The 57,671-nt window shown below is 46.7% G+C and carries 53 protein-coding genes (1 of these 53 running past the window's edge); 16 read left to right on the plus strand and 37 right to left on the minus strand.

Annotation, left to right across the window (positions count from 1 at the left end):
* Window positions 1–55: 55 nt before the first annotated feature.
* Entirely contained in the window at window positions 56–2,875 is a 2,820-nt protein-coding gene (locus EMM73_RS04245; RefSeq protein WP_127685218.1) for a hypothetical protein, read from the minus strand.
* A 488-nt stretch (window positions 2,876–3,363) separates the two neighbouring features.
* On the opposite strand from EMM73_RS04245, the gene EMM73_RS04250 reads away from it, so the two are divergent.
* Window positions 3,364–4,905, plus strand: a complete 1,542-nt coding sequence (locus EMM73_RS04250; protein WP_127685219.1) for an alpha-N-arabinofuranosidase — start codon at window positions 3,364–3,366, stop codon at window positions 4,903–4,905.
* Window positions 4,906–4,963: 58 nt separating this feature from the next.
* Here EMM73_RS04250 and EMM73_RS04255 read toward each other — a convergent pair whose 3' ends face one another.
* The 3 genes from EMM73_RS04255 to EMM73_RS04265 all read right to left on the minus strand — a co-directional run bounded on the left by EMM73_RS04255 (window position 4,964) and on the right by EMM73_RS04265 (window position 6,326).
* Window positions 4,964–5,461, minus strand: coding sequence for a DUF1993 family protein (locus EMM73_RS04255; protein WP_127685220.1), 498 nt, complete (start codon window positions 5,459–5,461; stop codon window positions 4,964–4,966).
* A gap of 308 nt (window positions 5,462–5,769) precedes the next feature.
* Window positions 5,770–6,048 carry a HigA family addiction module antitoxin gene (locus EMM73_RS04260; RefSeq protein WP_127685221.1) on the minus strand — a complete coding sequence of 93 codons (279 nt, stop codon included), beginning with the start codon at window positions 6,046–6,048 and terminating at the stop codon, window positions 5,770–5,772.
* Complete coding sequence (locus tag EMM73_RS04265) at window positions 6,045–6,326, minus strand: type II toxin-antitoxin system RelE/ParE family toxin (protein WP_127685367.1); 282 nt, start codon at window positions 6,324–6,326, stop codon at window positions 6,045–6,047. Before EMM73_RS04265 ends, EMM73_RS04260 begins: the two co-directional genes overlap by 4 nt.
* A 213-nt stretch (window positions 6,327–6,539) precedes the next feature.
* Here EMM73_RS04265 and EMM73_RS04270 point away from each other — a divergent pair, with 213 nt between their 5' ends.
* The 4 genes from EMM73_RS04270 (at window position 6,540) to EMM73_RS04285 (ending at window position 10,057) form a co-directional block, all read left to right on the plus strand.
* Complete coding sequence (locus EMM73_RS04270; protein WP_127685222.1) at window positions 6,540–6,938, plus strand: BlaI/MecI/CopY family transcriptional regulator; 399 nt, start codon at window positions 6,540–6,542, stop codon at window positions 6,936–6,938.
* Window position 6,939: 1 nt separating this feature from the next.
* Window positions 6,940–8,322 (plus strand): M23/M56 family metallopeptidase, encoded by a 1,383-nt coding sequence (locus tag EMM73_RS04275; RefSeq protein ID WP_186435124.1) that lies wholly within the window; start codon window positions 6,940–6,942, stop codon window positions 8,320–8,322.
* Between the two features lie 8 nt (window positions 8,323–8,330).
* Complete coding sequence (locus tag EMM73_RS04280; protein ID WP_127685224.1) at window positions 8,331–9,458, plus strand: serine hydrolase domain-containing protein; 1,128 nt, start codon at window positions 8,331–8,333, stop codon at window positions 9,456–9,458.
* A gap of 134 nt (window positions 9,459–9,592) precedes the next feature.
* Window positions 9,593–10,057, plus strand: coding sequence for a DUF4920 domain-containing protein (locus EMM73_RS04285; RefSeq protein WP_127685225.1), 465 nt, complete (start codon window positions 9,593–9,595; stop codon window positions 10,055–10,057).
* A 44-nt stretch (window positions 10,058–10,101) separates the two neighbouring features.
* Here the strand turns inward: EMM73_RS04285 and EMM73_RS04290 are convergent, their stop codons facing one another.
* The 10 genes from EMM73_RS04290 to EMM73_RS04335 all read right to left on the minus strand — a co-directional run bounded on the left by EMM73_RS04290 (window position 10,102) and on the right by EMM73_RS04335 (window position 19,794).
* Window positions 10,102–10,716, minus strand: coding sequence for a hypothetical protein (locus EMM73_RS04290; protein ID WP_127685226.1), 615 nt, complete (start codon window positions 10,714–10,716; stop codon window positions 10,102–10,104).
* Window positions 10,717–10,733: 17 nt separating this feature from the next.
* Window positions 10,734–10,967: a helix-turn-helix domain-containing protein gene (locus tag EMM73_RS04295; protein WP_127685227.1), complete on the minus strand. Its 234-nt coding sequence runs from the start codon at window positions 10,965–10,967 to the stop codon at window positions 10,734–10,736.
* A gap of 277 nt (window positions 10,968–11,244) precedes the next feature.
* Window positions 11,245–11,799: a DUF7010 family protein gene (locus tag EMM73_RS04300; RefSeq protein WP_127685228.1), complete on the minus strand. Its 555-nt coding sequence runs from the start codon at window positions 11,797–11,799 to the stop codon at window positions 11,245–11,247.
* 91 nt (window positions 11,800–11,890) lie between these two features.
* Window positions 11,891–12,259 carry a YbaN family protein gene (locus EMM73_RS04305; RefSeq protein WP_127685229.1) on the minus strand — a complete coding sequence of 123 codons (369 nt, stop codon included), beginning with the start codon at window positions 12,257–12,259 and terminating at the stop codon, window positions 11,891–11,893.
* A gap of 39 nt (window positions 12,260–12,298) precedes the next feature.
* Window positions 12,299–12,847: a hydrolase gene (locus EMM73_RS04310; RefSeq protein ID WP_261373324.1), complete on the minus strand. Its 549-nt coding sequence runs from the start codon at window positions 12,845–12,847 to the stop codon at window positions 12,299–12,301.
* Window positions 12,848–12,857: 10 nt separating this feature from the next.
* Window positions 12,858–13,715: a PA4780 family RIO1-like protein kinase gene (locus EMM73_RS04315; protein ID WP_127685230.1), complete on the minus strand. Its 858-nt coding sequence runs from the start codon at window positions 13,713–13,715 to the stop codon at window positions 12,858–12,860.
* A gap of 229 nt (window positions 13,716–13,944) precedes the next feature.
* The gene (locus tag EMM73_RS04320; protein WP_127685231.1) at window positions 13,945–14,541 is read right to left on the minus strand and encodes a thioredoxin family protein; all 597 of its coding nucleotides are present in this window, start codon (window positions 14,539–14,541) and stop codon (window positions 13,945–13,947) included.
* A gap of 16 nt (window positions 14,542–14,557) precedes the next feature.
* Window positions 14,558–16,636 (minus strand): protein-disulfide reductase DsbD family protein, encoded by a 2,079-nt coding sequence (locus EMM73_RS04325; protein WP_127685232.1) that lies wholly within the window; start codon window positions 16,634–16,636, stop codon window positions 14,558–14,560.
* 320 nt (window positions 16,637–16,956) lie between these two features.
* Window positions 16,957–18,474, minus strand: a complete 1,518-nt coding sequence (locus tag EMM73_RS04330; protein WP_127685233.1) for a leucyl aminopeptidase — start codon at window positions 18,472–18,474, stop codon at window positions 16,957–16,959.
* Window positions 18,475–18,882: 408 nt separating this feature from the next.
* Window positions 18,883–19,794: a LysR family transcriptional regulator gene (locus EMM73_RS04335; RefSeq protein WP_127685234.1), complete on the minus strand. Its 912-nt coding sequence runs from the start codon at window positions 19,792–19,794 to the stop codon at window positions 18,883–18,885.
* Window positions 19,795–19,912: 118 nt separating this feature from the next.
* On the opposite strand from EMM73_RS04335, the gene EMM73_RS04340 reads away from it, so the two are divergent.
* A complete protein-coding gene (locus tag EMM73_RS04340) occupies window positions 19,913–20,656 on the plus strand; it encodes an SDR family oxidoreductase (protein ID WP_127685235.1) in 744 nt (247 codons plus the stop codon).
* A gap of 157 nt (window positions 20,657–20,813) precedes the next feature.
* On the opposite strand, the gene EMM73_RS04345 is transcribed toward EMM73_RS04340, so the two are convergent.
* Complete coding sequence (locus tag EMM73_RS04345; RefSeq protein ID WP_127685236.1) at window positions 20,814–21,248, minus strand: hypothetical protein; 435 nt, start codon at window positions 21,246–21,248, stop codon at window positions 20,814–20,816.
* 217 nt (window positions 21,249–21,465) lie between these two features.
* On the opposite strand from EMM73_RS04345, the gene EMM73_RS04350 reads away from it, so the two are divergent.
* Entirely contained in the window at window positions 21,466–22,926 is a 1,461-nt protein-coding gene (locus EMM73_RS04350; protein ID WP_127685237.1) for a pectate lyase family protein, read from the plus strand.
* 94 nt (window positions 22,927–23,020) lie between these two features.
* On the opposite strand, the gene EMM73_RS04355 is transcribed toward EMM73_RS04350, so the two are convergent.
* The 8 genes from EMM73_RS04355 to ccoG form a co-directional block, all read right to left on the minus strand.
* Window positions 23,021–24,748, minus strand: a complete 1,728-nt coding sequence (locus EMM73_RS04355) for a flotillin family protein (protein WP_261373325.1) — start codon at window positions 24,746–24,748, stop codon at window positions 23,021–23,023.
* Window positions 24,749–24,824: 76 nt separating this feature from the next.
* Window positions 24,825–25,490, minus strand: a complete 666-nt coding sequence (locus EMM73_RS04360) for a YqiJ family protein (protein WP_127685238.1) — start codon at window positions 25,488–25,490, stop codon at window positions 24,825–24,827.
* Window positions 25,490–26,158, minus strand: coding sequence for a PspA/IM30 family protein (locus tag EMM73_RS04365; RefSeq protein ID WP_127685239.1), 669 nt, complete (start codon window positions 26,156–26,158; stop codon window positions 25,490–25,492). Before EMM73_RS04365 ends, EMM73_RS04360 begins: the two co-directional genes overlap by 1 nt.
* Window positions 26,143–26,664, minus strand: a complete 522-nt coding sequence (locus EMM73_RS04370) for a hypothetical protein (protein WP_127685240.1) — start codon at window positions 26,662–26,664, stop codon at window positions 26,143–26,145. Before EMM73_RS04370 ends, EMM73_RS04365 begins: the two co-directional genes overlap by 16 nt.
* A 187-nt stretch (window positions 26,665–26,851) precedes the next feature.
* The gene (locus tag EMM73_RS04375) at window positions 26,852–27,499 is read right to left on the minus strand and encodes a thiol:disulfide interchange protein DsbA/DsbL (RefSeq protein WP_127685241.1); all 648 of its coding nucleotides are present in this window, start codon (window positions 27,497–27,499) and stop codon (window positions 26,852–26,854) included.
* A gap of 16 nt (window positions 27,500–27,515) precedes the next feature.
* Window positions 27,516–28,151, minus strand: coding sequence for a thiol:disulfide interchange protein DsbA/DsbL (locus EMM73_RS04380; protein WP_127685242.1), 636 nt, complete (start codon window positions 28,149–28,151; stop codon window positions 27,516–27,518).
* 47 nt (window positions 28,152–28,198) lie between these two features.
* A complete protein-coding gene (locus tag EMM73_RS04385) occupies window positions 28,199–29,179 on the minus strand; it encodes a serine/threonine protein kinase (RefSeq protein ID WP_127685243.1) in 981 nt (326 codons plus the stop codon).
* A 74-nt stretch (window positions 29,180–29,253) separates the two neighbouring features.
* Window positions 29,254–30,672 (minus strand): cytochrome c oxidase accessory protein CcoG, encoded by a 1,419-nt coding sequence (ccoG, locus tag EMM73_RS04390; RefSeq protein ID WP_186435125.1) that lies wholly within the window; start codon window positions 30,670–30,672, stop codon window positions 29,254–29,256.
* A 403-nt stretch (window positions 30,673–31,075) separates the two neighbouring features.
* Between ccoG and EMM73_RS20000 the strand changes: the two genes are divergently transcribed.
* Complete coding sequence (locus tag EMM73_RS20000; RefSeq protein WP_186435126.1) at window positions 31,076–31,249, plus strand: hypothetical protein; 174 nt, start codon at window positions 31,076–31,078, stop codon at window positions 31,247–31,249.
* Between the two features lie 224 nt (window positions 31,250–31,473).
* On the opposite strand, the gene EMM73_RS04395 is transcribed toward EMM73_RS20000, so the two are convergent.
* From EMM73_RS04395 to purT, 4 genes are all read right to left on the minus strand, one after another.
* Complete coding sequence (locus EMM73_RS04395) at window positions 31,474–31,701, minus strand: hypothetical protein (protein WP_127685245.1); 228 nt, start codon at window positions 31,699–31,701, stop codon at window positions 31,474–31,476.
* A gap of 202 nt (window positions 31,702–31,903) precedes the next feature.
* Window positions 31,904–32,179: a hypothetical protein gene (locus EMM73_RS04400; RefSeq protein ID WP_127685246.1), complete on the minus strand. Its 276-nt coding sequence runs from the start codon at window positions 32,177–32,179 to the stop codon at window positions 31,904–31,906.
* A gap of 48 nt (window positions 32,180–32,227) precedes the next feature.
* Window positions 32,228–32,461 carry a hypothetical protein gene (locus tag EMM73_RS04405; RefSeq protein ID WP_127685247.1) on the minus strand — a complete coding sequence of 78 codons (234 nt, stop codon included), beginning with the start codon at window positions 32,459–32,461 and terminating at the stop codon, window positions 32,228–32,230.
* Between the two features lie 550 nt (window positions 32,462–33,011).
* Window positions 33,012–34,196, minus strand: a complete 1,185-nt coding sequence (gene purT / locus EMM73_RS04410; RefSeq protein ID WP_127685248.1) for a formate-dependent phosphoribosylglycinamide formyltransferase — start codon at window positions 34,194–34,196, stop codon at window positions 33,012–33,014.
* Window positions 34,197–34,316: 120 nt separating this feature from the next.
* Here purT and EMM73_RS20510 point away from each other — a divergent pair, with 120 nt between their 5' ends.
* The 3 genes from EMM73_RS20510 to EMM73_RS04425 all read left to right on the plus strand — a co-directional run bounded on the left by EMM73_RS20510 (window position 34,317) and on the right by EMM73_RS04425 (window position 36,497).
* Window positions 34,317–34,514, plus strand: a complete 198-nt coding sequence (locus EMM73_RS20510; RefSeq protein WP_127685249.1) for a cysteine-rich CWC family protein — start codon at window positions 34,317–34,319, stop codon at window positions 34,512–34,514.
* Window positions 34,515–34,690: 176 nt separating this feature from the next.
* Window positions 34,691–35,860, plus strand: a complete 1,170-nt coding sequence (locus tag EMM73_RS04420) for a benzoate/H(+) symporter BenE family transporter (protein WP_127685250.1) — start codon at window positions 34,691–34,693, stop codon at window positions 35,858–35,860.
* Window position 35,861: 1 nt separating this feature from the next.
* Window positions 35,862–36,497: a GntR family transcriptional regulator gene (locus EMM73_RS04425; protein ID WP_127685251.1), complete on the plus strand. Its 636-nt coding sequence runs from the start codon at window positions 35,862–35,864 to the stop codon at window positions 36,495–36,497.
* A gap of 72 nt (window positions 36,498–36,569) precedes the next feature.
* Here EMM73_RS04425 and EMM73_RS04430 read toward each other — a convergent pair whose 3' ends face one another.
* Window positions 36,570–37,346, minus strand: coding sequence for a peptidylprolyl isomerase (locus EMM73_RS04430; RefSeq protein WP_127685252.1), 777 nt, complete (start codon window positions 37,344–37,346; stop codon window positions 36,570–36,572).
* 81 nt (window positions 37,347–37,427) lie between these two features.
* Window positions 37,428–39,386 carry a DNA topoisomerase III gene (locus EMM73_RS04435; protein WP_127685253.1) on the minus strand — a complete coding sequence of 653 codons (1,959 nt, stop codon included), beginning with the start codon at window positions 39,384–39,386 and terminating at the stop codon, window positions 37,428–37,430.
* A gap of 156 nt (window positions 39,387–39,542) precedes the next feature.
* On the opposite strand from EMM73_RS04435, the gene EMM73_RS04440 reads away from it, so the two are divergent.
* The gene (locus EMM73_RS04440) at window positions 39,543–42,179 is read left to right on the plus strand and encodes a CHASE domain-containing protein (RefSeq protein ID WP_127685254.1); all 2,637 of its coding nucleotides are present in this window, start codon (window positions 39,543–39,545) and stop codon (window positions 42,177–42,179) included.
* 89 nt (window positions 42,180–42,268) lie between these two features.
* Here EMM73_RS04440 and EMM73_RS04445 read toward each other — a convergent pair whose 3' ends face one another.
* On the minus strand, window positions 42,269–42,586 hold the full coding sequence (locus EMM73_RS04445; protein WP_127685255.1) for a DUF1840 domain-containing protein: 318 nt from the start codon (window positions 42,584–42,586) through the stop codon (window positions 42,269–42,271).
* 182 nt (window positions 42,587–42,768) lie between these two features.
* Between EMM73_RS04445 and EMM73_RS04450 the strand changes: the two genes are divergently transcribed.
* Window positions 42,769–44,643, plus strand: coding sequence for an Ig-like domain-containing protein (locus EMM73_RS04450; protein WP_127685256.1), 1,875 nt, complete (start codon window positions 42,769–42,771; stop codon window positions 44,641–44,643).
* On the opposite strand, the gene EMM73_RS04455 is transcribed toward EMM73_RS04450, so the two are convergent.
* From EMM73_RS04455 to EMM73_RS04475, 5 genes are all read right to left on the minus strand, one after another.
* The gene (locus tag EMM73_RS04455; protein ID WP_127685257.1) at window positions 44,640–46,091 is read right to left on the minus strand and encodes a sensor histidine kinase; all 1,452 of its coding nucleotides are present in this window, start codon (window positions 46,089–46,091) and stop codon (window positions 44,640–44,642) included. The genes EMM73_RS04450 and EMM73_RS04455 overlap by 4 nt on opposite strands.
* A 3-nt stretch (window positions 46,092–46,094) precedes the next feature.
* On the minus strand, window positions 46,095–46,778 hold the full coding sequence (locus EMM73_RS04460) for a response regulator (RefSeq protein ID WP_127685258.1): 684 nt from the start codon (window positions 46,776–46,778) through the stop codon (window positions 46,095–46,097).
* A gap of 90 nt (window positions 46,779–46,868) precedes the next feature.
* Window positions 46,869–47,867 (minus strand): SMP-30/gluconolactonase/LRE family protein, encoded by a 999-nt coding sequence (locus tag EMM73_RS04465; RefSeq protein ID WP_127685259.1) that lies wholly within the window; start codon window positions 47,865–47,867, stop codon window positions 46,869–46,871.
* Window positions 47,868–48,069: 202 nt separating this feature from the next.
* A complete protein-coding gene (locus tag EMM73_RS04470; RefSeq protein ID WP_127685260.1) occupies window positions 48,070–49,635 on the minus strand; it encodes a tetratricopeptide repeat protein in 1,566 nt (521 codons plus the stop codon).
* Between the two features lie 118 nt (window positions 49,636–49,753).
* Window positions 49,754–52,180, minus strand: a complete 2,427-nt coding sequence (locus tag EMM73_RS04475) for a TonB-dependent receptor domain-containing protein (RefSeq protein ID WP_127685261.1) — start codon at window positions 52,178–52,180, stop codon at window positions 49,754–49,756.
* A 274-nt stretch (window positions 52,181–52,454) separates the two neighbouring features.
* Between EMM73_RS04475 and EMM73_RS04480 the strand changes: the two genes are divergently transcribed.
* Genes EMM73_RS04480 through EMM73_RS04490 form a run of 3 tightly spaced genes read left to right on the plus strand, consistent with a single transcriptional unit; the run spans window position 52,455 to window position 54,377 of the window.
* Window positions 52,455–53,063: a PepSY-associated TM helix domain-containing protein gene (locus EMM73_RS04480; RefSeq protein WP_261373326.1), complete on the plus strand. Its 609-nt coding sequence runs from the start codon at window positions 52,455–52,457 to the stop codon at window positions 53,061–53,063.
* A gap of 11 nt (window positions 53,064–53,074) precedes the next feature.
* Complete coding sequence (locus EMM73_RS04485; protein ID WP_127685262.1) at window positions 53,075–53,569, plus strand: DUF2271 domain-containing protein; 495 nt, start codon at window positions 53,075–53,077, stop codon at window positions 53,567–53,569.
* Window positions 53,570–53,573: 4 nt separating this feature from the next.
* Window positions 53,574–54,377, plus strand: coding sequence for a DUF4198 domain-containing protein (locus tag EMM73_RS04490; protein WP_127685263.1), 804 nt, complete (start codon window positions 53,574–53,576; stop codon window positions 54,375–54,377).
* Between the two features lie 70 nt (window positions 54,378–54,447).
* Here the strand turns inward: EMM73_RS04490 and EMM73_RS04495 are convergent, their stop codons facing one another.
* Together EMM73_RS04495 and EMM73_RS04500 are read right to left on the minus strand one after the other, a co-directional pair.
* On the minus strand, window positions 54,448–57,519 hold the full coding sequence (locus EMM73_RS04495; RefSeq protein ID WP_127685264.1) for a TonB-dependent receptor: 3,072 nt from the start codon (window positions 57,517–57,519) through the stop codon (window positions 54,448–54,450).
* Between the two features lie 49 nt (window positions 57,520–57,568).
* Window positions 57,569–57,671, minus strand: partial view of a FecR family protein gene (locus tag EMM73_RS04500; protein WP_127685265.1) — the 3' end only. The gene runs 941 nt beyond the window's last position; the window shows 103 of its 1,044 coding nt (coding positions 942–1,044); its start codon lies off the right edge, out of view; it ends in the stop codon at window positions 57,569–57,571.

The following is a 57,671-nucleotide window of genomic DNA, read 5'->3' on the forward strand; positions in this document are numbered from 1 at the left end:
CAAGGCCACTTAGGCTAGATGATTATCAGGTTAGATGCCTGACCCCACTGAAACATTAAGGCTGAAATTCAACAGCGCCAATATCTGCTGCAGCAACACCATCGCCATTGCCATCGACAGGACGGACAGCTCCGTTTACGTCCATAGCTAAACCCAAATCATACGCGCCGTCTATGGCTTTGGAGCCTGAATTCAGTGTTCCATCTGTATTCAATAGAGGGTCGGCAGACATCTTTGCTACTTCCTGCAGATGTGCAGCCAAGCCTCTGTAATCTTGATAATTGCTCCAGTACAGGTTGTTTTTTACTTCAAGTACAAATTGCTTCGGCTCCTGCACAGTCCAGCCTGCAGTTACTGCATAGACATTGGCGTTAAAAATATTGTTGTTTAGCTGCACAGCAACACTTTCCGTTGTACCACCAGAACTTGTAGTCAATGCCGACACATAGCTGCTGACAGTATTGTGGTTAAACTTCAGATTAACCTGACCCTGAGCAGTCACAGCAGCGGAACAACGTCTATTCACTTCTTCGCTATAAACTAAAGGTCCAACAAATAAGTTGTTTTCAACTGTCGCCTCTATCGGACCATTTTGCCCGTACAGCGAAAGGCCGGAGCATCCGCTAATCAATGCTGGAACGCCACCTATACCTGTATTGGTAAAAGCTGCAAACAATTTGTTCTGACGGAAAGTCAGACTATGCTCAGTGCTAATACTGACACCATCGAGGTGCCAGTCGGTTTTACCAAAATGATTTTGCTCTATTACTGAGCCTTCATCTTCTATCAACACTGTATTGGTTATAGTGAAGCCTTTCAGATCGCTGCCTTTAGCCAACCGCACACGGACAGGAGCGTCCCCAAAGCGCCAATGTTTAGCGATAAGATAGCTATGTTGTGCACCAGCTGCACTTTCAAGCTTGGTGTTTTTACTGGTTAAATCCAAAGATCCAATATAAATACCAGTTGGAGCTACTACAGTAGCACCATCGGCGGCGCCATCAATCAAATCCTGCAACACCTGACTAGATTGACCAACAACCACGGGTAACTGAAAAACTTTCAACTGCCTGGTGCTGAAGTTGTCATTCAGCACTATCAACCTGAGCTGGTCTACACCTTGCTGATCAGCTCTTAAGGAGAATCGAATCTCTAAGGTATCGGATTGCAGAGGCCAACCTTTGCTCAGATCGCAGTTCAGCCAATTCTGGCTCACCGAATCAAAACACGTCATTTCAGTAGCAGTTAACAAAGTGGGTAACTCAAGCTGCAAAAGACTGCCAGCAGGTTTGTCCCCCTGATTGAACAGCGAAAATTCATAATTGATACTATCGCCTGGCAGACCGATAAAGTTATAGGCAGGGCCATTGCTGATGCGGCTACTGATCCCATAGTCTGGATTCGCTTTTGCCTTTGAGAGGTGGATCACGACCTTATTATTAGCAAGCTCAGGGTCATAAGATAAACTACTGACTTCAACCTTGATCTGATCCTGCCAAGCATCAGTTGTCACTGATGCTTCGGTTAGCAGATAAGAAGGATACATTCTTTGTCCGGCCCGCAGCGTTTGATAGCGACAAATTAATTGCATATCGTTTTGAGCTAACTCACAGTTCCGCATAGCGCTGAACTTTGCGTTCTTGGCAGTCAGGCGGATCACAACATCTAAAGCATCCAGGTTCGAGGTATTTGTCAGTATAAAAGAAGCTGCCATAGTCTCGTTATAGGTATAGGAGCCGTGCTCTGCCCGCAGGTTCAGATCTGTTACCGAGGCTTTGACCAGTGCATCAGTCGGATGTCCAAGATACTTAAACTCTTCAAGATTAGTGTATCCGTCCCCATCCGTATCTAACAAAGCATCAGCCGGATTAGTAGGTGATAAACCAACCAACAGCTCCCAGGCATCCTGCATACCGTCCTGATCGGCGTCAACAAAAGAGGTTAGCAGCTGATAACTGAATAGCTCTTTGATATAGCGGTAGTTGGTTTCATAGACCTGATCGCCATCGCTATCAATTTCAGTGCTGTAATAGGCGGTCTGATACCGATTTCTTTCATAAAAGTGCACCGACCAGACAGCACTGCTATTCGCAGCACCAGTCAGCACCAGACGGCCTTTCTGTGGAGGTACAAACATGGTATCCAGTTTGAACGCATCAGTTGTCTGATATGACATCAGACCCAAACTAGAATCAAAGATTTTACCTGATAAATGAATACCATCATCACCGCAGGATTGCCCCTGAGCACCGGCTTGACGGAATTTAAAATCGTTAAAAAATATCTGCTGGTTATTCTGACCCTTGAGCAAAATATTGAAGGTGATAGTGCTGTCTGGGCAACTGGTAGGCGCTAATTTTTCATGAATAGTGCCGCGCATAATATAGCTGCCGAAACTTGAACGCACCGTCAGATCCTGAAAAACAAACTGAGCTTCGGTGACGTCGTCCCGACTGTTCTTAGCCAGAATACGGCCAGTGGTTACGCCATCGTAAATGATGCCTTCATCTTTGCAATTACTAAAAATTAACTTCACTTCAGTAGCAGATGCAGCCACTTCTACATTGACTGAGCCGCCCTCAGGGCAGACGCCGTCAAGAAAACCTTCAGTATCAGAATCTACATAGTCAGGTAATAGTTCAGGAGCCACAAAGGACAAATACTCAAAAAAAGCAGGCAAAGACGCTGAGTTTACCGGGGCGTCGTTTTTATTCCCCAAGTACAAAGAGTTCACATTAATGTATTGAGCCAAAGGGTCAGCGCCAGAACCGCCACCAGCGCTTCCTCCAGAACCACCGACTGTGCCGCTACCTGAACCACCACCGCCACACCCCGTCAACAACAGAGCCACGGCCACTGCATACAATAATTTCACTTCACTACCCCACATCCCTGTACGAGATCAAAACAACTATTTCACTTTTGGCACTAATTTATCATTTTCAGCACAACGACTACACCTGTCCTACCGGTTTATTCTTGCCCAAATCCGTCAAATGCCTAAAGCTACCCGCTGGCTGAAGCAGGTCAGCGCTTTATTATTGCTGTTCATTAGCATCAGTTTGTTTTGGACTGAAAGCAATCACTGGTAACAGCCGTTTTATGTTTTTTCTCAAAGCGACTTCATCTTTTTCCTCTCTGGCAGGTTAAATGTTGTTTTGTCTTACAATAGGATGTATAAAAAACCCTCACTACCGACAGCAGAAATTAAACTCACCGCTCTACCTCAAGTAATTGAAGTGCAGGTGGCAATAAGCGAACAAGCCTCGGACGATCTGGTTGCTTGATGTGACCAGAAGGAGTGGCGCAGGCACAAAGCTGCGGTTTCAAGTAGGAAGGGTAGGAAATCAACAGGAGAACTCGATGAGAGTCATAAAACCACTATTGCTGGCCCTTGGTTTTGGCCTGAGCGCTACAGCGCTGGCCGCCACACAAATTCAGCTCGATAGCAGCACTCAAGGCGCTGTGATCAATAAAAATATCTATGGTCAGTTTGCCGAACATTTAGGCCGCGGCATTTATGAAGGGATTTGGGTTGGCCCGGATTCAAAAATTGCCAACACCAAAGGCTGGCGTAACGATGTGTTAGCCGCGCTAAAAGACTTACAGGTTCCTCTGGTCCGCTGGCCTGGCGGCTGCTTTGCCGACGAATACCATTGGCGTGATGGCATAGGCCCACATAAACAAAGACCAGTCAAAGTAAATACCAACTGGGGTGGCGTGGAAGAAGACAACGCCGTAGGTACCCATGAGTTTTTTGAGCTGGTGGAAATGCTCGGCGCTGAAGCTTATGTCAACGGTAACCTTGGTACAGGCACTCCACAGGAAATGGCTGAATGGCTGGAATATATGACAGCCGAAGGAAAATCCAGCCTGGCTGAATTACGTCGTAAAAACGGCCGCGATAAGCCGTTTAAGGTGCATTATTTTGCTGTGGGTAACGAAGCCTGGGGCTGTGGTGGCAACATGACGCCAGAGTACTACACCAACTTGTATAAACATTACACCACCTTTCTGAAAGCTCCGGCGAACAACACGCCCAAATGGATAGCCAGCGGCGGTCACAGCGAAGACACCTCATGGGCTGAATATCTGACCGCCAATGTAAAACAAAAAATGGATGCCGTTAGTTTTCACTATTACACCTTACCTACAGGCCAATGGGATGTGAAAGGCGCAGCGCTGCAATTCCCGGAGAGCGACTGGATCAGCACTATGCATCGCACTCTGGCAATGGATGGTTTTATTACCAATAACAAAGTGGTGATGGATAAACATGATCCAGAGAAAAAAGTAGGCTTTTATGTCGATGAATGGGGCACCTGGTATGACGTTGAAAAAGGCGATAACCCGGGCTTTTTGTACCAGCAGAACAGCTTGAGAGACGCCATAGTGGCGGCGCTGAACTTCAATATTTTTCATAAGCACGCCGACCGGGTGCATATGACCAATATTGCTCAGATGGTGAATGTATTGCAGGCCATGATACTGACAGATAAGGAAAAAATGCTCCTGACTCCGACTTATCATGCCTTTAAAATGTATGTGCCCTTCCAGGATGCCACAGCCTTACCGCTGAAGCTGAGCAATGTACCGGATTACAAACTGGGTGAGGTTTCAATACCAGCAGTCAGTGCCACAGCAGCCAAAGCCAAAGACGGCCATGTGTATCTGGCGCTGGTAAATGCCAATCCAAACAAAGCAGAAACAGCAGAGATCAACCTGGCAGGCATTAGTATCAACACTGTATCAGGCCAGTTACTGACAGCTGATGCGATGGACGCGCATAATACCTTCGCCAAACCAGAGGCCATCAAACCAAAAGCTTTTAGTGCCAAAGGTGAAAACGGCAAGCTGAGCCTGGAGTTACCTGCAAAATCAATACTGGTTGTAAAAGTGCAATAAGCGAGCGACCTTTCAAACCTGAACAGGGCAAATTTACTTTGCCCTTTTTCTTAGTCTTCTAACGCAGAAAAGAAAAACCTGCCGGATACTGATGCCAGCCATCAAAATCAGCCTTACTTAAAGGCACCTGCTGAGCGCGGGCTATGGCGTATACCATGCTGCAATGAAAGTAAAAATTCGGCAAAGCATACAAATAAACAAACTGCTCCCCCGTCAATTCCAGTTCGGCAAAACCAGCCATGGTTTCAATCCGTTTTTGTTGCCAACCGGCAAAATCTTCAGCTTTCAAAGACTGCAAAAACTCTATGGTTAAATGGATTTGCTGCTGCAGATCAGCCCAGCTTGGCCTGGGTTGACCAAACTCAGGTTTTCCCTGCTCGCACAACGGACAGCAAGCTCGTAGTGAAAAACCAATAGCAGTCTGTGCCTGTTGCCATAAAGGAAATTGTTCCGGAGTTAAAGCCGACTCCAGCAAAGCAGCGTCATACTGATAGATTTTCCGCAGCAACAAGGCCAATTGCCGCAAAGGATGAATAAAAACCGTAGTAGGTAACATAGAGTAGTCCTTTCTCAATGCTAAAAATTGTAGGGGTGACCTTTATGGTCATCCGCTGCTATGCCTAGTGTCATGCCAACACCAGCAGCATAACGCCAAAATCAGTTTATTACAGCCAGTTGATGTTTATCGTATCGACATGACTTAAAAACGTGTCGAAAAAATACGTTTTTTTAAAGATGTTTTCTTGATATGTCGATGCTATCGACCTGGTTAGACTTGGACTGCAACAGAATTTAAAGATGAATTGTAGGGGTGACCTTTATGGTCACCCGCTGCGGCCTGTGATGTCAGGCAAATTTCAACAGTTAAGGCAGAACCTGTAACTGTGCTTGTTGCTCACGTACCAGCCACAGATCGTAGGCGTTTTGTAATCGGAGCCAATGCTCAGCCGAAGGTTTGCTAAACGCCAGCTCCAGACGCAGTGCCATTTCCGGTGTAATAGCGCCTCTGGCATTCAGTACTTTGGATAAGGTTTTACGGCTGATATTTAAATGCGCTGAAACATCAGTCACAGTTAAAGCCAAAGGATTAATAATCAGCTCTTGCAGAATCTCACCAGGGTGAGCCGGGTTATGCATACTCATGAGTGATCATCCTCGTAGTTAACAATTTCAGCATCCCGGCCAATAAATCTGAATGTGACACGCCAATTTCCATTCACGGTGACAGACCAAATACCTTTCCGCTCGCCCGAATGTTCATGCAGCCTCAGGCCAGGCAGATCCATATCATCTATGGCTTGTGCCTGATCAAGGTTTGACAGGATAAGTATCAGGCGATTCTGATGTTTGGCCTGTATACCAGCCGTACTGCCTGTTTTATAGAAGCGCTCAAGACCTTTATGTTTAAAGTTCTTAATCATGCCAAAATTGTAACCCATGAGGTTACATGGTCAAGGTCGGATAACTCACACTAAACTCAACACCTTGTATCCATTTGGTAGAAAATCACTTACGTAACAATCGAGAAATAGAATACCAAACAAACCACCGCGACAAATGTCGCAGATTTTACTTGACCTTGGTGTGACATTTGTCGCACTCTAAAGGCATAGTAAAATCACAGACTCAATGTTATGCACCAACCTACTGCTCCTGAGCTGGAAATTCTGAAATTATTGTGGTTAAAGCAACCTCTTACTGCCCGTGAATTACATGACGAGCTGGAGTCTGTATTGGGTTGGGGTTACTCCTCTACCCGTAAAACTCTGGAGCGTATGGGCGAAAAAGGTTTTGTTGCTTGTGAAACTCTGGGTAATAAAAACAGCTACAAAGCGCTACTGGATAAAATGCCGACGCTGGCGGCTTTTGCGCAGGATTTTGCCCGTAGGGTATTTGAGCTGAATGGCCCTTTGCCTGTAGCCATGTTTGCCAACAGCAAGCTGGTGAATGCGGATGAAATAGCTGATTTAGAAAAACTGCTGGCTGATTTAGCCCAGCAGCAAAATGCGCCAAACAAAAAAGGCGAGGCTTAAGATGGCTGAACAAGTGTTGTTGTCCTTGCTGCTTTGCAGTCTTTGGTCTGGCTTACTTTGGTTTTCCAGTCAGTATTTACTGAAAAAACTCAGCGCTTTGCAGCATTGGCCAGCCTTCTATTGGTGCTTGCTGGCGTTAAGTTTTTTACCTTTATTGCCGATGCCAGAATTGTATCAGCACTGGACAGTGCCTTCAGTGCTCCTGCTGGATACGGTGACGTCAGTACAGGCTTTAACGGCTCAGCCCCAACATCCTTCTTTAACAGAACCAGCAGTGAATACAACTTTTTACTGGCGACTGGCTTTGGGGCTAACAGCCATTATCAGTCTGTTATCGCTCTGGCGTGTAGTCAAACAATGGCAACGGGTACAGCGGCTGATCCAGCTGTCCGAACCTGTAGACAAAGCTTTGCTGCTGAACAAAACACAACTGACACTTTTGCCCGCTCAATTTGAAATCCGCCAAACCCAGGCCGCTATTTCGCCTTTTATTGCGGGCTGGAACCGCATGGTTTTAGTGCTGCCCGCTTATATAAACACTATGTCTGAGCAGCAGCGCCAATTATTGATTGATCACGAACTGACTCATCTGCAAAGATGCGACCCGCAGCAGCTTCTGGCACTGAGAATTCTGGTGGCTTTATGTTGGTTTAACCCTGTGTTGCGACGGATTGAGCAGGCCTTTATCCGCAGTATGGAATTGGCGGTAGACAAAGCTGTACTGCAAAAACAGCCAGAGCAAGCGCTGCTGTATGGTCAAACTCTGCTTTGCAGCTTAAAGCAGAGTCAGGCAGAACAGATGCCGGCGCTGATGCCGGGCTTTATTCAAAGCCAAGCAAGCCAAAGTTTTTACCAACAACGTTTGCAGCAGTTATTTCAGCCAGCTCCTGCATTGTCCTTTTGGCAAAAATGGCGCGCTACAGCTGCGTTATGCAGCACAGCTTTACTGCTGAATGTAGGTTGCGCTCAGCTTAGCTTCAGCTCACCGCCTGAAGAATGGGTATTGCCCGTTGGTAAAGTGCCCATCACCTCTTTTTATGGTGTAAAACACCCCTTTCGCCAGAACAGACCACATCAGGGGTTGGATTTTGGCGCCAAACGTGGCGCTACAGTCAAAGCAGCGCAAAAAGGCAAAGTGCTGATAGCGGACCAAACCAGTCTGAACAGCAGATATGGCAAAGCGGTATTGATTGATCATGGCCATGGTTATCAAACGCTCTACGCCCATCTGGATGATTTTTATATCAAAGCAGGCCAGACGTTAGAACCGGGCCAGCCTATAGGCAAAGTGGGTTCTACAGGCCGGGTAACAGGGCCACATTTACATTTTGAATTATTGGTCGACGGCAAGCAGCAAGACCCAACTCCTTACTTAAAGTTGTAGGCAACCTGATGAAATTATTTATAAAAACTAGCTTATGCGGCCTCTTGCTAAGCGTTTTTTCAACCTCAGCACAGTTTCAACAAACCGAACTGCTGCAAGGGCTGGATTTACAATTCAGAGTGCAGCTGAACAAAGCCAAAGTGCCGGGCGGAGCTTATGCTGTAGTGCGTGGTAACCAGATTATTGCCACCGGCAGTTATGGTGTGCGGGCTATGGGCAAACCGGACAAAATTGATGCAGATACTGTGTTCCGGCTGGCCTCGGTATCGAAAACCTTTACCGGAGGTATCAGCGTATTGGCGGCTCAGCAAGGCAAAGTCAATTTAGATTTGCCGCTGATTAATTATGTACCTGAATTTAAATTAAAAACAGCTGCTGCAACTAGGCAGATTAAAGTAGATCAGGTACTTAGCCAAAGCACGGGATTAATGCCTCATGCTTATGAAAATATGTTAGAAGCCAAACAAACACCGGAGCAAATTTTACCGAAATTTCGGGAACTTGACCCAGGCTGTAAACCTGGCACTTGTTACAGCTACCAGAATATTGTGTTTGCTTTGCTCGACCAGGTATTAAGCCGTGGCACAGGCAAAACTTACGAAGAATTACTGCCCGAACGTATTTTTAAACCTCTACAAATGAGCACAGCTTCGGTGGGCTATGCGCCTTTTTTAGCCACTGAAAACAAAGCCATTCCGCATAAAAGAGGCGGCAAAGGCTGGCGTCCGGTGAAAATAGACCCGAACTTTTATTGGGTCAATCCGGCCGCCGGCGTCAATGCCAGCGTCAATGATATGGCCAAATATCTGATTGCCATGTTGGGGCATAAACCCGGCGTATTTAGCGCTGAAGCTTTAGCTCAGTTGCAACAACCTATGGTGAAATTACGCGGCAAACCTCGCTGGCCGGTGTGGCAACAATTCAAGCAAGTGTCCAGCTGGTATGGCCGTGGTTGGCGGGTGATCCAATACGATGAAAACAAACTGTTTTATCACGGTGGTGTGGTGGATGGTTTCCGGCCTTATATCGCTTATTCACCAGAGCAGGACATAGGTTTAGTACTGCTAACCAATGCCGAAGCGGATATCACAGGCGATGTAGCCAAATGGTTCTGGCAACAGGTGTTAAGTACCTAAGCTACATTTACGGGCAGAGAACGTTCTTCGCTGCTATGAATTGCCTATATTCAGATAATGACTCAGTTCAATGAACGGATGACATGCCTCTGCAGGTTGCGCATAATGGCTCAAACAGACCAAAGGAGTGCAGCATGAAACTAGTACGGCATTTTTTACTGACAACTACATTAGCTCTAACTGCCTTTAGCACTTCGGCCAGCACTTTTGGTGGTGTTGTGGATAAAACCAAGCTGGTTGAGGTTGCTGATATTCTGGCGAAACCACAAAGTTATCTGCAGCAACAAGTGACAGTCAAAGGCACTGTAGAAGCGGTCTGCAAGAAAAAAGGCTGCTGGATGCAATTCGCTGCTGACGCCAATCAACCGACTTTTCGCATTAAAGTCAAAGACGGCGATATGGTGTTTCCGGTTAGCGCCAAAGGTAAAACGGCTTACGCCAGTGGCAAGTTGGACCCTATCGAAATGGATTTAGAATCGACCCGCGAATATCTGGCGCATAAAGCAGAGGAACAAGGCGAAGCCTTTGATCCAGCCAGCGTGACAGAAGCTATTACTTTGTATCAGTTGGTGCCTGTTGCCGTTGAAATTGCAGATTAACAATCTATGGGGGCGACTGAAATGTCGCCCCCATAGTTTTATTTTTACACCAGTTCCAGTTCTTGCGGCTCTTTCAAAAAATAGAACGCAAGCAACAATAGAGCCACAGGAAACAGGAAAATAGTACCAGGGCTTAAAAAAATGCTGAACTGCAACACACAACAAAGCAACAGCACCACGGCAAAACATTTTAACAGGCCAGAAGCTGCGGTTCGCTTTAATAACAAAACAATAGCCAGCACAAATGCAACTACTGCATAGGCAAACAAGAGACCAAGTGCCACAGCAACTGTAGTTTCAGCGATCATGCTAAGTTGCGCATCCGGCATTACTCCACCTGAAAACACTATGACCAGATCAACCACTACTGTGGCGTGAAAGGCGACAACCAGCATGGTCATCACAAGCAACAACACAGCTGCCGACCCCGACTGCAAACGTTCTGCAAAACTACGGCGCAAACTCAGATACACATAGACCTCAAGCGCGCCTATCAGCACAAAAGCCAAATCTGACCAGCTGAGTTTCAGCAAGTCCGCCTTATATACTTGCATAAAGTTCTCTGAACTCAGATGAAAAACATAGAGCCAATACACCGGAAAACACAGCGCCAACAACAAAGCCGCAATGCCGGGCCACAGATACTCATGATTTCGCATAAAACCTCCTGTTTAACTCAAATGCCGTTTTTGTCTTTCGCAGAGTCATCGGCAACATATTGCAAAATATCGCCAGGCTGGCAACTCAGCGCCTGACAAATGGCGGCCAGGGTACTAAAGCGGATAGCCTTTACCTTGCCGGTTTTTAGCAACGATAGATTGGTCATGGACACCCCAACCTGTTGCGATAACTCGGTAAGCGACATCTTCTTTTTCGCCAGTTCTATATCGAGATTAATTTGTATGTTCATAGAGGTTGAATCTAGCCGATCATTTTATGATGATCAACTATTTTTTTATGTTTATCGTAAAACTCTTGGCGTGACAAATAGTGAACTAAGCCCAGAACTAAAGCTGAGCAGAAGGTGAAGATGCAGTTTTAAAGTGACCTAACGTAAAGGGGCTGCCGGGCGGAGATAAACTCTTGCTGGATTTTTTCAGCAAATAGACGGGCGGACACAAGGCCCGCCGCCAGGTTTTTTCCATCAACATTTTCGTAGCGGCGACCTTTATGGTCGCCCGCAAAAATCACAACGCGGTATCTCCAGCATCCACCACCCGGCGCTGCATTTGCAGCAGGGTAACCAGGTAACAAATCACTGTGACCAAGGCTGCCGCAGTAATGGAATTGATGGGTAACCATAAAAACGCAGCAAAGAGGCCAAAGGCACGCATTAATAAATGCTGCAAACCCAGCTTGTGTTGAATGACCCAGCCGTACAAAGGCCAGTGAATGGCTAAAGCTAAAGCCAGACTAAAAGGTACCAGTTTGGCTTGAGCGAACAGCAAAATTATATGCAAAACCCAGAGTGAGTTGGCCATAATCACGCCAGTCAGCATTAACTTGCCCAAGGCATGGCCTTTCATAAAAAAGTCTTCGTTACGCCATTTCGCGAACAACAAAGCTAACGGAAAAATACAACCTGAACCAAACAACATCAGCATTAAAGCAGTGTTATAAGGCAAGACAAAACTAAGCACCAATACCACCAACCAAAACACAGTGCCAGCCAGTGGCATCGACATAGATCGGTTGGTTCTTTGTTCAAAACTTTGCCGCAACTGACTTAAGGTTTGCTCCATCACAGACTCCTTTGTTTAAAATTATGTAAACAATTTAGTGAGTAATTATCCAACTGTCAACAACTTAAAGCGTTGATTTAAAACGAACAAATCAGACTTCAGGCCTGCGCCATAACCAGATAGCGACACCACAAAGAAAAGCGGGTAACGTAAGTTTAAGCCAGAAGGGGGCTGCCGAAAATTGCAGTAGGACAACAGATGAGGTCATCATCAGAATGGCCATATATTTAGCTTTACGGGGAACAGCGCCCTGTTCACGCCAGCGCTTTAATGGCGGGCCAAAGCTGGGATGAGCCAATAACCAGAGTTCTAAACGAGGCCAGCCTTTACCTGCAGACCAGGCTGACACCAGCAAAAATGGCACTGTAGGTAACCCGGGCAGCACCACACCAATCAACCCCAGCAGCAAACTAATGCAGGCCAATAAACGCCAGAAAGAGACTGCCAGCAGTTTTAACATAACAACTTTACCGCTTTACTGATTTACTGATTTACCACGTTAGCGGATCCAACCTTTGCTGATGGTACGAAAACTATCTGTGCCCGCTTTATCCAGCCACTCAAAGGCCAGCATTTCTTTACTGATAATCTGGGCGCCGGCCTGCTGTAAACGCAACAACGCCAGTTGACGGTTTTGCTCAGTACGGGAGCCAACGGCTTCTTCGACGATAAACACCTGATAACCAGCAGCTAAGGCATCCATAGCAGTTTGTAACACGCAGACATGAGTTTCAGTGCCGATGATCACCAGCTGGCTTTTACCGCTTAACTTTAAACGCTCTGCGATCAGGGGTTCACGCAAAGCGCTGAAATGGATTTTTTCCATCACATGGTCTTCAGGCACTAGCTCGGCCAAAGCAGGCAAAGTGACACCCAAACCTTGCGGATACTGTTCGGTTGCAAGCACAGGCACGCCAAGTTGCACGGCAATTTGCAATACCCAGGCAGCAGCTTGTTCTACTTCTTTACCTTGCTCGATCGCCGGAGCCAGTTTTTCCTGCATATCAATCAGCAGTACTAGGCTGTCCATCTGTTTGACTAACATCATGCTCTCTCCGCTAATCCGGTTCATTGGCGGCCTGTTGCCGTTCTTTACGTTCCTGCATTTCAGCAAAAGCGGCATTGATTTCATCCAGCACAGCACCAACATCAGCGGCCTGCTCTGCTTCAGTGAATTCGCCTGTTAGTTCGGTATTTGGATTGAGATTACCAGCCTCGAATAAAGCCCAGATTTCTTTGGCATATTTAGTAGCAGCTAGCTCAGGTGCAAACTGGGCGTAATACTGGGTGATGTTATTAACATCCCGCTCCAGCATCCACTGTGCGTTATTATTGGCAGCAGCATCGACAGCTTGAGGCAAGTCGATAATGACAGGGCCTTGCGGATCCTGCAGTACGTTGAATTCAGATAAGTCGCCATGCACTAAACCGACGGACAACATGCGCAGAATATCCTGCATCATGGTTTTGTGATCACGTCGGGCTTGCTCTGCACTGAGTTGAATGTCATTTAAACGAGGGGCCACATCGCCGTCTTCGTCTAAAATCAGTTCCATCAACAAAATACCGTCAAAACAACCATAAGGCACAGGCACCCGCACACCAGCATCGGCCAGTTTGTACAAGGCATCTACTTCAGCGTTTTGCCAGCTCTCTTCTGCTTGCTCACGGCCAAAACTGGAGCCTTTTTCCATAGCCCGGGCCCGTCTGGAGCTGCGAACTTTGCGACCTTCCTGATACTGCACGGCTTTTTTAAAGCTGCGCTGACTGGCATCTTTATAAACTTTAGCGCAGCGAATATCGTCCCCGCAACGAACCACGTATACGGAGGCTTCTTTGCCACTCATCAGTGGCCTGAGTACTTCATCCACCAGACCTTCATCGATCAGCGGCTGAATGCGTTTTGGAGTTTTCATTGCGCACTTATACCTTGTTTAAGGCGAGGGTAAAAGAGTAAATCCTATTTTTTATAAAGGCAAAGAAAGAGCCATGATAAAAATGCAGTCAACATACCCTAAGTAATAAACCTAAACTCGGGATAATTAGAGTTGCAGCCCAAACAGAGCCCCCAGTGGCATAACTGTCTATACGACTGGGGCTATGATGCGCAGACAACTAAGCGGCGACTTGAAAAACCAGAGGACATTAGTATTTGATGCTACAACCGTATGGCTTAGTCACTGCAGGGTTCGCCGGATTACCAGCCAGTACAGCTGTTAAAGCGTTGGAAAAATAGGGGGTGGCTTTGGCTATATCGTCCACTTTGGCTGACGGGATACTGTCAATGCCGCCCATATACTGCAATACACCTTTTTGATCAATCACATACATATGAGGTGTAGTTTTGGCGTCATAGGCTTTGCCCACTACCCCTGTTTCATCAAACAACACTGCATCTGGCATAGCACTGCGACTGCTGGTCAGTTCATCGGCTTTCGCAGGAGTGACATGACCTTGTTTACCCGGAGCTGAAGAAATCACGGTCAACCAGACCACATCATCAGTGCCAAACTGTTTTTGTAAACCCTGCATATTGCCGCTGTAATGTTTCACCACAAAAGGACAGTCATGATTGGTCCATTCCAGTACTACAGTTTTGCCAGCAAAGTCGGCCAGAGAATGGTTTTGGCCTTTGCTGTCAGTCAGTTTGAATGCAGGTGCCGCCTGACCAACTTGGGGTGCGGCAAACAAACTACCGGCAAAAAATAATGCAGATACACTTAAAGCAAGCTTGAGTTTCATGGTTTAACTCCTATGGCTATTGACTGGTAATTAAGGGTTGTTTACTACTCAACTGCTCTAACGCCTGACGCAATGAATCCGGCGTTAAAATTTGGGGTAAAATTTCAGGCGGCTGTCCTGGCCAATACAGCACATACAAAGGCACACCGTCGCGCTGAAACTGTCGTAAATAAGCACTGATAGCCGGGTCTTTGTTGGTCCAGTCGCCTTTTAAATAGGTCAGGTTATACAATGCCATAGCGGCTTTACTGCTGTCTGTGTCCAAGGCCACACGTTCATTGACTAAACAGGTAATGCACCAGTCGGCTGTCATATTGACCAGCACAGGTTTCCCCTCCTGCACCAGTTGTTTTAAGCGTTGCTCAGACCAGACTTCAGCATGATCAGTTTTTGCAATCTGCTGCTCTGCCGGCTGCGGATACCAGAGTAAAGCAATGGAGCCTGCCACAAGCAACAGTGCTATCAGGCTGCTGACTTGACCCGCTTGTTGTAGTTGTTTCCGGCCCCATAACCAACAGGCTGCACTCACCAGCACCAGGCCCACTAAGGCCAGAGCCATAGCATCTAAACCTTGCTGACGACCATAAACCCACAATAACCAAACTGCACTTAAATACAAAGGATAGGCAAGCCACTGCTTTAGCTGTTCCATCCAAAGCCCGGGTTTGGGTAAGAGCGCAGCAAAACCAGGCCACCAGGCTATGAGCAGGAAAGGCGATGCCATACCTACACCCAGGGCAGCAAAAATAACCAAAGCTGCTAAGGCGGGCTGAGTGGCGGCGTATCCTAATGCCGTGCCCATAAAAGGAGCTGTGCAAGGACTGGCAACGACTACGGCCAGCACACCGGTAAAAAACGAACCTTTATACCCTTGCTGCTGCGTCAGTTGCTGGCCTGAATTCATCCAGCCTGACCCCAGTTGTATCACTCCAGATAAGCTTAACCCCAGAATAAACAACAGGTACGCCAACAGGCCTACGATCAACGGGTTCTGTAACTGAAATCCCCAACCAGCAGCCTGACCTGCGGCGCGGAACACTAACAGTACTGCAGCTAACAACACAAAACTAATGATGACGCCAGCGCTGTACCATAATGCTTCAGCTTTTCCCTGCCGTGTCGAATTTTGGCCATTGGCCACACTTAACGCTTTTAATGACAACACCGGAAAAACGCACGGCATCAGATTGAGGATTAATCCGCCAACAGCAGCCAACAGCAGCATGCCCAGCCAGTCCAGCAAGCTAAATTCAGCCAGACTTAGTTTGGACGCCACTGGTACTCCTTCGTGCTGCAGTTGCAGCACTACAGGGCCTGCCAAAGTATTTAACACCAAATCGAACCGTTCCGGCGCCTGACTGAAGTAAGTGTTTTTCTGCTGGCGTAATAACAATTCGCCATTCACCCATTCGATTTGCTGAGGCGCGGCATGATCAACCAGCTCTGGGGCTGAGACAAAAAAAGCCGATACTTTTAAGTCCTCCGGCATCTGCACTGCAGCTGAAAACTTTTGGTTTTGTACATCGTAGCGCCCCTGTAAAGCCACCATTTTGGGTTGCTGCTGACTGGCTTGCTCAAAGAGTTGTTTGTAATCACGAGCTTCGATTGCAGTTTGTGTAACAGGCAGATTCAACTCAAAACTAGCCTCGGCCGGAATACAAACTTCTTTGCATACTAACCAGTCTACTTTTGCCTTGATGGCGAGCAGGGAATTTTTAAAATCGGCAGGAATACTAAGATCGGACACTAAAAGAGTTGGGCCTTCAAAACCATAATTCACCAAAGGGGGCACTGAAATAGCCATTGGTGCTGGCCACTGGATCGCGCCGGCTGTTACGCCATCAGGTAAGACCCATTCAATACTGGTTGCTAAACCTGAATCTCCGGGATTTTGCCAGTAGGTGTGCCAATGCTCATCCGGAATAAAATGCAAAGCAAGTTTAAACGTCTGCCCTGGTGTTAAATCCTGATGATCACTGACCAGCTGTGCTTTTAAATGGCTGGCCTTTACCCAACCACTGGTTTCAGCACAAACCCTATCCGTGGAGAGCAACAGTACCAGAGCAAATAAAAAGAGTCTTAAAAACAAAGTCATTAGTTAATTTCTAAAACAAGTTTCCGTGTTGTTTTAGTGTACGGCATTCCAACAGCAGGGATCAGCAGCCAAACGCAACTGGCTGGGTTTCTGCCTCAGCCTGCCCATATATACCCAAATGACCTTAAGATGCAGCTTTGTGGACTGCGTGCTCTTGCCCGGGATTAATTTAATCCCAGGCCTTACGCCCCAAGGTGCAGGGATTGGTGTTGCATCCGCCCCTGTTCATAGCTCGGTGTCCTTTGGCGGGTCGGGACAAGCCACTGTCCCTACAACACGTCCGCCTAAAACTCCAAACGACTCTGTATTAGAAATAAACTTTACTGTTGTTGCAAAGCCCATTCCGTCAGTAAACGCACACCATAACCCGTTGCACCTTTGGTATTCACTTCGTTATCTGTTCTGCTTAACGCATTGCCTGCGATATCCAGGTGAGCCCAGGGCGTGTCACCGGTAAATTGCTTTAAGAACCAGGCTGCTGTGGAGGCGCCAGTGCTGCTGCCAGTGTTTTTCATATCAGCAATATCACTTTTGATTTCATCGGCAAACTGCGCACCTAAAGGCAAACGCCAGACGGGCTCATCGACTTTTTCACCCGCCAGGGTCAGTTGGTCCACCAGCGACTGTTGCTCGGAAAACAAACCGGCATAATAAGTACCCACAGCCCCGACTTTGGCGCCTGTTAAGGTAGCAATGTCTACCATAGCGCGCGGCTGGAATTCTTTATTGGCATACCAGAGGGCATCAGCCAGGACTAAACGGCCCTCGGCATCGGTATTGGTGACCTGAATAGTTAAACCCGCAGCTGATTTCAATACATCGCCTGGTAACATGGCGTTGTCCGAAATCATATTCTCGGCCATTGCCATCACAGCCACCACGTTCACAGGGGCTTTTTGCAGCGCTAATGCTTTGATCGTGCCTAAAGCAGCAGCTGCACCTGCCATATCGCTGGTCATTCTCACTATAGAATCGGCATCTGTTTTCAGATTGTAGCCGCCCGTATCAAAAGTAATGCCTTTGCCGACTATAGCCAGTGGCTTTTGCTCACTGCCCTGCCAGTGCGCAACCACTAAACGGGGTGGTCTTTGACTGCCTTTACCCACAGCCAGTAAAGCACCCATACCAAGTTTTTCCATAGCAGGCACGTCTAGTACCCGAACTTTTACCCCCAGCGTCTCCAGAGCTTTTGCTTCTGCCGCAAAAGTTTCAGGTGTTAAACCAGCTGCAGGCTCATTCACCATATCGCGGGCTAAAAATACACCTTGAGTAACAGCCTGCAGCTTGCTGAACTGACGATCTGCCGCTTTTTCATCTGTCACCAGTATTTCCAGCTTTTTGGCTTTTTCTGCTTTGTTTTTGGTGAAATAACGGTCAAAACTGTAAGAACGTAACTCAATACCATGCGCCAGCTGAGCGGCAAAATCAGCATTGCTTAAAGCCGATTGCAGACCCCCAGTGTCTACCGTAAAAGAGGTGGCGTTGTCTTTTTTTATCCAGGCGGCAATGTCTGCCCCCAGGTTATTGCTGGTAGCGGCCGTCAGATCTTTAGGTTCACCTGTACCAAGCAGAACCACTCTGTTGTACCCGGCAACTTCAGCCAGCACATCCAGTTGAGCCGCTTTTTTGGCTTTAAAGTCTGCGGTTTTAATAGCGTGCTGTATGGCTTTGTGTTGCAAGACTGCAGAAGAAGATTGCCTCAGTTGCTCCGGGCTAACCAGCAGTACCAGTGTATCGGCATCCAGTTCAGCCTTCTGGTTCATTTCAATAGCCGGAACTGCTGCGGCAGCGGAGTACGATAAGAGCAAAGTGGCCAGACTGGTCATCACTGTTTTCATAGGGACATTTCCTGTTTTATTGTAGTACGCAGAGAGTGACCAAAGCGCAAAAGAACAACAAGCTAAATCCGGTTAAATTGAATAATTTAAGCGACCAAATCAGCTTTAACTCTACAGAACTACAAACGCAAACTGTGATCCGTGACGTTCAGCAGCAAAAGTAAAACTGTGTATGCTGTGTATAGTCCTAGTCCCTGAAGTTGCTGTTTTGTTGACTGCACCATCTCGCCCCAGTCACATAGCTTTACTATGCTCCCGGGGTCTGACAACCTTGTCGCCTCGCCGAAACTTCAGGTAACTTGGGTATAAAGCTGGGGAAATTTTTATGTTTTGCTAGCACATAGCTGCCTGATGTCTTTTAGGTAAGTGGTTTAGCCTACTGTTCTGCTTAGCTCACAACGAGAAGAATTAAGGCACTTCAGGCAATATATCTCTGTCACTTAATGCGCTGGTCAGGGCATCAAATACCAGTCGGATCCTCTCTGGTACCGGCCCTCGTTGTGGTCGATAGACGGACAAAGGCCAGGGTTTGGGATCAAGTTCAGGGAGTAAGCGCACTAAAGCACCTGAACGCAAATAAGGAATAGCCATACAAGAGGCCAACTGCGATACGCCAAGACCAGCCAGAGTTGCGTCTGCTTCTGTTTCAGAGTCATCGGCTACAAAACTGACTTTTTTCGGTGCCCAGAGCTGGCCTTCCTGAAAATACCAATGCCAGGCCCGGCCCGTTGCTTTATCCATCAGAGCTGTAGTTGGCAGTTCTGCCAGATGATCTAAGTTCTGCGGCATAGGGTATTTTGTCCATAACAGTGGACTAGCAACCAGAAACAGGCCAACGGACGAGACTGTGCGGGCAATAAAACTGTTGTCCCGGATCAATCCAATCCGCACACCTACATCAATTTGCTCATCCACTACGTCCGCAATTTGATCAGACAAACGCAGATCAAGCTGCAAGGCTGGGTGCTGCAGCACTAAAGCACTGAGTACAGGCATCAGTATGGGACGCATCACTCGTGGAGCCGCCACTCGCACTAAACCGCTGACAGTATCATTTGGTAACGCCTGATGCTGCTGAAATAACCTATCAAGTTGCTGTAGGCTGCTTTTGGCCTGTATAGCGAAACCCTCCGCAAAACGAGTCAGGCGGATATGGCGGGTACTGCGGTGGAATAACAGCTCCCCAGTGCTTTGTTCCAGCTGCTGCACTGCTCTGGTCACAGCCTGAGGTGAAATACCCAGCCGTACAGCTGCAGCTTTAAAACTGTCACTTTCTGCAGCAGTACAAAAAATTCGTAATAATTCGACTTTGTTCAGCACCAATTATTCCCCAATGTGGAATTATAAAATCAAAATATTTCCATTTTTTGGATTTGTCTATCCCTTCATACTAAGCAGGTCGAATTTAACTTTGTTTAACCTGAGCGGGAAGATAGCCATGAGTCAGAATATTGCAGGAAAAACCGTAGTGATCACTGGTGCCAGTAGTGGTTTAGGCGAAGCGACGGCCTACCATCTGGCCAGTCTGGGTGCAAAAGTCGTGCTGGGCGCTCGTCGTGAAGACAAGCTGCAGCAAATAGTAGAAAAGATCGAGGCGAAAGGTGGTCAGGCCGCCTATCAAGTGACAGATGTCACTAAGGCCAGTGAAGTTCAAGCTTTGGTACAACTGGCTGTCAGTCGTTTTGGCCAGTTAGATGTCATCATCAACAATGCCGGTCTGATGTCTATAGCACCGATCAGTGAGTTAAAAACCGACGAATGGGATCGGATGATCGACATCAATATTAAAGGGGTGCTCTATGGTATAGCTGCAGCTCTGCCTGTATTTGAGCAACAACAACATGGCCATTTTATCAACATATCCTCTGTTGCCGGCATCAAAGTATTTAGCCCGGGTGGCACAGTATACAGTGGTACTAAGTTTGCAGTTCGGGCCATAAGCGAAGGTTTGCGGCATGAAGTGGGTGGTGCTATCCGCACGACCACCATACTGCCAGGAGCTGTGGATTCTGAGCTGAAACACGGCAGCAGTCATCAGCAAAGCGCTGAATTCGTGGGCAATTTCTATCAAATAGCTATTCCCGCTGATTCAGTAGCCAGAGCCGTGGCTTACGCCATAGAACAACCGAAAGAAGTGGATATTAACGAAATAGTACTGCGCCCTGCGGTACAGGATTTCTAGCTCTGCACCTACTAATCTGAGCGTTGTAAAACCGGTCGGGCATGGCCATCTGCAAAGAGAGCATGCCCTCAAGCCATTTCAGAACCGACAAGCTTGCTTACGAATCCCACCTGCTTGGCCATGTCAGGCCGCACTTTGCACAGCAATAGTATTGACCTTAATGTAAATAGGGCCTGTCCACAGGTAAAGATGATAACTGCCACTCTTTGTATCTCTGACACACGGCCTTGTATTCAGCTCTGAGTTTGGCCGATTCCTGCAGCACTGCAATACTGGCAGGATGTGCACCATCCAAGCGCTGCAGCATTTGTTCAAACCAGCTTACACCTTGCTTTAGCGTGGCCTGACAACGCCGCCATCTTTGTTGCTGAGCATAAGTTTCAGCTAAGTTCTGAATAGAAATCGACAAACAGAAGGTAGGTAACGACGCTTCTTCCCGGCTTAACTCTGGCGGGCAAAACACAAAACCACAGTGATACCAGACGGGCCAGACATCCGAAATAGCCTGACGATAGAAAGTGACAGCCGCCGCAAAATGCCTTTGCGTGAACGCCTGATTACCCTGCGCAATGATGTATTGCCAATGTTCCATGCCATGGCTCCAGTTGAGAACTAATGTCATCTAGACTAGATTAATTGCGAATAATTCGCAACAACTGCTATGCAATTTAGCAAATTCAGAATCCATCTATATTTCCAGATGTGAAATAGCTGTACCTAAAATGTTAGTCCACACTCTGCTGTACCGTTCAGGACCCGAATCAGGGCCGGAGTCGGTATAAAAACAACAGCCATTTGAGGACAACTAGATGCAACATAAACACTTACTCTGCTCACTTTTAGCCTTAAGCTGTGCCGTCAGTACCGCGGTACATGCCAATAATCTTGCGATCACAGGCCCGGGTGCAGCAGCTGACGGCTCCAGTAAAGCCAGCGGTATCAGCTATACAAACATCAGAGACGGAAACAGTCAAAGCGCCTGGCAACCCACAACCCCTTCGAACCAGCGTGTCTCCGTGAAATGGAGTTCAGCTGTACAGCTGAATCGGGTAGTTTTGAAAGAACTAGGCTCAGCTGTGACCAGTTGGCGCCTGGTGAATAACGATAACGGAGCCCAGCTTGCCAGCGGAACCACTATTGGTAGCAACAAGATCATTAACTTTGCGACTATCAGCAGTAAAAAACTGAATTTAGAAGTGATCAGTGCCAGCTCAGCACCTCGTATCGCCGAGTTTGAGGTATACCTGATCACAGAGGGTGCACCAGAGCCTGTTGAACCAGCACCAACACCTACTCCACCGCCTTCAGCCGGAGTAACCTCTTGCAGTGCTTTACCACAGGGATATGCCTCATTGGATGGAGGTACCACAGGTGGTGCAGGTCCAAATGCGGTAACGGTCACTGCAAGTACAGGTGCACAAATTCAAGCCGCTTTGGCAAACCGGGATTTAAACCGTCCTTTGACCATCAGAGTCAATGGCACTATTACTCCGGCCAACTCAGGTGGCGTCAGCAAGTTTGATATTAAAGATATGAATAACGTCAGCATTATTGGGGTCGGCAATACGGCCTTATTTGATGGTATAGGTATTAAAGTATTCCGCGCCAATAACGTAATCCTGCGCAATTTAAAGCTGCGTTATGTCAATACAGGTGACAAAGACGCTATTACGCTAGAGGGACCAGCCAGTAATATCTGGATCGACCATAATGAAATTTACAACAGCCTGAATGTAGGTAAGGACTTTTATGACGAGCTGATCAGCGGCAAAAAAGACGTAGACAAAGTCACCATTTCCTACAATTACCTGCACGACAGCTGGAAAACCTCGTTGTGGGGCAACAATGATTCGGACAATTTCAACCGTCGTATCACCTTCCACCATAACTATTGGCAAAGAGTCAATTCGCGCCTGCCGTTATTCCGTTTTGGCCAGGGTCATATTTATAACAATTACTACACAGAGGTACAGGACACAGGTATCAACAGCCGAATGGGCGCGGTGATCCGCATTGAAAATAATGTATTTGAAAACACCACTAACCCTATAGTGTCGTTTTACTCCAGCGCTTTGGGCTACTGGGATACCAGAGGTAATGAGTTTAGCAACACCAACTGGCAAGCCATGCCTGCTGAAGGTGTAATTGCTGGTCCTAATGTGCAACCTAATGCCGTATTAAACCTGCCGTACAACTTTACCTTGTTACCTACTAACCAGGTTAAAGCTCATGTCATAGCCAATGCTGGTGTAAATAAATGTAATTTTTAAACCGTCCTGCCTGGTCGGATGAAAAGCAAAAAGGGGCGGTTCAATCCGCCCCTTAGAGTTCAGCACCAGTCACTGCTGTTACGCTAAGTTCAACTTAGTCTTTTAGCACTGCAGTTAAGCCATTAATGTCGCCAGCTTTTATACCAATTTCATTAAGCAGGCTGTCTAAAAGTGGAGCTTGGGCTCTGTAACGCAAAGCACTGTTCACCACTTGGTCGGGTAATGACGTACTTGCCTGGCCATCTGCTTCACCAGCTTGAGCAGAAGCACCATTTAAACCATTCACCTGCAAAATTTTAATGTCGCTGATCTGCTCCATAGGTTTCACGCTTTGGGCAATGATCTCTGGCAGTTGTTCTATCAAGGCCAAACGAACCTGCATTGCAATTTGTTCTGCAGAAAGCATATTGGCTGCAGCGTTGATGGCTTTTTTACCTTCAGCTTCGACCTGATAGCTACGCTCTTTGGCTGCCGCCAGCAAAATTTCTGCATCGGCCTGGCCCTGAGCTGACAAGCGATCTTTATCGGCCTGGCCTTGAGCTACAACCCGCAGTGATTCAGCCTGATCTTCTGCTGCTTTTTTCTCTGCGTCGGCGGCAACAATAATTTGAATTGCTTCTTTCTCTGCTTGTTGTCGTGCCATCACCAGTTCAACCTGTTTAACACGCTCAGCTCTTTCGGTCTCGCGCACTGTCACAACGCTTTCCTCTTCTTTTACCGCTATAGCTCTGGCTTTATCTGCCAAGGCTTTAGCCTCAGATTCAGCCCGTGATTTCTCAGCTACAGCTATGGCTTTGTCCTGAGACGCCAGCTCTACAGCTTTTTGCCTCTCAATTTCAGCCTGCTCTAACGAACGTTGCTTCGAAATTTCCATTTCGCGCACTGCACGTTCTTTTTGAATGGTTTCGTTTTCGATATCACGCTCGGACAAAATACGCTTCAGGTCGACTTCACGTTGAGAAGCAATTTGTGCTTCTTCTGCTTCTCGTTTTTTCTCTGCCTGTTCGCGGGCGATTTCCGACATTTGTGAAGCACGGCGAATAGAAACTTCACGCTCCTGCTCTAATTTTGCATACTCTTCTTCACGCGAAATCTGCAATTTAGCCCGCTCTGCTTCAAGGTTTTTTTGCTTGATGGCTAAATCGGTTTCCTGTTCAATGTCGTTACGAATTTTACGGCGGGATTCAATCGCCTGAGTCAGTTTGGTTAAACCTTCAGCATCAAACGCATTTTGTGGATTAAAATGCTCAAAAGCAGTTTGGTCTAAACCGGTCAGCGACACAGACTCCAATTCCAAACCATTTTTTAATAAGTCTTCTGAGACCACTTGCTGAACTTTTTGTACAAAATCCACCCGTTTCTCATGCAACTCTTCCATAGCCATTTCAGCAGCTACAGATCGCAATGCATCAACAAACTTGCCTTCAACTAATTCTTTTAATTCATTTGGGTTCATGGTTTTTAAACCCAAAGTCTGTGCCGCATTAGCAATAGAATCTACTGTAGGTTTAACCCGTACATAAAACTCAGCGGTCACATCGGCACGCATGCGGTCTCTGGTGATCAGAGCCTGTTCATTAGCGCGACGCACCTCCAGCCTCAAGGTATTCATATTCACAGGGATAATTTCGTGCAAAACCGGCAGTACTATGGCCCCGCCATTCATAATGACTTTTTCACCACGAAAGCCTGTACGGACAAAAGACACTTCTTTGGTAGCCCTTTTGTACAAACGGGCCAGAATAAGCCCTAATAACAGCAGCCCGGCAAACACCACACCAGCCACAAATACGATATCCATTAAGTTATCAGTTAACATCATCAACACATCCTTTTAGAAAAACACCCTTTGCACTCAAAACTGCAGCTTTGCCAGCTTTATCAGTTCATCACAACCTTTAATTCTGCTCACTTTGTCGTTCAGACAAATGTGGATTCAGATTCAAAATGCCTTTGTAGACATTACCTTGCCTGGACAACAATAAAAGTTCACTACCAGTCACATACTCCTGCCCCTCGTCGTCAGGTTCTACCTGAATGTAGTGGTAGTAGTTATACTGGTCTTTTACCTTTGCCTCGGCCGGATACCCGGCTTTGGCAGTGCCTAAAGTTATCAAGGCAACACGACCTATTAAACTTTCGGCTGTAATGGCCGTGGTTTCGTCTTTCGGAATAACCCGCTGTAATACACCTGTGCCCCAGCGCACAAAAGGTAATGACAAAGGCAACACACAAAAGACGGCTAACCAACCTGGACTGTAAACACCAAAGAAAGCCATGATCAGTTTTTGTGAAAATAAACCTATCAAGGAAAAACCCATTAAAAACACAATCAAAACCATCAAGAGCGGAACTTCGCCAATCCGAAGCCAGGTCAGCAAACGACTTAATACTCCCTCAGTTTCAGGTTGTGCCACTTCAGGGTCAGGCAATATCGAGTCCAGCGAAGCAGATAAACCGCCCCCCAGCACCACAGCAACTAATTCAACCACAGCAATCAATAGCATCAGCGCTAAAGCTATACTGAATACTTTATTCTCTGAGGCAAGCAATAACTGCAGCATTAGTTTTTATCCGCTTTAAGCGCTGCCAAACGCTCCGAAATCCGGTTTTTACGCGTCAATTCCTCTAGTTCAGCCAATTTAACGGCCGTATCTGTGGTCGTAGAGCGACTGGCAATACCTGATTGCTTTTCCATCACGCGCTCAAAACTGGCCGCAGCTGACTCCGCTTTTTTCTGGGCAGCAGAACCATTGGATGGTGCTTCAGCTGTCGCTGAACCTGCCTCTTGCCTGGCTTGCCTGAACTGGTTTAAATCAGCTTTCATATCACGCTTTTTCGCCTGCAAAGCCTGTATCAAGCCTTCCAGCTCTTTTTCTTTGCTGCTGCATTCTGCAATACTGGCTTCCAACACAGGAATTCGTGATTCGATATCAATTTGTTGAGCAATACCTACTTCGGCCAAATCATCGCGACCCGAGCGGATCGCAGCCTCAAGCTGTTCAGACAAGGTCTCGTGACGACTGTTTTCTTCCATCAGCTTTTTGCTGGCCAGATGTTTTTGCGCGACAAACTTACCCAACTCTGAGCGAGCCTCGTCTATCGCGCTATCCAGTTCACGTAGCGCTTGTTCCATCACGGCTTCCGGAAGCTGTCCTTCGACAGCGTCTACTAACGCATTAACGCTGCCACTGACCAGGCGCGCTACTCTTTGACTTATACTTTCCGCCATTCCTTTTCTCCTTGAGTTGCGACTTGAGACTGACAAATCAAATCAGCCAATCTGATTAAACCTTGTTGTGTTGAGTTGTTTGTGTTTGGCGCCGCTGACAACGCCAAAGGCAAAATCAGCTCGCTTAAACGCAGTACGAGCTGAGCAACGGCCTGCTCTTGTTGCTGAAACTCGCCTAACTTCACATCCACTTTTTCTGCAGTTGCAGTTTGGATCTGAGCCAATAGTTCAGGCAGCAGGTCCAATGTTCGAATCATCAGCTCGGAGTGTGCACCGACTTCCTGCTCACGCGACAGCCATTGGCGCTTTAGTCGACTAAACCACTCTTGTGCCACAGCTAAATTGTCTGCGTAATTCGCCCCCTGCTGCCGCTGCCGCCGTACCTCAACCAATAAGGCTCTGAGTTTATCTGAAGGGGTATAAGCGCCGTCATACTGCAACTGGCTGATAAATTCAGCATCATCAACACTAATCCTTGCACTAAAAGGTACGGTTTTTCCGCTCATCGGCCACCTGAATTCAGATTGTTCAACTATTAATCGAGTGTATTCATTTGAATTCAAGTGTCAATAGGCAACAGAAAAATAACAACAATAACAGAAGGGCGGTAAAGATATTGATGGGAAGCAAAAAATTAACACTAGGGGTATCAATAAGACAGAGGCCTGAGAAATTCAGGCCTCTGCGGAGGATTTAATCTTTTTTCGCCAACAGAAACGCCACCAAATCGTTTAAGTCCTGCTGAAAGTTATCTTTGCTTAAACCCGAAAATTTCACCTGATACTTGCCATTGACCAGGAGTGTCGGAACTCCCTGCAGCACTTTGGCTTCAGAGTAATGATCCTGACTTCTTTTCATAGCGTCCACTTCAGCGACTACGGCAGGATTAACCATGCCTGAGTCAACCAACATCGCAGGAATGTCATTGGCAACTAATAAACTGCGAATATCCTGCTCAGTGGTAAAACTGCCACGATGAAGGTGCAAATAATCAAAGATCGCATCAGCTATACGGTCACCTTGGCCGGCATTTTTAGCGACCACATAAGCCTTGGCTAAAGACTGCTGTAATTCTGGCGGTGCTACTCTCAAAAAATCGACATGGTGTTTAGTTAGTTTGACGCCTGAGGGCAGGTTCTTATCCAACGTCTGAGCAAAAGGTTCAAAGGCTTTACAGTGTGGGCAGTAAAACGAAAAGAACTCAAGCACTTCAGGTACTTCTGTTGCTTTCTCAGCAACCACGTCGTAATGCACACCTTGCTGATATTGCACAGGTGCAGCTGCAGAAGCAAAGGCGGCCAAAGGAGCGAATAGCAAAGCAAACAGTAATGTCTTCAGCATAAGTAACGCCTTCTAATTAAGATTGAGTCAGTAGAAAATTCACTAACTGCTTAAACTCTTCATCCTGATTATCCCGGCTTAACCCCTGATTCAGAATTTTATATTTACCGTTTACGATGAAGGTTGGCACGCCAGTGAGAACACGGCGAGCAGATAATGCATCCTGCTCTTTCTTCATTTGTTTGGCACCACCAACGACAGTAAAGCTTTTTATCGCCTTGTCATAGTTCTCTGCATCTATACCGTTGGCAATGACCACAGCTTTGATATCGTCGTCGCTGGCAAAGGTTTTACGATCCAGATGGATATGTTTAAAAAACGCGTTAGCAACGTCGTCACCTTTACCCAGATTTTTAGCGACCAGATAGGCTTTGGCTAAAGTGGCCTGCAGCTCAGGTTTGGCGTGCTGTAAAAAGTCGACATGCACTTTCTTCATATCCGCTCCTGCAGGCAATTGTTTAGCTAAGGCCTGAACTTTCGGCTCATAGGCAAAACAGGCCGGGCAGTAAAAGGAGAAAAATTCTTTTACTTCAGGCTTAGCTGTAGCTTGCTCTGAAATCACTTCGTAATGTTTACCTTCTTCAAACTGAGCAGCGAACACTGCCGCAGGTAATAACATAGCCCCGATTAAAAATGCTGTTAACTTTTTCATTATTCGAATGTTCCTTGGAATATAACTGTCACTACTCTAACAAAAACTTACCACTGAGGCATCAGCGAAAGTGGGCTCTGGTCACAGAATTTCAGCTGTTCATCCAATGCCCGTAATTGTTGCTGCCAATATTGGTCTGTACTAAACCATGGAAAGTTCTGTGGAAATGCCGGGTCGGCCCATCTTTTGGCTATCCAGGCCATATAAGACAAGATGCGCATCGCGCGCAACGGCTCGATGAAACGCAGTTCTTTATGGTCAAAATCGCAGTACTGCTCATACTCTTCCAGCAACAACGACAACTGAAAAGTCTGCTCGGCTCTGTCACCGTTCAGCAATAACCATAAATCCTGCACTGCAGGGCCGTTGCGACTATCATCAAAGTCCAGCAAGAGTGGCCTGTCGTCGTGCCACAGCAAATTACCAATATGACAGTCGCCATGCACCCGACGGATTTTTTCCGGCTTATACAAAGGCCCCACCTTATCGCACAGTTGTTGCATCATGGCCTGATAATCTTTTTCCAGCGAAGGTGGAATTAAACCTGAATGCAGCAAGCTTTGCTGGCTGTCGAGCAAAAAAGTCTGATGATTAATGGTGGGCCTGTGTATAAAAGGCCTCGCCGCACCGACCTGATGCACCATGCCTAAAAAACGCCCAAGTTGCAGCATTTGATTTTCGTTATCAGGCTCTAAAGTGCGACCGCCCCGACTCGGAAATACAGATAAATAAAAGCCGCCATAAGACAATACCTGCTGACCATCGCGTGCTACCGCTTCGGCTACAGGTACTTCAATGTCAGCCAGTTCGCGCACAAACTGATGCTCTTCCTGTAATTGTTCAAGGCTCCAGCGCTCAGGCCGGTAAAACTTCACCACCCACCTTTTGTTATCAGCATCTCTGAATTGACAGACTCTGTTTTCAAAACTGTTCAGTTGCAATAAGCCTGAGCTGACATCAAAGCCATAATGAAATAGGGCATCCAGCATTAAATCCGGACTTAAAGTAGAAAAATCAAAAGTGCTCATGGAATTCCATTTGGTCGATACTGCACCCAAAAAAATAGGGAGCCGAAGCTCCCTAGTCTAACGCTTTTACAGATCTAACGGGCGGAAAAGAACTTACTGCCCTGAGTTAACCGAATCTCAGGCTCGTCGCTGTCCTGTAAAACAAACTCAATATCCAGCACAGGTTTTTTCGCATCTACAGGGTCCAACGATAAGCTGATTGGCAGGTTGGCTGTTTCACCACCTTTAATAGTCAGCTCTTGGCTGCCCAACCACTGCGCTTTATCCAACCCCTCAATAGACAGTTTATAGGTTTGCTCCAGTTGCGATTTGTTAATGACTCTGAGGGTATAAGTGTTTTCAATTAAACCTTCATCGGTTTCTCGGTACAAAGCACCACGGTCGCGCACTATGTCCATCACCACTGGTTTACGCACCACCAAGGTCCAGGCGAAAGCCGCACAAACAGCCACCAATACCATAAAGTAACCTACTAACTTACCACGTATAACCTTAGTGGTTTTACCTTCCAGGCTATGTTCTGTGGTGTAGCTGATCAGGCCTTTGGCATAGCCCATTTTATCCATCGTATCGTCACAAGCGTCAATACAAGCGCCACAGTTAATACACTCGTACTGCAATCCATTGCGGATATCAATACCTGTAGGACATACATGCACACATAAATTACAGTCGATACAATCACCTAAGCCTTTGGCTTTATAGTCTGTGTCTTTACGAGAGCGTGGCCCGCGGTTTTCACCGCGCTTGGCATCGTACGTCACGGTAAAGGTGTCTTTATCAAACATGGCAGATTGAAAGCGGGCGTAAGGACAAATATGAGTACACATAATTTCGCGCATCCAACCGGCATTACCATAAGTACAAACGGCAAAAAACCAAACAGATACTGCAGCCCAAAAACTGGCTTCGAAGGTGAAAAATTGGATAAACAGTTGATCTACCGGCGTAAAGTAGCCGACAAAAATTAAGGCTGTTAATACTGAAAACGCAAGCCAACAAAAGTGGGTTAGCGCTTTTTTACCCAATTTACTCAATGACCAGGGGTCCTGATCCAGCTTCATGCGCTGATTACGGGTGCCCTGAATTTTTTCTTCAAACCACATAAAAATAAAGGTCCAGACGGTTTGTGGACATAAATAACCACACCAGACCCGACCATAAAAGGTGGTAACAAAAAACAACGCAAAAGCGCTAATGACAAAAATCCATGCCAGAATAGTGAAGTCCTGCGGCCATAAAGTCATACCGAAGATATAGAATTTTTGCTCGACAATATCGAGCAAAATAGCCTGCTGGCCGTTAAATTCCAGCCAAGGCAGTAACATAAATAGGCCCATAAAAACAAAGCCGATATTACGCCTTAAACTCTGATGCAACCCCTTTACCGCTCTTATATAAATGCGATCTCTTGGATTATATTTGTTGTTTTTATCCGACTTAGGTTTGTGCACCTCTACCGGAATATTCTTAATATCTATTTTGTTATCCACGCCCATACCTCGTGCTGCTAGCCGATATTCAGTGTAGCAGGCTGTTTAGTGCAGCTTGTTGATGCAAGACAATCTCAGCTTTATCTAATGAAAATTGTTCACTATGCCAGTCTGCATGGAGGCATTGTGATCAACGCTGTGAAGGCTGCCCTTACTGCTTTATGTTGTAACCCAGTTTACACTCTGGAAGAATAGCTGCAATAATTGAACCAAAGGCAGCAATTATATAACACCATGATCCATATTGGGTTTTTATATTCTTCTTAGTTTTAACCTGTAAACTTCGTTGACAGCACAAGGGTATTTGGCTATCAGATTGACAGTGTTATGCTGCTATTGCTGTGTTAAAAACAATAGCGTTATAAATGGGGTAACAAGTTATCCGCAATTTTTGCTGTTATGTTTGCTGATTGTCAGCACCCTGACATTTTATGACCATCCAAAAATGCTGCCTTATGCTTACTCAGAACCTGTGCTGGACTGGTTGGCTGAGCACATCTCGTTGCCCGGTGCTCAATCCGATTCAATGGTTACCCGCAAAATTCAGCAAGCCTTTTATGCCATAGGCAAGGATTAAGGCACAGGCCAGCAGGAAGCCTTAGCCAAGGCAGCGCGCACTATAGACAACTTATTGCAGTTTCGCCGCGACTACTGCCAAAAGGGTGATTTTCACCCGGCCTTATTTGGCGACGCCATGCAAAGAGCTTGTGATGTATTAAGGCAATATCCGAAGCTGGAAGAGTTTAAAAAAGATTAAAACTCTGAGCCTGCGTGTGGTGCGGCTTAATTCAGCTCCATAAATCAACCGAATAATGGCAGCAAATAAATCTGCACCAGTCTGGCGCTAAAAAATCCAGCGTTGATCACTGCACCCAGCTGCAATGCCTCAAACCAGAAGGGAGCTTTTTTCAGTGGCCAGTAGTTACGTTTAAACCTGAGAAAAACCAATAACACAGCAGCCGCTGCCAAAACCACAAACAGCAGTACCAGCGATAGTTCCAGCCAGTCTGTAGTTGCCAGTTCTCTCATAAAAAACCTGCCTTTAAAGAATGGTATTGACCTTAAAACCAAACAGAAAGCCGACTCGCGGCAGAGCGAGGGGGTAAGTGTTCATTTTTACTTCAGGTTGTTTAACAATCGAGCTGGTCAACGGAGAAGACGAAACTAACTATGCCTGTTTTGCTCTAAAAACACACAAATAACGGGCTGAAATTTCTGCGCTTGCCTTGGTTCACCCACCCAGATAGTAAGACAACCAAACAGTTAAAAACACTAGTGGTATAGCTACAGAAGAACTTAGTAATAACTTGAATAAAAAACACTTCACATTACCAAGGGTAGTCAAATCCTCATTTTTTTTATAGAAAAAAAGCATACTGACAATCACAAATGCGACGCTGCCCACAGCCACCTGAGCATATACATTGCCAGAATAAATAAAAAAGAAAGAAAATGATGCAGCTATTGATAGTAATACAGCAAACTTAATATCCTTATTCCATATCATAAGAAACTCCAGACAAACAGCTGGAGGGCCTTGCCCTCCAACACACTATTACCGGCCTATTTCGTAGGCAATGAAACCTACAGCCCCACCTAAAATAGCCCCACCTAAAAAACCAGCAATCCCAAAGATGGCTCCAGCTCTAGCACCGTATCCGGCCCCACGAGCAGCAGCCGCAGCATATCCACCAGCCCCCATACCTGTCGTGATAGAAGCTCCTGCCACGACAGCTCCGCGGTCTCCGCCACTAATGTTTTCCAGTTGTTCAAATGTTAACTCTCGCATTTTATCTCTCCTCGATAAGATTAAAGAGTGCAGCCTGTCTTTCAGCCACAAGATCAGCTAATACAACTCGGTCATCAGACTGCTCTGTTTTTGCACTACATCCACATTTAGCATCACGCTCAGTCGTAACGGAGCAGTGTTGTTAAAAACGCCGACTCTATGCGCTCCCACACTACAAATGAAAAAAGAAATTATATTTAACTTAAAATTAAATATAATTTAACAAAAAGAAAAAACAAGCTCTAACGCACCCAAAATCAAGAATTGGCTTTAATACTTTGATGATTAGAGAAATTTAGTTTTGTAATGGCGCTTTTGAAAATAACGCTAGGCCGAAAAAGAAAACAGGACTTGCTCGCCTCTGCTTGTTCCATCGCAAAAAAGACAACATCAGGCGGTCCTGGCCGACATCAAAAATTGGTTGTCTGGTTTTAAGCCCAATTTATGGCTAAGTGACTGATTTTGCGGGGCCACTACTATACAAAAAGGGCCCGCAGGCCCTTGTTTTCAAATTCAAATGTTAAAAGTGAAGCAGCACTAAGTATAAAACCTAAAGCACATCCACCTTAATTTGCGCTATTACATCCAGTGCTTTTTGTTTGGCCTGCTCTACACTGTCACCTAAAGCTAAAGCTACACCCATACGGCGTTCACCTTGCACTTCGGGTTTACCAAAAATTCGCAGGTCGGTGTCGGGTTGCATTAAGGCCTGGGCCAGGTTGCCGTAACTAATTTGCTGTGAATTGCCAGGCACTAATAACACAGCTGAAGCGGCCGGGCCGTATTGGCGAATAACCGGAATAGGCAAACCTAAAATGGCGCGGGCATGCAAAGCAAATTCGGAATAGTTTTGCGAAATTAAGGTTACCATGCCGGTGTCATGTGGTCGGGGTGATACTTCGCTAAACCACACCTCGTCACCCTTCACGAATAGCTCCACACCAAATAAACCAAAACCACCTAAAGCTTCAGTCACTACAGCGGCGTAACGCTGGGCTTTCTCCAAAGCCACAGCCGACATGGCTTGAGGTTGCCATGACTCGCGGTAATCGCCTTTTTCTTGTCTATGGCCTACAGCTTCGCAGTATTGGGTGCCGGAAATGGAACGTACTGTCAGCAGCGTGATTTCGTAATCAAAGTCGATAAAACCTTCCACTATCACCCGGCCTTTACCGGCACGGCCACCTTCCTGTGCATAAGCCCAGGCGGCTTCTAAATCAGCGTCGGATTTCAGTACAGACTGGCCTTTGCCGGAGGAGGACATAATAGGTTTCACCACACAAGGGTAACCAATATGCGCCACAGCAGCTAAGTAGCTAGCTTTGTCATCGGCAAAACGGAAAGGCGAGGTAGGCAGTTGTAACTCTTCTGCCGCTAAACGGCGGATGCCTTCGCGGTTCATGGTTAAATTGGCCGCTTTGGCGCTTGGGATCACAGTAAAACCTTGTTGCTCCAGTTCTACCAGCGTGCTGGTGGCTATAGCTTCCAGTTCAGGCACTATCAGTGCGGGTTTTTCTTTGATCACAATTTGGCGCAAGGTTGCACCGTCCAGCATGGAAATAACATAGTGACGGTCGGCCACCTGCATAGCAGGTGCATTGGCGTAACGGTCGACCGCTATCACTTCACAGCCTAAACGTTTGAGTTCAATACATACTTCTTTACCCAGTTCTCCGCTACCCAATAACAGCACTTTAGTGGCATTGGCGGCACCCGGGGTTCCTATCTGGCTCATCTGTAGCTCCTTGATTTAATGTGCAAGAGCATAACAAAAATCATCAACCAACACTTAATGATTTCCGCTACTTCTGGCTTGCTGAGGTATAGTACAACTAAACTAAAACAGAGCATTTTTATGCCCGAGCAACTATGCCCTTTATGTCAGCAAGCTAATTTATGCAAAGCAGGCACAACAGAACAAAACCAGTGTTGGTGCATGCAACAACAGTTTCCGGCTGAACTGCTGGCAAAAGTGCCGGATCAAAATAGCTGTATATGCAGTGAATGCCTGAAAAAATTCAATGAGCAAACAACCCTCTTCTACCCTGCCTGACACTAAAATAACGAATTTTAATTATCGATAGACGGGTGCAAGCGCCGATAGAGATTTGTTTGGAATTCATGACGGGCAGGGCAAGCCCCGTCGCTACGGATTTATTTATCACTTAGCTTGAAATTTGTATACAAAATAAATTAATGTATTCATAAATATCCTTTCAGGTGACCTTTATGTGGCGCGACTTTAGCTTATCAGCCATAGCTGCTGGTTTTGTGGCTGTATTGGTTGGTTTTGCCAGCTCAGTGGCTATTGTCTTTCAGGCTGCAGCAGCTGCTGGCGCCGATCAGGCGGTGATGGCGTCCTGGATTTTAGCTTTGGGCCTTGGCATGGGCTTCACCTGTATTGGTTTGTCCTTGTATTTTAAAGCGCCAGTGCTCACAGCCTGGTCCACGCCTGGGGCTGCACTTTTGGTCAGCAGTTTACAAGGCCTGAGTTTAGCTGAAGCTGTAGGTGTGTTTATTTTTGCCGCGGCTTTAAGTTTATTACTGGGTCTGACAGGCTGGTTTGAAAAGCTCAGTAGTAAAATTCCGCTGCAAATCGCTTGTGCTATGCTAGCTGGTATTTTGTTTAACTTTGGCTTGTCGATTTTTACCTCGCTGCAGCAGGATCTAAGGCTGGTAGGACTGATGTGCGTGACTTATCTGGTCAGTAAACAGTATCTGCCCCGCTACGCTATTCCATTAGTGTTGGTAGTCTCAGTGCTTTATGCCAGCCTGCAAGGTCAGTTGAATCTTGCCCAGGTGCAGTTTGACTGGCCAGCGCCAGTCTGGATTTGGCCACAGTGGTCTGTCAGTGCTTTATTGGGCGTAGGTGTACCACTTTTTATTGTCACTTTAACCTCACAAAATATTCCGGGTTTAGCTGTCTTTAAAAGCAGCGGTTACCAGCTGCCGGTATCCCCACTGATTAACGCCAGTGCTTTGACTACCATAGTGCTGGCGCCTTTAGGCGCTTTTTCTATCAATTTAGCAGCTATTACTGCTGCTATTTGTGCCAGCCCTGAAGCTCATGCCGACCCCGCCAAAAGATACAGCGCAGGTGTGGCTGCAGGTATTTTTTACTTGCTGACGGGTTTAGCTGGCGCAGCAGTTGTGGCTTTATTTGCCGCCTTTCCAACAACTCTAGTCACAGCTTTGGCCGGTTTGGCTTTGCTTGGCACTATAGGAACCAATCTGGCCTTAACCACACAAGCCGGGCCGCACAGAGAAGCTGCTGTTGTGACTTTACTGGTCACAGTTTCAGGTGTCAGCTTCTTTGATATAGCCCCGGCATTTTGGGGTTTAGTAGCAGGCTTGCTTTGCACTCTGGTACTGAAACTGCCACAGAGAAAGGTAGTTTAATATGACCAAAGCCAGCTTATATCAGCAGTTAAAACAGGATATCCGTCAGGGCGTTTGGCCTGCAGGTGTTGCACTGAATCAACAGAAGTTATCGGATTATTATCAGGTCAGCCGTATTCCGGTGCGGGATGCTTTGCAGCAACTCAAAGCTGAAGCTTTACTGGTGATGGCTGGTAAAGCCAGTTTAATGGTGCCGCCTTTAACCGCAGCAGAAGCCGAAGAGTTGTATCAAATTCGTTTGCAGCTGGAACCTATGGCACTACGCCGCGCTTTTCCCCAGCTCACTTTTAGTATAATTGGTCAGGCGGAAGATTTATTGCATCGTATTGAGCACGATCAGAATTTATCTGCCGCAGACAGAGGCGCATTAAACTGGCAGTTTCACCTGATGTTATATCAGGCAAGTCAGAGCCCACATTTGCTGCGTTTATTGCACAGCCTGCACCAGCAGGTGGAGCGCTATTTAGGTTTTCAGGAAATCAGCCTGAATTACGCTGATACCAGCCATCAGGAACACTGGCAGTTGCTGGAGTTACTGCGGGCGCAACAATTGGATGCTGCTGTAGCTTTACTGCAGCAGCATATTCAGCAAGCAGGCGAGCTATTAACCAGCCACTTACGCCAACAGCCTGCCTGATTCGACAAAACTGTAGGGGCACGGTTTATCCGCGCCCGTCTTTAATCCAACAGAATGACCAACCTATTCAGTTTAAACTTTACGACGACGCCAAAACGCCAAACCAGCCAAAGCCAGTAGTAAAGCAGAACCCATTGAACCACCACCTGAAGAACTGCTGTCAGTCTGCTGACCTGCCAGCGTATTTGGTGCAGGATTCAGGTTAGCAGCTGTCGTTGGGCTGTCGTTGATCACGGTAATTTTTTCAATCACAACCAGATTGCTGGCCGTCAAAGCCACATTATTCGCAAGATCTGTCGCACTGTAATTGCGCAATGGTGCACCGGCAAAATTCCCTGTAGCAGGCACATATAAATCTTCGATGCTATCCAGAATGGACATACCTGTGCCAGTCACTACGCCAAAAACCGTAAAACCACTATTTTGTCTGTCCAGATTGCTGGCGTTATTTCCCAAATTAACAAACCATTGATTAGTAGCGCTATTTGGGCTGTCGGCTACTTTCGCCATAGCCACAGTACCCCTAACATTAGACAGCTTAGGCTCGTTATCCACAGGGCCCCTTGTTGCTACTGCAGCAAAAGGGCTGGTATTGTTTCCGCTGTAACGAAAACCACCACCTTGTACGACAAAGTCTTTCACTGAACGGTGAAATACCACATTGTCATAGCTACCATCTTTTACATAGTTCAGAAAGTTAGTCACAGTTTTTGGTGTGGTTTGGTCAAACAGGTTGATTTCAAAATCCCCCATATTGGTTTCAACCAATACGATGGTGGCGTTCGCTTGTTGACTGCTGAAAGCTAAAACGGCGGCAAAAGTGGTTGTTAGTATAGTTTTTTTAAACATTATAAAAATCCCTGAAACAAAGTGCCCCGACTTTAATGCAGTCTGCCACAGCAATCCAGAGGCATTACACTTAATAACGAACTAAACAACTTTGTTAACTTTTGTCCGTTTTGCAGAGGAAGCCGCTTTGCCCTGCGTTGTTTTGCGCCTGGTATTTTTATAAGCAGGTTTTTGTGATGAGCCTGCTTTCGCTATCTCTGCAGAAACCTTTGCCTGCTGCACCAGCCTGGTAATTTCTGGTTCTAATTGCGCCATAAAGTGCGGATAATCTTGTTGCTGGTGGCAAATTTGCTCTAACTGAGCTTCCCACAAGGCGGTTAAATCCGGTGCTGTGATACGTTGTGGCAAACTTTGAATAAAAACCCGGCCTAACTGGCTGGCCCGAATTTGTTTGCCCTGACGCTGCAAATAACCACGTTTGAATAACAACTCCAGAATACCGGCCCTGGTGGCTTCTGTGCCCAAACCAGCTGTTTCTTTTAAGATACGTTTCAACTCTGGATCAGTCACAAAACGACTGATGCCTGTCATAGCAGCCAATAAAGTGGCATCAGTAAAATAAGCCGGTGGCTGGGTTTGTTTTGATAGCAATTCCGACTGGCCCGACTGCAATGGCTGGCCTTTGGTTAAAGGAGGCAGCCTTTGCAATTCTGCCGTATCCTCGTCCTGATCTTCTTTTTGACTGGCTTTATAAAAAGCTTTCCAGCCCAAAGACTGCAGCTGCCGTGCCTGAGCCTTAAATAAACCTCCGGCAATTTTAATCAGCGCTTGTTGCTCCAGATAACAATAAGGCGGGAAAAACTGCCATAAAAACTGCCGCGCTATCAGCCAATAGAGTTTGGCTTCAAAGGTATTCAAACTGGCTGACTTCAAGGCTTTGTCGGTAGGAATAATAGCGTGGTGGGCCGTGATTTTACTGTCATCCCAGGCTTTGCTGCGTAAGCTTAAATTTGCCTGTTGTTGCATCTCTGCATGTTCAGGGCTGTTCGCCACTATAGCGCGGCAAACCGCAGCAGACTGGCCAAATTGCTGCTCTGGTAAATGCCTGCAATCAGAACGGGGATAAGTAATAAGCTGATGACGTTCATACAATTGCTGACAAGTATCCAGCACTTGTTGTGCTGTCATGCCATAGAGTTTTGCCGCTTCAATTTGCAAAGCCGACAAACTAAAAGGCAAAGGCGCATAGTGTTTTTTTGGTTGTTGCTGCACCTGCTCTACTACAGCGGGCTGAAAACTGGTTTTGCGCTGCACCAGTTCGGCCAACTCACGGTTCAGTACACGGCCTTCTTCGTCCTGATAAGGCTCGCAGGCTTCACTGGGCTGCCAGATGGCGCTAAAAGGCCAATCAGCTCCTGTTAAATGCGCTTTGACCTGATAAAAATCACGGCTGACGAAGTTTTCGATCTGCAAGTCACGCTGCACTACTAAACCCAACACTGGCGTTTGCACCCGGCCCACCGACAACACGCCCCGATAACCCTGTCTCTGACCATGTAAAGTATAAGTACGGGTTAAATTAATACCGTACAGCCAGTCAGCCCTGCTTCGCGCTAAAGCACTTTGCGACAAAGGCGCAAATTCAGCATTCATTTTTAACTGCTGCAACGCCAGGCGCACAGCTGTCGGAGTTAAATCATTTAACAGTAACCTTTTGGTTTGCTTCAATTTGGTTTGACTGACTTTACTGTGCTGCAATACTTCATCCACCAGCAACTGGCCTTCCCGATCCGGGTCGCCTGCATGCACCAGTTCGGTAGCTTCTTTGATCAGTTGGGTCAGTATTTTCAGCTGAGCTTTGCTTTGTGTTTTCGGCACCAGCTTCCACTCTTGCGGCACAATGGGCAAATGCTCCAGCCGCCAGCTTTTAAATACCGGATCATACACTTCAGGTTCGGCCTGCTCTAACAAATGACCAAGACACCAACTGACTTTATCGCCGTTGCTCAGTTGCAGATACCCTTGCTGCTTTTGATGAGAACCAAAGGCATCGGCAATGGCGCGAGCCATACTGGGTTTTTCGGCGATAAATAGACGCATAATAGAAGCCCGACGGAGAACTGTATAAAAAAACAGTTAATTTAACCCTAGTTTTCCCAAAAAAGCAAAGCCTGGAGCATTTGTTTTCTGACGGGCTCGGGGTAAGCTAGGGGTTCGCCGGAAGAAACCGGTATCTGTTTTGGTGAAGTGTCAGTCTTGATTAAAATTCCAGCTCCCAGCTTGACGTTGTTGCGGGCCCTTTTGCTGGCTATCGCCTATTTTGTATTTGGCCAATTGGCTATGTTGCTGGCCATAGCACCAGGCATGGCGACTTCGGTATTTCCCTCTTTAGGTATAGCCATAGCAGCAGCCTTGTTGTGGGGTTACCCTATGCTGGCCGGCGCATTTTTAGGCTCCCTTATTCTGAAACTGGCCCAGCCCGACTGGCCGCACTATTTAAACTGGTCAGATAAAGTGGTCTACAGCCTCAGTATGGCTGCTATTACGGCTATCACTGTAGCTTGTGCCCTATGGGCTGTGCGTCGCTTTGCTCAGTTTCACAGTGCCTTAACTTTTGAAAAAAGCATTCTTTGGCTCTTTGCCCTATCAGGTCCCTTTGCGTGTTTGATAAGCTCAATTTTATCCACTTTGGTATTAGAACAGTATGGGTTAGTCACCCACCAGAATGCGATGCTGAACTGGTTTACCTGGTGGGTTGGCGACATGATTGGCGTGATGATTGCTGTTCCCTTAGTATTTATGTTGTTCGCCAAACCCCGCCCTTTATGGCGTGCACGCTGGCTGACTGTGGGCTTACCTTTGTTGGTCTGCACAGCTTTGGTCATAGCTTTATTTGTGCTGGCTCGTTTTCAGCACCACCAGAACCTGCAGCGAAAGTTTTTTGATCAGTCAGAGCAAATCAGCGCCACTTTTCAATTCAGGGTTAGCAAAGTGCTGCAACAGATGCAAATGCTGGAGCGACTCTTTGCCATTCAGGCTGAAGTGACTGACGAAATGTTTCAGCAGTTTTTACAAAACTATCCTTGGAATCAAGCAGGTGTGTTGTTTTTTGATTGGGTTGAAGTGATACCTCATTCCAGGCGTGCGGCAGTAGAAGCTGAGCTAAACAGCTTGTTTAAGGAATATGCCACCCCAGGAATAAAACCTGCTGCAGTGCGTCCATACTATAGCGTGATTCGTTTTGTCGCTTCATCCACAGGTGATCGATCGCTTGTAGGGCTTGATTTAGCCGCAGATCCTGCACGCAAAGAGGCCATGGATTATGCGATGGACTCTGGCCGTATCAGTATATCTGCACCAGTGCAGCTTGTCGGTGGCAATGACGCTGCTCTGTTTTTTATTCCGGTATACCAAGAGGGTGTGGTACCACAAACTATTGAGGAAAAACGTAAAAAGATTCGTGGTTTTATCTGTGGCATCTTTGAAACATCAGCACTGGTGCAGACCAGCTTAAGCCAATACGATACGTCAGAGTTCCACCTGCAAGTCAAAGATTTAGGCACAGGGCTTTCTTATTATGGCGCCTTGCCTGAACTGCCGATACAGGCCCGTGATCTGACATGGACCCGCCAGTGGTCCCATGCCGGACGTTCACTTGAACTACAACTGGTTCCAAGTCAAACCCTGTTGAACCTCAATTCAGGACAACAAAGCTGGTATGTGCTAACGGGTGGCTTGGTGTTATGTAGTCTGCTTGGTATTTTCCTGCTGGTTTTAACAGGGCGTTCGGCCCGCATTGAGCATTTAATCACGCAACGAACCAAAGAGCTGAGTTCTATTCTGGACAATGCTATTGAATCTATAGTGATAGTCGATCAACAGGGCTTAATTGAACGAGTCAATAAAGAAACCTCTTTGCTGTTTGGCTTTGCTATGTCTTCCTTACTTCGTCAGCCTATCAGTAAACTATTGGCTTGTTTACCTGAGCACAAAAACCATCAATTATTGCAACCTTTAACGATAGACCAACTGAACTTGTGGGTAGGCAATACGGTAGAAGTGACAGGGTTAAGCGAAGATGGCCGGCAAATTCCGCTGGAAATGGGCTTAAGCCGGGTAGATATAGCAGATAAACATTTGTACACCCTGATGTTGCACGATTTACGTGAGCGCAAAAAAATCGATCGGATGAAAAGTGAATTTATCTCCACCGTCAGCCATGAGCTTCGCACGCCGCTCACTTCGATCAACGGTTCTTTAGGCCTGTTGGCTGGTGGCGTAGTCGGTGAATTACCACCACAAGCCCAACAACTGGTACAGATTGCCAAAACCAACACCGACCGACTGGCAAGGCTGGTGAATGATATTCTGGATATTGAAAAGCTAGAGTTTGGTCAGTTAAAGCTACAGCCTGTAGAAGTGGAGGTTTGGGAATTACTGCAAGAAGCCAAACAACAAAATCAGGCTTATGCCGATAAATACTCAGTACGGTTGAATTTGGCGGCACCCGCAACTCAAGCACAGCTTTATTTATTTCAGGATAAATTCCGCTTGTTACAAATTTTGTCGAATTTAATCTCGAATGCCATTAAGTTTTCCCCCAGCCACTCAGTCGTAGAGTTGAGTTATCAGCGACATAATGATGACCTTGTGATTAAAGTAAAAGATCAGGGCACTGGTATAGCTGAGTCTTTCCACACTAAAATTTTCCAGAAATTTGCGCAAGCCGACAACTCCGATAGCCGCAGTAATCAGGGATCTGGCTTGGGTTTAAATATCAGTAAAACTCTGGTTGAAATGATGCATGGCAGCATAGACTTTGAGTCAGAGCTTGGCAAAGGCACCTGTTTTACTCTGACATTTCCCTGCTATCTGCAACTAAATCGCAGCTAAAAAAGCGAAACTACAGAGCAGAGAAATGAGGTGTTGAGGACAAACCAGCCACACAGCTTCAGGCTATGATGGTCATCTAAAGCGGCGAATCATTCCCAGCTCACACCTTTTTGCTCGCGTATCGCCGCCTGCAACAAGGCTATTAAAGGCAAAGCGCGGTGTTTTAGCGGAACTGTACCCGGCTTTTCCTGATCTTTATCTGCTGAATCATCAGATAATTCAGGCTCTTGCGCTACTTCTAATGCGGATAAGCCTTGCTGCAGTAAAGTCAGAGCTTCAGAGACGTCTTCAGCAAATAAAGCTCCAGGCGCTTTAGGTAAACGACCCATCAGTTCCAGTAACTGCAGAGCAACATGGTCAAACATCTGTACCGGCGCTGCGGCAATTGATTTAAAAGTAATTAGCATAACAATCTGATTTTCCGGATAAGTGAAACCTCAGCATGCGCTGTTCTGAAGTAAAGCACAAGCAAACCGCATGCTGTCAACACTGAACTCAAGTGGCTATACAAAAGCGACAGACCTCTTTAGAATTCAGTAAGATTTGTAAAATTTTATATAAGTTAACGCTCGGGTTACAAGGATGATGTATGACGGTGTTGCCACGTTTTTTATCCACTCTGCTTTTGATTCTGCCTTTGTTATTGGTAACTGGCTGTGGTTCGGATAAAACTGAAGATGCGACAGCTGTTACTGTCAGTGCCAGTTCAGCCAGCCTGGATATTGGCTTTCCAGAGCGCTTTATTACCCTGTCGGCCACTGTCAGAGACACTGATGGGTCTTTGCTACCTAACGCCACAGTCCAATTCAATACCAATTTGGGTAGTTTTAGTGCCACAGAAGTGATGACACGCACCACAGCTGAAACAGGCCGAGGCGGTTCTAATGATGCAGGTAATGGTGTTGCAACAGTGCGCTTGTATCCTGGCCAGAGTGCCGGTTCCGCTACTGTTACCGCTTATATCAACGGTGTGCAGACCACGACAACAGTCACTATAGCGGGCACTGCAGCTGAACCTGAACGGCCAGTACCAGCCAGTATCAGTATTGCCGCCAGCGAACGTGCTATTTTTGTGGCTGGTGTAGGCCAAATGGAAAGTAGCACTATTACCGTGCGTTTACTGACATCTACAGGTGGCGCTGCGCAAGATGCTCCGGCCGGCGTAAATAATGTGCGGGTTAGTTTTGTCACCCAGCCTAATGGTGGAGAATTGCTATTCGGGACTCAAGCTTCCGGACAACTGGTACAAAATACTAAAACTGTCGATGTAGCCACCAGCAACGGGGTGGCAACCTTAACTTTAAGCTCAGGACAATTGCCTGGTGTAGTTGAGTTAAAAGCGGAAGCCTTAAATAACAGCGGTACTAGCTACAGCCCTGCTATTCAGGCCACTATTTCGGCTATGAGTATAGCTTCAGGCCCTACTCACTCTATAGTGCTGACTTACCCAAGAGAAAATGCTATTGAAAACATGGGAAACGGTATCTACAGACGAATTGGCGGTTTGCTGGCAACGGACAGATACGGTAACCCGGTAGCAGACGGTACAGTGGTGAATTTAGGTGTGGTCGACAGTGTGTTGCTGTCCAACCGCGCACCACAAATTAACTACGGCTTTAGCAGTACAGTGATTGATGGTAATGCCTCCACAACGTCGAATTCGACGTTGTTAACTGATTTAACCAATGCGTTATTTAAAAGCGCTGTAATCACCCGCAATAATACCAGCCGCTTTATCGAAGCGCAGGACAGGGTGCTCATTCTGAATGCTCAGGCTGCAGATAAGAGCCGTTTTGTGGCGGCACTACCTGAGCAAGATATCAGTCTGACAACCAATAAAGCTTATCTGAATACTGCAAGCCAACTGGAATATATGATAGGTGCATCTTTGCTGGGTGCTCAGATTGCCGGCGTAGATCCGGCAAAACAAGAATTAGTCAGTGGTCAAGCAGTCACCTCTGACGGCGCTGCCACTTTTTATCTGACTTATCCGGCTAATCAAAATACCATCAGAGCAGGTTGTGTCGATCCAGATGCAGAGACTCGTTTTTCACCACAGGGTTCGGCACAGGTCTGGGTAGTGGCAGAAGCAAGCGCCAGCAGCGCAACAACTATAGATAATCAGGAATGTTTCAATTATATGAGTCCTGCAACTATAACTGAGACCACTGGACAAACTGCAATAAGAGGCTCTGCAGTAGTGCAGCTTGCAGTTGAAGATGCCTCTTCTATACGCTTACCTTTTATGAATATATCAACCAGCGTCAGTTATGGTTCAGCCAATACTGGTGGTCTTTTAGTCACTGTAGGAAACTGCAACTCAGGAACCCATAGAATGACCGACAGAAACGGTGTGTGCCGTTTGCCTATTAATGTGTCCGGGAGTAACAGTACAGATATAGCTACCCTGTCTCTTAGCACGATTGAAGGCAATACACTGACGATAAGCGTAACTTCACCCTAAGTTTTCAACACCAAGGGCAGTACGATTACCGCCTGAAAACCACAAGCAATACCAGAAGCTGCATAAAGGTTATGCAGCTGCAATTCTCCGCCACAACTTTCGACTGCTCTTTTAGCAATACTTAAACCTAAACCCACTCCGTCTTTTTTGCTTTGACCACGAAAAAAGGGAGTGAAAAGTTTAGCTACATCGGCATGCGCCACGCCAGGCCCCTGATCAGAAATTTTAATCTGTACCTGCTGTTCCTGCTGCTGCAGTTCAACAGTCACTTGTGTGTCTGCAGCGGTAAATTTAATGGCATTACGGATCAGATTTTCCAAAGCCCGATAAAGTAAGTCCGGGTCAGCTTGAACCTGCACTTTTGTATCAGCTTTTACCAGCAATTGTTTATGCTGTGATAAAGCTTCCAGTCGGCCATCTTCAGCCACAGACTCCAGAAGTTCCAGCAAATCCACTTGCTGCAATTTGACTGCGGCGGCACCGCTTTCCAGTCGCGAATAGGTCAGAATTTCTTCGACCAACGCATTGAGTTTCTGAGTTTCAGCTTCCACTTTGTCCAGCACCATAGCGCTTTCTGACGGAGTTTGCCGCGCCAGCCCAACCAGTATTTGTAACCGTGCCAAAGGCGAGCGGAACTCGTGAGATACATCATGCAACAACCGACGCTGACCACTAATGGCTTGCTCTACACTTTGAGCCATCTGGTTAAAACTGCGGGCTACAGCACCAAATTCATCACGCCGCCCTGTCACCTTAGGGCCCAACTGAGTCAGCCAATGATCAGATGCCAGCGACTGCAAAGCTTGTTTTAATTGGCGTACCGGTGAGGCAAAGTACCAAGCCAACCAGAAGCTGACCAATAAACTGGTCCCCAAAATAGCAGCCAGTAAAAAAGCCGGATGAAACCAGATAGGTGGCATAGGCATAATGCCACGGGGTGACTTTTTATAATCAAATGGAGGCTCTAAGCCTCTTGGTTCGATGGATTTTTGAGTGGGTTGAGTTGATAAAGAGGCTTGAGCCATTCCTCTGCCGCTGCGCAGCCAGTCCAACAGAAATTCGTGACGGGGTACTGCCAGCAAAAACCAGCTCTGGCCCGTCTTGTCCTGAACTTTGTACTCGGGCTGTTCTTTCAATAATTCTGCCCAGTGTTCAGGCACCTCACGCTGCAAATAATCGTCCCCCTGCTGATTAAGCAGCAAAACTTTGTCGCGCGACATAGGATCGTCTTCCCAGCGCTGCAATACGTCGCCCAGTAATTGAATGCCACCAGAATCCATCATCAGTTGAGCTGAACCTAACACCAAGCGCAGCTGCGGACCTATCCAGACAGGTTTGGCTGCATCATCTGTCGATCGGCTGACTTCGTTCACAGCCCAAACCAAAGTACCTGCCAGAATTAACGCGCCCCAAAAAGCTAACAGAAACTTCCAAAACACCTGGCCCATAACTTAAATTCGCTGCATCAGTTGATAGCCTTTGCCACGCACGGCTTCAATCCAGGCTTGTTGGTCTGCTCTTTTGCCCAGTTTTTGGCGGATATTGCTGATATGCACATCCAGACTGCGATCATATTGAGTTAAGGTTTTACCCAAAGCCTGTAAGGATAATTCGGCTTTACTAACCAGTCGTCCGGCCTGACAAGCTAAAACCCAGAGCACGCTGAATTCAGCGCCAGTCAACTGAATCAACTGACCATTGACCCAGGCTTTACGTGCACCAGGTTCAAGTGTTAAAGGCCCTACCTTTACTTCGGTTGGTTCATCCTGCTGCTGTTGTACCCGACGCAAAATAGCCCGAATACGAGCCACTAATTCGCGCGGCAAACAAGGTTTGGCGACATAGTCATCAGCGCCCAACTCCAACCCCAGCACTTTGTCGATGTCATCGCCTTTAGCTGTCAGCATGATGACAGGTACTTTGGAATGCTGACGTATTTGGCGCAGCAAAGAGATGCCATCTAAGCCTGGCATCATCACATCCAGCACCAACAATTCATACTGCCCCGAAATGGCTTGGCGCAGGCCCAGCTGGCTGTCGTTTGCAACCTGGACCACAAAGCCCTCACGCTGTAAGTAAGTGCTTAATATGGAGGTCAGTTCACGATCATCGTCGATCAGCAATAAAGGGTTCAAGGGCTGTTACTCCGGATTCAATTGGCCGCAGTTTAACCTTAAGCTGCTCACTAATAGAGCAGCTTTACATTTCTATACACAGCCCTTTGCTTACACTGCGGTTTTCAGTTTAATCCGCAGTAAGTAGCTGGAGGCGGTAATGTATAAATACTGTTTATCCAAACTCAATGCCACATTGGCCGCTGCCACTCCGGTTTGAATAGTGCCTAAATGTTCACCTTTAGCGTTAAACACCAGCACACCACCAGGACCAGTCGCCAGCAAGTGGCCAGATGGCAATACTTTTAACCCATCAGGTAAGCCAGGCTTGCTGTTCACCCAGGCTGTGGCATCAAAAAACAGCTGACCTTCACCTGCAGTGCCATCTGCTGCCAGCGGATATTTCCACCACTGTGCCGCTTGTGGATCTGAGTTGGCAACATAAAGCCATTGTTCATCCGGCGATAACGCCAAACCGTTAGGGCGGGTTAGTTTCTCTGTGACAACAGTTACATCAGTGCCTTTAAGCCAATAGACACCGTTAAAGCTCTGCTGTTTTTGCTTGGAGTTATCCGCATCTTTTAAGCCATAAGGCGGGTCGGTGAATAAATAGCTACCATTGCTGTGTTGTACCAAATCATTAGGGCTGTTAAACAACTTGCCCTGATAACTGGTGGCCAGGCTCTGGTAGACCGGGCCTTTGGTATCGATTGACGTCAATACGGCCAGTCTTCTGTCACCATGCTGTGCCAGCACCAACTGATTGTTTTGATTAAAAATCAAGCCATTAGCACCTTCACCACTCGAAGGTTCGTCAACAACACCTGTATGGCCTGACGGGCTGAGATACAAAGTTAAACCGTCTTTCGTATTCCAACGCCAGACTTTGTTTTCCGGTACATCGGAAAATAAAATATCCCCTGTTTTGGGTTCAGCCACTGGGCCTTCAGCCCAGCGAAAACCTTCAGCCAGTATCTCTAGCTGAGCATCGGCAGCAATCACCTGCGCAAGCTCTGGTTTTAGTTGTTGTACCGGGTTGGCTGGAATAGGGGATGGATTGGCAAAAGCCAGTGAAGATGTAAAAAAAAGCAGCGTTAAACTATGTCGCATCCTTGTCACCTTTGTTTGGTTGGAAAGGGTTGGGTTGGCAAAGCAACAATGTAGCATTGTTAGCGCAACCAAAGCACTGCAGATGGCAGATAAACTTAGTTTCAGTTTTACTTTTTTTCTAAGATTGTGCTGGCCGTTTTTGGATCTTTTCCCAAGGACCTTGTTCGGCAATATCTTTCTACTAAGCCAGTTACATAATCCGTCAGGACTTTCCCGCTTTTTGCTGTATCTTCTTCAACTTGTCCGCCAGATCTTGCTGGCACAAGGCTTTACAGCCAGCATAGTTTTCAGCAGCTTTAAGATAAGGCAATGCTTGCTGATATTTTCTGTCATTAAACAGAAAACGCCCCACGCTCAGTTTTAACATGATGTTTTCAGGTTCCACTTGCTGTATGGCCTTTAAATGCACAAATGCTTTTTCCCTTTTGCCAATACTTTTGTAGCTGACGTACAGCAGGTTGTGCATGTCTTGTTGTGCAGGCTTCAGTTTTAATGATCGCTCGGCATAATCAATAGCCTGTTGTGTTCGCTTTTGATGCTGGCTGGCATCTTTGGCTAAGACTGCAAGTTGCTTGTAGTGCCCGGCAAGTTCAGCCAGCAAACTGACATCTTGTGGCTTCTGCTTTAGTTGCCGTTCCAGTTCTGTAATTCTGGAGCTCAGAACCTGCTGTTTTTCCGCGTTTTTGCCAGGCTGAGCGGCGTTGTTTAGGGCGTTTTTCCTGCCCTGTATTACCAGAGCTGCAGACTCTAACAGCTGTTGAGACGGCAAAAAGCCAGCAGCGCCTTGTGGTATTTTCTGTAGATGCTGCACTGCCAGTTCAGGCTGGTTTGCCAATAAAGCAATACGCCCTAAAAGCAACTGAATTTCAGGGTCCGGTAATACACGAATAGCAACTTCACCATCATAAGGTTGCAACGGCACTACCGCAGCTTTTAATGCACTACTGAGTATATAAGCGTTCAACTCTGACGACATCACTTCCGGGCTTTTGCCAAACGCAGTCACAAATGCAGTGTCATCAGACTCACCTTCTCTTCGCATCCGCAGGTACTTCACTGTGGCGGCGGTATAGTCTGTCGCGCCCGCCAGCTTGCCTAATAGCAGGAAATGGCCCAAAGCCCACAAGTGGTGACGTTGCTCATTTGTATGCGACGCTCTGTGCAGTTGCAGCAAAGCTTTGATGGCAATCAGCTGGCTTTCTGTGCCCCGGGCCATCTGGTTTGTTACACCAACTAAGGCTTTGCCTTCTTCCAGCCTGGTTGCAGATAACAGCTCAACCAGAGCCATTCGGAACCAATATGGGTAATCAGCTCCACTGTCTTGCAGCTGATACTGAGTATAAAGATGATGGAGCCCTGCGTTCTGAAGCCGCTGTTCCCTGGTTGCATCAAGCAGCATAAACTGTTCATCATCTGACGGCGGCAATAATACCCCTGCCAGCTCCTGGTTCACCAGACTACGAAACATGCTGTTATTGCTATAAAGGACAAGCTTCAGCGAGATGCTGTCATGCAACGGCATAAAGTGGCTTAGCACTTGCCTGAACTGTTCTGCATGATGCAAGTACTGCCTGGCGTCATCTGCCGGACTATCGGTAAACACTATAAAATGCTCTGAACGATATTCAGTCCAGTCATCAGCAACTACCGGAGCTGTTGCAAAGTACAACAAACCACACAAGACCTGAATAACAGTAGGTAAACCTGAACAAAGGCGAAAAAATACTTTTTGTAAAAAACAGCAGAAATTACAGAGCCGATACCACATCACAAGGCCTTAAGTTATTCATCACAGAAACAGGATTTGTATTTTTGCAACAGCAGTTGCTGTAAATAAAAACCGCAGAGATCATCTGCGGTTTTCTGTGGTTAGCCTGCGGACCAGCTTAGAAGCGAACGTTTACACTCACCCATAAGTTACGGGCTTTGTCTTTGTTGTTGTAATGGTCTGTGTAGCTGCCTATATAGCCATTTGCGCCATTGGTATCAAACACACAGTTAGTGCCGCTGTCGCATTCAACAAAGTTCAGGTCGTAGGTGGTGAAGTCTTTATCCGTTAAGTTATTGATCCGGGCCGTGAAGGTGACAGTGTCACTGGCTTCATAGCTGGCACCTAAGTGCAGCACTTCATAAGCTTTAAAGTATAGAGCTTCGTCTTTAATAGTGTCCCAGGTACGGTAGCGTTTAGTACGGATTTCTGAGGTCAGAAACAGTTTTAAATCGTCAGTCGCAGCCCAGTCCAGTGTCAGGTTGGCCATATGTTTGGCGGTGTTGGTCAGGGGTTGTCCTGCATTAGCACCACTTTTTTGCTCACTGTCGGTGTAAGTGTAGTTAGCACGGAAAGCGATAGTGTCGATAATCTGCCAGCGTCCTGCCAGCTCAGCGCCTTGTATCGTCACTTTATCGATATTGACCGTTTTGCTGCTGGTGGCATAACCCAATTCAGCATATTCACCTGTGTTAGTACAGACCAAGGCTGTGCCTGTACCACAAGGCTGAGAGGCAATCTTGTCTTCAAATTCATTATTGAAAATAGTGATGTTGAAATTATGGTTACCTGGATGCTCCCAATACAGCGCAAGCTCTGTTGAAGTACTGGTTTCTGGTTTCAGATCCGGATTACCAAACATTGGGGATGTACCCTGGCCACCAAAACCCACTACGCCGTCATACAGCTGGGTGGTTTTTGGCGTTTTATAACCAGTGCTGACACCGCCTTTGATAGTCCATTCCGGGCTTAAGGTATACACACCATATAAACGTGGACTCATCTCACTGCCAAAGACTTCGTGGTCGTCACGACGTAAGCCCGCAGTTAATGCGAATTCCTGAGTGGCGTCCCAGGTATCTTCAGCAAAAATGGACCACATATTGTGTTCCTGCACTTCACCTGGAGTGCCGCTTTCCATACCAAAGACACCATCTTCCAGTTCACCACGGATCACTTGCGTACCCACTACCGCTGTGTGCTGGCCCGCCAGTTCAAACGGCATATCCATTTTGGCGTCAAAAGTATATTGATTGCTGGCCATTTTACGTTTGGCTCTTGGCAGGAAGGTGTCTTCCGCCAGTGCCTTGCGTTGATCTGCACTCATTCCTGCATAAGCACCAGTGCCATCGATCATCGTCAATAACTGAGCACGTTCAGCCAAAGTAAAAGGCAAAGTACGGCCATGGTTTTGCGTGTCGACATAAGATAACGACATAAAACTATTACCCAGATCCCATTTGCCCTCGTGGCTCAAGGACCAGGTATCACGAGTAAATTCCTGAGTTGGGCTATAACCGACCTGCGGGTTGGCACGACGGCTCCAGGTGCCACCATTGGTTCGGCAGACATTGGCGTTATTGCCTGTGGCACCTTTACAAAAATTGCCAGCCGCCCAGATACTGTTGATATTGTCGACTGTGCCGACAGGATATTCGCGGCTGCCGTCGTCATTGATAATAGGGCTGTTATCGTATTCCTGAGTGGATGTTTCGATATCAAACCAAATTGCCTGATTATTAACCGGAGTCCAGCTCAGACGGCCACCTAATACAGAACTTTTATTGTCTACTGTTTTACCGCCAGAACCAAAGCCCAAAGAGCGATTCAGCACTTGGCCATTGGGATAAACCACAGGTGCAAAAGTTGGGGTAGAAGCCATGCGGTCATAAGCACTGCCACGAACAGACATGCCCAGTACATTTGGTATTAACGGCCCCATGACGTTGAAATCAGTCGTGATCTCTTCACCAAATCTGTCATCTGTTTGCGCGGTGCGGCTATGACTGACAGAGCCAGCCCATTCATTCGTTACTTTTTTAGTGATAATGTTGATGACACCGCCTAAAGCGTCGGCGCCATACAAGGTAGAAGCAGGGCCACGCACCACTTCAATTCGTTCTATGGTATCCAGTGGTGGCATATGACCAAACTGGTTACCACCAAAGTTATTTGGATAAATATCACCATGGTTGTTCTGACGTTTACCATCCACCAAAATCAGGGTGTAGTCTGAGCCCATACCACGCATACTGATAGTGCCCTGGCCGGTTTTGTCACGGGTTTCACCAATATCAACACCTTCCAGATCACGTACCGCATCCAGTAAAGTAGTGTAAGGGCGAGATCGCAGCTCTTCTGCAGTAATCACTGAAATACTTGCAGGTGCCTCCACCAGTTTTTGTTCAAAACCTGAAGCCGTAACCACTATATGTTCAATATTGTTATCTCGGAGTGCAGCAGCTTCTTCTGCCTGCGCCGTAACAATTAAACCTAAAGCAAGTTGGGTGGCTAACACCAATTTGGCCGGACGGGACTTGAACATAAAAACTCCTGTTATTCGGGCAGCTCACCACAACAAAGTAGATAAAACCAACACCCGGACTATGTAAAGAAACGCCATCAAAGGGCAATGGCTGCCAATGATAGTGATTCTCATTAAAAGATCAATAGCAATTGCGAACTATTTGCAATTGCAGATGTCGAGATGAGCTACGAAAAAGTGTTTTTGAGACGAACAGCAAAATCAATCACTTGCAGACCCCTTGCAAACAAGAACAATTCTCAGTAGCATATATTCAGTTTTTTGTGGGGGTGTTGTGAAGAGTTCAGCTTTAGCTCGTTGGATGCGTTGGTTACATACCTACAGCGCGATGTTGGTATTGTTACTGCTGTTATTTTTTGCCATTACGGGTATTACCTTGAACCATCCTGAGCTCAGCAGCAGCTTGGGGAAAACCAGTCAGCAGTTGGAGTTGGAACTGCCAGAACAGTTACCTGATCTGCTCAATATTCCTGACAATCAGCAACAAGGAGCTTTGGCCTTGTATGTTGACTGGTTAAAGCAAGAGCACCAGTTGCAGGGCGGCTACAACCTGAATTTTTCGCCTGAAGATGAGCTGCTGGAAGTCGATTTTAAACGCCCTGCCGGTTACGCCTCAGTGGTGATTAATTTAGCAGAGCGCACTGCAGAGCTTGATGCAGAGTTTGGCGGTTATCTGGCCTTGGCCAACGATTTACATAAAGGCCGTTACGCGGGTAGCAGCTGGAAATGGCTGATTGATATTACAGCTGTGTTTTGTGTGTTGTTTTCGCTGTCCGGATTTTATTTATTGTGGCGCCAGCCCAACCGGAGAGATTTTGGCAATGCCACGGCTGTAGCTGGTTTGGTATTAGCTTTATTAGCTTATATAGCTTCGTTTCATTAAGAGGGAAATTTATGCGCACATATTTAGTCGCCGCGTTGTTGCTTTGTTGCGGCACTGCCATAGCTCAGCAAGAACTGGAAGTTCAGGTTGAACTGCCAAAAATTGAGACTGGCACTTACCACAGACCTTATGTGGCTGTATGGATCGAAGATGAACAACAACAACCTGTACGGCTGGTGGAAGCCTGGTTAGATAAGCCTGACTGGATTAAAGACTTACGCCGTTTCTGGCGCAAATTGGGCCGTAGTGAGCCGCAATTGGTGGACGCAAGAACAGGTGCCACCAAAGGTCCTGGCAGCTATAAAGTGCGTTGGGATGGTAAAGACGAACAAGGTAAAGCTGTGGCTGCAGGTAACTATGTGCTTTTTGTCGAAGCAGCCCGCGAACAAGGCGGACGTAATCTGGCGAAGCAAGCATTCAGCTGGGACGGCAGCGCTGTTCAGATCGACATACAAGCCAGCACTGAGCTGGGAAAAATTAAACTTACTTCAGTACAGGGAAACTAGTCCAATGAAAAAATCTATTTTGGCTTCACTACTGCTGGCGACAGCGGTCAGCGCTCCGGCTCTGGCTCACACCTTATGGGTAGTACCAAGTCATTTTGTCTTGTCAAAAACAGGCAGCTGGGTGTCTGCTGATGTCAGTGCCGCCAATATGACTTTTGTCGCCGACAAAGGTATTCCGGTAGACAATGTGGCTTTATATACACCAGATGGTAAACAGCAGGCCATTGAGCATAAGTACCAGGGTAAACGTAAATCTCAGGTTGACGCACAACTGAATGCTGAAGGTACTTACAGGCTGGAGTTAGGTGGCCCGGCACGTTTTAGCACTATGTACAAAGTTGGTGATGAACGTAAACGCCTGATGGCCGACAAAAAGACCCGTGCTAAAGAACTACCGGCGAATGCCACAGACGTAGTGACCAGCCAAAGCCGCAGCCGCTCTATAGCTTTTATCACAGTAAATAAACCAACCTCAGAAGTGTTGGCACTGAAAAACCAAGGTTTGGAGTTTAAAAGCTCAGTGCACCCGGCTGACATAGTAGCGGGCGAGCCTGTGACTTTTACCTTTTTAGTCAATGGTAAGGCGCAAGCTGGTGTTGAACTGGAAGTGTCGTACGAAGGGGAGCGCTACCGTGATGAAGCAGGTCGCATTCAGCATAAAACTGACGCCAGTGGCCAGTTTACTTACACCCCTGTTGAAGCGGGCGTATTTCTGATTGAAGCCTCTTATTCAGCTAAAGCTGAATCTGAATTGGCTGACCAAATCCGCGAAGGCTTAACTTTAACTTTAGAAGCTGCTTTACCTTAAGTCTGTTTAAGCCTCTGTGTCACTGGCACAGAGGCGCTTTTCAAAGCGAAGATAAATGTCTAACACCTGGCTAAAACTGAAAGCTGAGGGTAAATGTGGCAAAGCGACCTGTTTGCACAAAAGAGCCATTGCCTCCCGCATCCTGAGTCCCTAAATATTGAGTACTTCGTCCCAGAGTTTTATAAAAGCTAACGTCATTTAACAGGTTTTCCAGCTGTACGCTAAAAGAAAAAGGGCTGTATTTATAGATCATCGACAAATCCAGTCGCTGACTAGACTGTAAATATTTGTCCAAACCAGAATCCGAAACACTTAATAATTGTTTTCCTGTATGCACCCAGTTTGCCGCGATCAGATAACTGTCAGACTGATAAAATATCTGTAGCTTATAATTTTGTTTTGGCGCACGTGGCATTTCAATAGTCGCCCCGTCTGAAACAAGGCTGTTTTGCATCCAGCTGTGCTGCACTGTCGCGGACAGATCCACCCCAGTGTTTTGCCAAAAATAGGGCAAATAGTCGAATTGGTGGCGAAGATGAAAATCTACACCACGAAGCTGGGCAGGATAACCATTGAGAGGTTGAGTCAGAGTTACTTTATGGTTATTTGGCATAAAAGAAATATTGCCAGTATAAATTACATCTTTGATTTTTTTATAATAAAACGCCAGCTCAGCTAAAGATGACGAGCTCAAATACCACTCAGCACTCAGATCATAATTCATTGCCCGTTCTGGCTTTAACTGAGGATTGGCACGGGAAATGGTGCTGACTTGATCGGTCAAACTATCGTATTCAATGCTTTCTGCCTCTGCCAATTGAGCAAAGGCGGCTCTTGAGATTGCGCGACGCGCTGCAAAACGAAAGAGCAGCTCTGGGTCGGATTGATAGGAAATATTCAAATTAGGTAGTAGTACAGCATGATCAAGGCTGAAATCAACAAACTGATGGGGCTCTTTTACGGTGTCCCAATGAGTGACAAGCATTCGGCTTTTCTCAATACGTAGCCCAGGTACAATAGTGAAGCCGGCTATGCTCCCTTTAGCTTGCAGGTAAACGGCAGAGTTATACTCTGTACCTTTTATAGTGTTACGGTTGTAATCATCTACAGTGTAGCGGCCTGGGTTTGGCTCACCACTTGGGCTAAATAAATCTTGATAGGCCAAAGGGAGCAGGGTGTTTTCAAAATAATCCCTGTGGTAGACCTTAAAATTGGGCACCAAGCCACGCATAAAGTCGATAGTTGTGCCGGCTAATTCAGCTCCGGTTGGTCCTTGCGGAGCAGTGCTCTGTGGTAACCGGCCTTCCACCTTTGGAATAACGTAATTAGCGCCATTATTACCTGTCATTGCGCGGTTAAAATGAGTTCGAATCGATTGATTGTGCTCAATACCCATTTTAATCTCGCTGAGTACAGACAAACTTTGGTACTCAAGTTCCAGTTTTGTATCATAGAAGGAGTTTCGTGAGCTGCTGTCACTGCCCTGAAACTTTCGTACCCGCACCGAGCCAGGGTCCAGCAAATAATCTCGGGTGCTGGGGCTATCAAACGCCAGATTAAGTCGTTGTGGGTTAGAGATATCAAAGGTAAATGAACCAGGCGTGCTTAAGCCATTTAAACTACTCTCCACATAATCTGGCCGTTCAATACGGCTATCTGCAGCGGCAACATGAAAAGCGAGATCCCAGTCCGCATCAATAGCTGTGTCACCACCCAGTTGCAATGTACTGAGAACTTCACTGTAGTCTCGAGTCTGAAAGTAACCGCTGGCCACAACACCTTGTGGTTGAAACAGTCCTTGTTGGTTATAAACCTGTTCAACACCACGGACTAATTTACGTTGTACATCAGAACCTGTGGCGTCATATCGACTAACATTCCCCCGAAAAAACAGCTTGTGGGCGCCCTTTCGATAATCCAGGGAAAAGTTACCACCTGTTCGCTCTACCAGTGAATGGTAAAAATCAAAACGGATATCCGTTGGCATCAGCCCCTCACGTACCAGACGTAAATCACTGAGCTTTGATTCAGCGAGAGTGGCTGCAACATATCCTCCGGCTTCGAGGCTTTCTGCTGCCGCATATTTTTGCTGTTGATAAGCAGAAGTGTAAAAAGCCCATTCGTCGTCCTCACCCCATAACTGACCCAGATCTAGCTGTGTCACTTTACCTGGTGTGGAAAAACCATGTTTCTCCGATAAATCCGAATAGGTGAAACCTGAAGTAACCCGAAGATAATCCGGCCCAAAATCAAAACCATTGGGGCTAACGATGTTAATCACACCACCAATTCCTTCTCCTCCCCATTCAACAGTCGGGGTTTTAAGGATACGAACTGAATCTAAACTATTGGGCATAATCATTTTTAACGACAACGACCGCGAGAATGGATCTGCTCCCTGCACCTGAATACCATTTACATAGGTGGAGGTGTAGTCAGAATTCATACTACGAACAGACACATATTCTGATTCGCCTGTAGCGGCTTGCCCCAAACGCATATCGGCATAAGCAATAACACTTGGCAGTATGTTCAGAGCATCTGAAATAGTACTACTCGCTGACAAAGCTAAAGCGTCTTTTGAGATGAAGGCATTGTTACCTACCCAGCCCTTTTTATGTGCCAGCCCGTTGTCACTGTTCCACAAACGCTGTCCAATGACCCTGAGGTTATAGATGTCTGTGTGCTGAGTAGCTGCTGCTACTTTTTCAACAGCTGGACTGGAAGCTACAGATTTGATTTCTTTTAGCGGGATAATGACATAAAAACCTTCGCCACTGGTTTGAAAACTAAGCTGATGCCCTTTCAACAAAGCACTCAGCATTTGATCTGCACTAAGGCGACCACTTACACCTGCTACTTTTTTATCTTTGATCAGGTCAAAGTCAGCATAAATGGTAATTTGCATTTGCTCTGAAGCAGACATCAGAGCTTTTTGTAGTGAAGAAGGAGCTATGGCTATATTTAAACTGCTCTGCTGGATTTCATTCGCTGTGCTAAAAAAGCTCATCAACGCCAGACTCAAAACCAGCTTTTTTGGCACAGCAAGGTGAAAAGATGGCCAATGAAGTAAGTTGAAGCGACCGCAAGCCCGCAGTTTAGCGATGATGATAGTGACAAACTCAAAGTGGGACCTGGTCAACAAAATCTACCTCTTCATGTTGTCAACTATCACCTTGGCTCGCACTTTGTCAGTAAGGTTTCGCCTTGCTGATTAATATTTCTGTTGGTGTATCCACAATATGCACAGCCTCTGCGACTTGTATCGCAGCAATAAGCTGCTCTGTTTTATCA

This window comes from Rheinheimera sediminis (assembly GCF_004005375.1).
GTDB lineage: Bacteria > Pseudomonadota > Gammaproteobacteria > Enterobacterales > Alteromonadaceae > Pararheinheimera.

What these genes read in the sequence shown, in the direction of transcription:
- EMM73_RS04255 (WP_127685220.1), bottom strand. Translation starts at nt 5,461, where the DNA reads ATGTTACCTACTACGGTTTTTATTCATCCTTTGCGGCAATTGGCCTTG.
- EMM73_RS04280 (WP_127685224.1), top strand. Translation starts at nt 8,331, where the DNA reads ATGAAATTATTTATAAAAACTAGCTTATGCGGCCTCTTGCTAAGCGTT.
- EMM73_RS04355 (WP_261373325.1), bottom strand. Translation starts at nt 24,748, where the DNA reads ATGATGTTAACTGATAACTTAATGGATATCGTATTTGTGGCTGGTGTG.
- EMM73_RS04450 (WP_127685256.1), top strand. Translation starts at nt 42,769, where the DNA reads ATGACGGTGTTGCCACGTTTTTTATCCACTCTGCTTTTGATTCTGCCT.
- EMM73_RS04465 (WP_127685259.1), bottom strand. Translation starts at nt 47,867, where the DNA reads ATGCGACATAGTTTAACGCTGCTTTTTTTTACATCTTCACTGGCTTTT.
- EMM73_RS04425 (WP_127685251.1), top strand. Translation starts at nt 35,862, where the DNA reads ATGACCAAAGCCAGCTTATATCAGCAGTTAAAACAGGATATCCGTCAG.
- EMM73_RS04405 (WP_127685247.1), bottom strand. Translation starts at nt 32,461, where the DNA reads ATGCGAGAGTTAACATTTGAACAACTGGAAAACATTAGTGGCGGAGAC.
- EMM73_RS04430 (WP_127685252.1), bottom strand. Translation starts at nt 37,346, where the DNA reads ATGTTTAAAAAAACTATACTAACAACCACTTTTGCCGCCGTTTTAGCT.
- EMM73_RS04275 (WP_186435124.1), top strand. Translation starts at nt 6,940, where the DNA reads ATGGCTGAACAAGTGTTGTTGTCCTTGCTGCTTTGCAGTCTTTGGTCT.
- EMM73_RS04385 (WP_127685243.1), bottom strand. Translation starts at nt 29,179, where the DNA reads ATGAGCACTTTTGATTTTTCTACTTTAAGTCCGGATTTAATGCTGGAT.
- EMM73_RS04295 (WP_127685227.1), bottom strand. Translation starts at nt 10,967, where the DNA reads ATGAACATACAAATTAATCTCGATATAGAACTGGCGAAAAAGAAGATG.
- EMM73_RS04270 (WP_127685222.1), top strand. Translation starts at nt 6,540, where the DNA reads ATGCACCAACCTACTGCTCCTGAGCTGGAAATTCTGAAATTATTGTGG.
- EMM73_RS04320 (WP_127685231.1), bottom strand. Translation starts at nt 14,541, where the DNA reads ATGAAACTCAAGCTTGCTTTAAGTGTATCTGCATTATTTTTTGCCGGT.
- EMM73_RS04260 (WP_127685221.1), bottom strand. Translation starts at nt 6,048, where the DNA reads ATGAGTATGCATAACCCGGCTCACCCTGGTGAGATTCTGCAAGAGCTG.
- EMM73_RS04445 (WP_127685255.1), bottom strand. Translation starts at nt 42,586, where the DNA reads ATGCTAATTACTTTTAAATCAATTGCCGCAGCGCCGGTACAGATGTTT.
- EMM73_RS04310 (WP_261373324.1), bottom strand. Translation starts at nt 12,847, where the DNA reads ATGATGTTAGTCAAACAGATGGACAGCCTAGTACTGCTGATTGATATG.
- EMM73_RS04290 (WP_127685226.1), bottom strand. Translation starts at nt 10,716, where the DNA reads ATGCGAAATCATGAGTATCTGTGGCCCGGCATTGCGGCTTTGTTGTTG.
- EMM73_RS04470 (WP_127685260.1), bottom strand. Translation starts at nt 49,635, where the DNA reads ATGTGGTATCGGCTCTGTAATTTCTGCTGTTTTTTACAAAAAGTATTT.
- EMM73_RS04420 (WP_127685250.1), top strand. Translation starts at nt 34,691, where the DNA reads ATGTGGCGCGACTTTAGCTTATCAGCCATAGCTGCTGGTTTTGTGGCT.
- EMM73_RS04365 (WP_127685239.1), bottom strand. Translation starts at nt 26,158, where the DNA reads ATGGCGGAAAGTATAAGTCAAAGAGTAGCGCGCCTGGTCAGTGGCAGC.
- EMM73_RS04330 (WP_127685233.1), bottom strand. Translation starts at nt 18,474, where the DNA reads ATGAAAACAGTGATGACCAGTCTGGCCACTTTGCTCTTATCGTACTCC.
- EMM73_RS04340 (WP_127685235.1), top strand. Translation starts at nt 19,913, where the DNA reads ATGAGTCAGAATATTGCAGGAAAAACCGTAGTGATCACTGGTGCCAGT.
- EMM73_RS04345 (WP_127685236.1), bottom strand. Translation starts at nt 21,248, where the DNA reads ATGGAACATTGGCAATACATCATTGCGCAGGGTAATCAGGCGTTCACG.
- EMM73_RS04305 (WP_127685229.1), bottom strand. Translation starts at nt 12,259, where the DNA reads ATGTTAAAACTGCTGGCAGTCTCTTTCTGGCGTTTATTGGCCTGCATT.
- EMM73_RS04455 (WP_127685257.1), bottom strand. Translation starts at nt 46,091, where the DNA reads ATGGGCCAGGTGTTTTGGAAGTTTCTGTTAGCTTTTTGGGGCGCGTTA.
- EMM73_RS04300 (WP_127685228.1), bottom strand. Translation starts at nt 11,799, where the DNA reads ATGGAGCAAACCTTAAGTCAGTTGCGGCAAAGTTTTGAACAAAGAACC.
- EMM73_RS04250 (WP_127685219.1), top strand. Translation starts at nt 3,364, where the DNA reads ATGAGAGTCATAAAACCACTATTGCTGGCCCTTGGTTTTGGCCTGAGC.
- EMM73_RS04350 (WP_127685237.1), top strand. Translation starts at nt 21,466, where the DNA reads ATGCAACATAAACACTTACTCTGCTCACTTTTAGCCTTAAGCTGTGCC.
- EMM73_RS04380 (WP_127685242.1), bottom strand. Translation starts at nt 28,151, where the DNA reads ATGAAAAAGTTAACAGCATTTTTAATCGGGGCTATGTTATTACCTGCG.
- EMM73_RS04435 (WP_127685253.1), bottom strand. Translation starts at nt 39,386, where the DNA reads ATGCGTCTATTTATCGCCGAAAAACCCAGTATGGCTCGCGCCATTGCC.
- purT (WP_127685248.1), bottom strand. Translation starts at nt 34,196, where the DNA reads ATGAGCCAGATAGGAACCCCGGGTGCCGCCAATGCCACTAAAGTGCTG.
- EMM73_RS04400 (WP_127685246.1), bottom strand. Translation starts at nt 32,179, where the DNA reads ATGATATGGAATAAGGATATTAAGTTTGCTGTATTACTATCAATAGCT.
- EMM73_RS04395 (WP_127685245.1), bottom strand. Translation starts at nt 31,701, where the DNA reads ATGAGAGAACTGGCAACTACAGACTGGCTGGAACTATCGCTGGTACTG.
- EMM73_RS04265 (WP_127685367.1), bottom strand. Translation starts at nt 6,326, where the DNA reads ATGATTAAGAACTTTAAACATAAAGGTCTTGAGCGCTTCTATAAAACA.
- EMM73_RS04375 (WP_127685241.1), bottom strand. Translation starts at nt 27,499, where the DNA reads ATGCTGAAGACATTACTGTTTGCTTTGCTATTCGCTCCTTTGGCCGCC.
- EMM73_RS04475 (WP_127685261.1), bottom strand. Translation starts at nt 52,180, where the DNA reads ATGTTCAAGTCCCGTCCGGCCAAATTGGTGTTAGCCACCCAACTTGCT.
- EMM73_RS04325 (WP_127685232.1), bottom strand. Translation starts at nt 16,636, where the DNA reads ATGACTTTGTTTTTAAGACTCTTTTTATTTGCTCTGGTACTGTTGCTC.
- EMM73_RS04370 (WP_127685240.1), bottom strand. Translation starts at nt 26,664, where the DNA reads ATGAGCGGAAAAACCGTACCTTTTAGTGCAAGGATTAGTGTTGATGAT.
- EMM73_RS04285 (WP_127685225.1), top strand. Translation starts at nt 9,593, where the DNA reads ATGAAACTAGTACGGCATTTTTTACTGACAACTACATTAGCTCTAACT.
- EMM73_RS20510 (WP_127685249.1), top strand. Translation starts at nt 34,317, where the DNA reads ATGCCCGAGCAACTATGCCCTTTATGTCAGCAAGCTAATTTATGCAAA.
- EMM73_RS04490 (WP_127685263.1), top strand. Translation starts at nt 53,574, where the DNA reads ATGAAAAAATCTATTTTGGCTTCACTACTGCTGGCGACAGCGGTCAGC.
- EMM73_RS04315 (WP_127685230.1), bottom strand. Translation starts at nt 13,715, where the DNA reads ATGAAAACTCCAAAACGCATTCAGCCGCTGATCGATGAAGGTCTGGTG.
- EMM73_RS04360 (WP_127685238.1), bottom strand. Translation starts at nt 25,490, where the DNA reads ATGCTGCAGTTATTGCTTGCCTCAGAGAATAAAGTATTCAGTATAGCT.
- EMM73_RS04485 (WP_127685262.1), top strand. Translation starts at nt 53,075, where the DNA reads ATGCGCACATATTTAGTCGCCGCGTTGTTGCTTTGTTGCGGCACTGCC.